Source organism: Bombella apis (assembly GCF_018221685.1).
GTDB lineage: Bacteria > Pseudomonadota > Alphaproteobacteria > Acetobacterales > Acetobacteraceae > Bombella > Bombella apis.
Genome location: NZ_JAGJTM010000001.1, coordinates 225,982 through 282,149, shown reverse-complemented (window position 1 = coordinate 282,149; position 56,168 = coordinate 225,982). Strand labels below are relative to the sequence as shown.

Below are 56,168 nucleotides of genomic sequence, written 5' to 3'. Positions count from 1 at the left end.
CGAATCGGTGTCACGGTCACTTTCCGCAAGGTTAATTTCATGACGGGCTTCCATTTCCGGGCATCAAACAAGAAATGATCTACAACGTCATACCCCTACCCGACAAGAAACCACCACTTCCCCACACTCCACACCCATGAAATAAAATACTGCAGAAAGAAAAGCAGAGTAGACGAATAGAAGATTCGGATCTAAATACAGTTTCTGGAGCCATTTCTCCTTTACATTTCCGGAGGGCCATGCCTCTTGCGGGCTTTGCCTTGCCAAATGAGTATGATCAGCCTGAAACATATTTCTAATTGGTATATATTTCCTAATGTTAAATCTTATTCAGGTTTCTCTGCCCATTTCATGCCATTATTTGTCTTGTCATTCACAGGCTTCTTCTGATAGTTTCCCGGAACTACTGAAAGAGTGAGGTCCACTTCGGTCAAACAGAACGGGAAGATGTATCATGCGCCGTGCCGGGAAACGGTTATTTTTATCATGTCTGGTATTATCTGCGGCAGCATTCTGCGCTCCCAAGGCCGAAGCGAGGCACCATGTCCGCCATTCAAGCCGTTTGATCAAAAGCAGCCACTTCCTGCACAGGCATTACCGCCACTATGGTCATGCCCATGTCATCCAGTGCGTTGCCTATGTGCACCAGAGCACGGACTTCCACATCCGTGGCAATGCACGGGACTGGTGGCGCAATGCTGAAGGCATGTACGCCCGTGGCCAGCAGCCCGAGCCCGGTGCTGTCCTCAGCTTCCGTCCCACACGCCGTATGCCACTTGGGCATGTTGCCGTTGTCCGTCGGCAGATCGACAGCCGGACCATCATGATCGACCAGGCACACTGGGCCTCCAACGGCATCAGCCACAACACAAAAGTGGTGGACGTGTCTCCTGAGAATGACTGGACGGCTGTCCGTGTGGCTCTCCCGGGCAATGGGGAACGTCTCGGCAGCATCTATCCGACGCATGGCTTCATCTACAACCGTCAGGACGGTTCTGCCCCTGTTTCCATACAGTACCGCAATGTCATTGCCAAAGGAACGGCCAGTGACATGGAAACAGCCTCCGTTCCGGCTGATGCCAGCTTCTTCGGAGACGAGGCTCCCAGCCGGTCTCTCCAGTAAGAACTGGACCTCACGACCGTAATCCCACAAAGCCGGACCGTTCCCTCAGGGACGTCCGGCTTTGTGGTATGGATGACCTGTCTGGATGGACTGTGCCCGGAAGAGCTGCTCCGCCAGCATGACCCGCACCAGCATGTGTGGCCATGTCAGCTTCCCCAGCGAAAAAACAGCATCCGCCCGCTGAAGAATGGCGGCATCAAACCCTTCGGCTCCCCCAATCATGAAACAGACAGGGCGGCCACTCTCCTGCCACGTCTGCAATCGGGACGAAAAGGCCGGGCTATCCAGCAGACGGCCCCCTTCATCCATCGCCACAAGAAACGCATTGTCAGGACAGGCAGCCAGAAGGGAATCGGCCTCCCGCCGTTTCAGTTCGGCAGGAGCACCCCGGCCCTGGGCCACTTCCACAATCTCCAGCTTCGGACGCAACCGGGCGCAGTACCGGTCGAGCAGCTCCCGTTCCGGGCCGGCCTTCAGCTTTCCTACGGCGATGAGCTTCATCAGAAAACCCTCTCGCCAGCCACCACCTCATTCAACGGCAATTTCTTCCGCAGCCGCATCAAAGTCACCACCCCACATGCGTTCCAGCGCATAAAGCTCACGGCTTTCCGGCATGAAGAGATGGACAACCACATCTCCTGCATCCATCAGAACCCAGTCACTGCCCTGGTCCCCTTCAATCTGCGGGCGGGCAAGATTTTCTTCCTTCAGGCGACGTTCCAGATGCTGGGCCATGGCAGAAATCTGACGCTCGGAAAGACCGGAAGCAATGACCATGCGCTCAGCGAATCCGGCACGACCTGTCAGGTCCAGCACGACAATGTTCTCAGCCTTGTCTTCATCCAGACTGTCCGTAATGACAGACAGAAGACGGGCCAGCCCTTCCTCATCACTATGAGGGGCGGAAGCGGGGGTTTCAGTCGCGTTGATGATGGTTCTCACTCCTGATCGACAGACGGGCAGAACAGCCCCTTTTGACGCAAAGTGGTCGAAGATATGTCATTCTGAGGTGCCGAAAGGAATGTCCAGCCCGGCCCACTCCCTTTTTCTAGCAGAAGAGACGCCGCCCTTCCATCACGACGATGATGCCGCAGGACGGAACTGGCCCGCCCCTTGAGGGCCGGTATGATGCTTCCGGGACGAGGCAGGACAGCAATCGGCACCATCTGCGCCAGCCGCCACCATGACCGCCAGCGGGAAAACTGGGCCAGCCCGTCTGCCCCCATGAGCCAAACAAAACGGCACTGTGGGAAACGCTGCCGGAGCATGGCCACGGTCCGGACCGTGTAACGCTGCCCCAGCTTCTGCTCTATGTCCGTGGCGATGATGCGCCGTCCATCTGCCAGAGCCTGTGCCGTTGCCAGCCGCCGGGAGAACGGCGCCATTCCCTTGCGGGGCTTGAGGGGATTCCCCGGAGACACCATCAGCCAGACCTGATCCAGCTTCAGACTTGCCAGAGCCTTGCGGGCCAGCTGGATGTGCCCCTCATGCGCCGGATTGAACGACCCTCCCAGCAGGCCGATGCGCATCCGGCGGCCATCCCCGAAACGGGATGCAGCAGCCCCCAGCGGAGTCGCCGGGAGCCTTTCGGGACGAGGCCCCTTCATGAGGCTGTCTTACACGTTGAAGCGGAACAGCAGGACATCACCATCCTGCACGACGTAATTCTTGCCCTCGACACGCAGCTTGCCGGCCTCACGGGCACCCGCCTCGCCCTTGTAGGTGACGTAATCATCATAGGCGATGGTTTCGCAGGCGATGAAGCCACGCTCAAAGTCATTATGAATGACGGCTGCCGCCTGCGGGGCCTTCGTACCTGCCGTGATCGTCCAGGCCCGGGTCTCCTTCGGCCCTACCGTGAAGTAAGTCTGAAGGCCCAGAAGGCGATAACCAGCAGCAATCACACGGTCCAGACCGCTGTCCTTCAGGCCGAGGCCATCCAGAAACTCGGTCCGTTCCTCAGCCTCAAGCTGGCTGACCTCCGCCTCGATGGCCGCAGAGACAATGACAGCCCCGGCACCTTCCGCCTCGGCCCTCTTCCGCACCTGCTCGGAATAGGCATTGCCGGTCGAAGCCGCCGATTCTTCCACATTGCAGACATAAAGGACGGGCTTGGTCGTCATCAGCTGGAGGCGGGCAGCCTCTACTTCTTTCCCCTCAGGAACGGCCGTACGGGCCGGTTTGCCCTCACGCAGGGCGGCCAGCAGCGGCTCCATGAGTTCCAGCTGTTCCTTGGCCTCACGGTCATTGCCACGGGCACGCTTTTCCAGCCCGACCTTGCGGCGCTCCAGACTGTCCAGATCGGCCAGCATCAGTTCCGTCTCGATGATGTCCGCATCCCGCACGGGGTCCACGCCGCCCTCGACATGGGTGATGTCATCATCATCAAAGCAGCGCAGGACGTGGATGATGGCATCCACCTCACGGATGTTGGCGAGAAACTGGTTGCCCAGCCCTTCCCCCTTGGAAGCCCCACGGACCAGCCCGGCAATATCCACAAACTCGAGGCTCGTTGGCACAATGCGCTGGGAATTGCCAGCCTTGGCCAGAACCTCCAGCCGTTCATCCGGCACGGCCACCCGCCCCGTGTTCGGCTCGATGGTGCAGAACGGATAATTGGCAGACTGTGCCGACGCTGTCTGTGTCAACGCATTGAACAGGGTGGATTTGCCGACATTGGGGAGGCCGACGATCCCGCAGTTGAACCCCATTCGCTCTCTCCCCTTTCTGTGCCCTGCCGGTCTGGCTCATCTCTCGCCACCGCAGGCCTGTTAGATTCTCTGTTTTCAGTTCCGCCGCAAGGCTGTTTTCGTCATGAAGGCCTCATGCTCACCCTGCGCCAGAAGTGGCGTGGCATCGGCCATGTCATCCAGCCACAGCTCCAGCTCAGACCGTTCCGTGCTGGAGAAATCCCCCAGTACATGGCCATGCACCTTTTCCCGGCTGCCCGGATGGCCGATCCCCAGCCGCACACGCCAGTAATCAGGGCCGGGCAGGGCCTTGTCCATGGAGCGCAGGCCATTATGCCCGGCCGCTCCCCCGCCCCGTTTGACCCGCATCTTTCCGAAGGCCAGGTCCAGCTCATCGTGAAAGACGGTAATCTCATCCTGTGGGATTTTATAGAAACGTGCTGCCTGCTGCACGCTGTCACCAGACAGGTTCATGTAGGTCAGCGGCTTGAGCAGAAGAACCTTCTGCCGCCCGACCATGCCTTCCGCCGTTTCCCCACGGAAGCGCTTGCGCCACGGGCCGAACCCATGGCGCGCGGCGATCGCATCGACCGCCATGAAGCCGATATTGTGCCGGTTGCGGCTCATTGATGCGCCCGGATTACCGAGTCCGACCCAGAGCTTCACAACCGCAATACCCCTTACTTGGCTTCAGCTGCTTCCTCAGAAGCCTCTTCCGGCTCCTCGTCAACCGTCGGCGGAGCGATGGAGGCAATCACGAAGTTGGGGATATGCAGGGTCGGTGTGGAGTGCTCCGTCCCCTGGAGGTCGTCCCAACGCACGTTGTCGTTGATGTCCAGCTTGCTGAGATCAACCGTGAAGTGCTCAGGGATGTTCTCGACCGGAACTTCCACGTCAACGGAGTGACGGGCAATGTTCAGCACGCCGCCACGCTTGATGCCCGGAGCCTCATCTTCACCCGTGAAGGTGATGCCCACCTGAACATGCACGCTCTGGCCAGGAACCAGACGCAGGAAGTCGATATGGATCGGCGCATCGGACACCGGATGGAACTGGATGTCACGGATCAGGGCATGGACCTGCTCACCACCGATGCTGAACTGGTACAGGCGGGACTGCCAGGCACCACGGTGCAGCTCTTTCATGATGATGCGGGGGTCGATGGAGACCAGAGCCGGCTCCTTCTTGCCACCGTACACCACGCCCGGGACCATGCCCTCACGACGTGTTGCGCGCGCTGCCCCCTTACCTGCTTTGGCGCGCTGGGAGATCTCCAGTGTCGTTACTTTCGCCACGTTATACGCTCCTGCGTTCTGAAATTGTCATGCCCAACCGGCCTCCAGGGGTGCCGGATGGTTGCCCCGCCCTAGCGGAAAAAAGCGAAAAAGACAATTTTTTTATCAGTCCAGCCCCGCACGGATGACAGCAATCTGGCGGCCCGTCCGCCCGTCACCATGCACTGTTGCCCGGCGATGGCTGAAAAAACGCTCCTCCGCCAGCGTATCATGGCCTGTCCATTCTGCCTGCACGCCCTCTTCTGCCAGACGGAACAGGCAGAAAGCGGGCAGATCAAACTGATAATGCCCAGCTCTTGCTGCCTGGCTGAAAAACCGCTCGCCCTCCGGGTGCCGTTCCAGAACGGCCCGGCGCATGTCCTCACCCACTTCATAGGAGACAGGGCCGATGCAGGGCCCCACCACGGCACGGAGTCCCTCCGCCCCCAACAGGCGCATCTGCCGGACTGTCTCTTCCAGCACACCTCCCACAGCTCCACGCCAACCTGCATGGGCTGCACCAACAATCCGCCCATCGTCCGACGACAGCAGCACAGGGGCACAATCCGCCGTGGCTACGCCCAGAGCAAGCTCCGGGCAGTCCGTCACCAGCGCATCACCCGCCGGAAGGGCCTCGTGGCCCTGCGTATGAGACCAGACCTCATCAACCTGGCGCAGCACATGCACATCCGCTCCGTGAACCTGCCGGAGCGCAGCAAACCGCTCCAGCTCCACACCCACGGCAGCCGCCATCCGCCGCCTGTTCTCCTGCACGTTGTCCAGCCGGTCCTGCGTCCCCAACCCGCCATTGAGGGTATCATGGGGAGCCACAGACACGCCCCCCTCCCGGGTAAAGAAGCCATGCCGGACAGGCAGAAGCGGCGACCGTAAGAAGACAGGCTGTGTCATTCTGCAATCCAGTCCGTCTGCCGGGCGGGACGGCTGAAGGCATGAGCCATCAGGCCAATCCCGGCCAGTGCCATGGGCAGGCACAGGAGCTGCCCCATCGTGATTCCACCAGCCAGAAAGCCGATATTGTCATCCGGCTGGCGGAACAGCTCACAGAAGGCCCGGGCACAGGCATAGCCAAACAGGAACAGCCCGGACAGGAACCCGGCCCGTGCCCGCAAGGCTGGGCGGCTGACAGCCAGCAGCATCACGACCAGCAGCAGGACACCCTCCGTCAGGGCTTCATAAAGTTCGGACGGATGCCGTGGCTCCGGCCCGACAGCGGGAAAGATCATGGCCCACGGCACGGCACTCGCCACTGGCCGTCCCCAGAGTTCCCCGTTGATGAAATTGGCACACCGCCCCAGAGCCAGCCCGATGGGCACCACCACGACGATCCGGTCTGCAAAGGCCAGAAAGTTCAGGCCCCGCCGCCATGTGAACAGGGCCAGTGCAATGATGACCCCTGCCGCTCCCCCATGAAAGGACATGCCGCCCTTCCATGTGGCGAAGATTTCCAGAGGATGGGACAGAAAGAAAAGCGGCCGGTAGAACAGGACATAACCCAGCCGCCCCCCCAGCAGCACACCCAGCACCGCATAGGCGAGGAAATCATCCACGGCTACCTTCGTTGCCACCTTCGGCCCAAGCTGGACCAGCCTGCGGGCCAGGGGCAGGGCAATGATGAAAGCCAGAATATAAGCCAGAGCATACCAGCGCACCACCAGCGGCCCGATCTGGAAAGCAACGGGGTCCAGCCCCGGGAAGATAAGCGGATGTGTCACAGATACGGCCTTCCTGATGCCAGATACCCCTTGATGTAATGGCTGATCCCGTCCTCCGGTGTTGTGAAAGGAGCCGTATATCCAGCCGCCCGCAGTGCCCTCATGTCAGCCTGCGTGAAGGACTGGTACTGCCCCCTCAGGCTCTCTGGCATCGGAACATAATCGATCTCTGCTGCCCGTCCCGCCGCAGCACAGACAGCCCGGGCCAGAGCCTCGTATGTACAGGCCTGTCCTGTCCCGCAATTGAACAGCCCGCTGACGGCAGGGTGTTCCAGCAGCCAGAGCAGGACATTCACCACGTCCCCGATCCAGATGAAATCACGCTTCTGCTGCCCATCCGCAATATCAGTCCGGTCGGACTGGAACAGACGGATGGGATTACCGGCCATCAACTCATCATATTTTACCTTGATGACCGAAATCATCCGCCCCTTGTGATACTCATTAGGGCCATAAACATTGAAGAACTTCAGACCGGCCCATTGTGGTGGGGTCGGTTCCCCAGCCTCTACCGTCCGCTTCACCCAGAGGTCGAACGCCTGTTTGGACCAGCCATAAAGATTGAGCGGCTGCAATCCATCGATGCTGTCCAACCCGTCTGCAAACAGCTCTGGCCGGTCTGCCGCCCCATAGGTTGCTGCCGAAGAAGCATAAAGGAACGGCACCTCATGCTCCACACACCACCGCCAGAGCTGCTGGGACAGGGTGACATTGCTCTGCCAGACCAGGTCTCCATCCCGGGCCGTCGTTTCACTGATGGCCCCCAGGTGGATGACGGCCTCCACCCCTCTCACCGTTGCCAGAAAAGCGGAAAGTTCATGGGGGGGAATGATCTGGTGGGGAGGATGGCTGGCAAGATTGTGCCACTTCCCCTGATCATGCAGATAATCCACAATGACAGTCCGCCGCCCCTGCCGGAACAGGGCCTGCTGCACGCATGAACCAATAAATCCGGCTCCGCCGGTGACGATAATCATTCTTCCTGTATAGTCTGGCCAGATGCGGCTTCCAACAGAAAGAACGCAGAAACAGGGATGACGGTTGACAGACCGGCTTCCTGTTCTGAAAGAGTCGTGGCGGAAAAGACGGTCCGTTTTCAATGCTGAATGTCCAGGAGTAGCACCATGGTCTCTCGCCCCCGTTTTCTCGATGATCTGACCGGCCTTGCCGGAACGGCGTTTTCTGCCGCATCCGGCCTGCGGGAGGAGGTCCATACGCTGATCCGCAGCCAGATCAACGAGATGCTGTTCTCCCTCAACCTTGTCCGCCGGGACGAATTCGAGGCCGTGCAGGAAATGGCCAGCCGCACCCGGGCCGAGCAGGAACGGACCGAACAGCGCCTCAGGGAGCTCGAAGCACGACTGGACGAGCTGGAACAGGCCCTGACAGCCCCACCCTCACAGCACTGATTTTTCACAGGACATGAACGGAGACTTCCCATCATGACAGCTCCCACCCTTCTTCTCGTCGGTTGCGGCAAAATGGGCGGCGCCCTCATGCGGGGCTGGGTCAACAGCCCGAACCCGCCACGCCTCTTCATCCTGGACAGGAAGCTCCAGGACGCCCCGGCAGGCAGCACCGTCTTCCGTACACCGGAAGAAATCACTACGGACGTGACACCGGACATCATCGTCCTGGCTGTCAAACCAGCCGGTGCGGAAACCGTGCTCAAAGCCCTGCGACAGAGCCTCGGTGCCCGCATGGACAAGGCCGCCCTGCTGTCCGTCATGGCAGGCAAGAACTGTGAAAAACTGGCTGAATGGTGTGGCCGGGCGGACATGCCCATCATCCGCACCATGCCCAACACACCTTCCAGCGTTGGAGCAGGCAGCACGGGGCTATACGCCTCACCGCATGTCAGCAGGGAACAGAAAGAGCTGGCCATCCGCCTGATGGAGCAGGTTGGTACGGTCGTCCCCGTTCCACATGAGGAAGACCTGCGGTCTGTCATCGCCATTGCCGGCTCTGCTCCCGCCTATGTCTTCCTGCTGGCCGAACTGCTGGAAAAAGCAGGGCAGGACCTGGGGCTGGAACAACAGGCCGCCCGTACGCTGGTCCGCAGCATGATCTACGGTGTGGGCAAGATGCTGCATGAACTGCCGGACGATGCCGAAACCCTGCGCAGGAACGTCACCAGCCCCAACGGGACAACGGCCGCAGCCCTGAATGTCTTCATGGCTGAAGAAAACTGGCCCCGCCTGATCCCGCTGGCAGCCGAAGCCGCCATCAAACGGTCCCGTGAGCTGGATGACTGACATCGGATGCAGGCAGACACCACTCTGCCTACATCACCATAGCCGCACGGACAGGGAAAACCATCATGACTCTTGACCATCACGACCCGCTTTTCGACAGGACCATGATTGAGGCCACCCTCCAGCTCGCCCAGAGCCATGGCTGGCAGCGTGTCTCTCTTGTTGATGCTTCACGTGAAGCGGGGCTGCCCCTCCAGCAGGTCCGGCAGCGTTTCCCGTTCAAGTCCATGATTCTGATCCGGCTGAACAGCCAGATTGATGATGCCGCACTCTGCGGGGAAAGTTACGGTGCGACTGTTCGTGAACGGCTGTTTGATCTGCTCATGCGGCGTTTTGATGCCATGCAGGATTACCGCTCCGGCATCTGCGCCATCATGTACACCCTCCCCCGAGACCCTGCCCTGGCAGCGCTTCTCGCCGGAACCACGATGGAAAGCCTGCGCTGGATCGCTGATGCCGCAGCACTGGACCGTCACGGCCTTGGTGGCATGATCCGCCTCAACAGCCTGCTGGCCATATGGTCCAGAACGCTGGCACGCTGGGAGAAAGACTCAACCCCAGACCTTGCCGATACGATGCAGGTGTTGGACAGCACGCTCGCCCGTGCCGAACGGATGGGCCTGTTGAAGGAATCTTCCGCCTCTGGGCAGGCTGACATGGTTACAGAAGAGGGTGGACTGCCCGACCATGTTGCCCCTGAGGAAAACAGTAATAACAACGTGTTGGACTGATCCCTCCTACAAAAAATGGCGGCCCTCTCTTTACCCTTCTGGCCGTTCGGGATAAGAGAAGAGTCTGCGTTGGGGCGTAGCCAAGCGGTAAGGCAGCGGATTTTGATTCCGCCATGCGGAGGTTCGAATCCTCCCGCCCCAGCCAGTATTTCATCCCTGAAAATCAGAGCATAAAAAAACGCCGCTCCCTCTTCGGAAACGGCGTTTCATCCGTAGCTGCACTCAGATGCTGTCTGCCCTCCCTGACGAAAGGACAGACACCCCATCAGAACTTCTGGAAGTCCTTCGGGTGAAGCTGGTTCTGATCAAGGAAGGTGATCTGGCCCTGATCATTCGGCAGCTCGATGGTCGTGTTGCCACCCTTGACGGTCTGATGCTCAAGCATCTGGCCGATCTGCTCGTCCGTCGCCTTGAGGCCAACCTTGTTGCCCGCAGCCTTGCCAAAGTCGGTAATCGTGTAATGACCGCCCTTGTTGTTCAGGAACTGGAAGAGATTGGCAGACCCGCTGCCACCACTCAACGTAGCACCGGCATCAGTGCCACCACTGACCGTATTGTGCACGGTGATCGTGTCGGACGCCGTACCACCCTTGATGGTATCACCAATTCCGGCAAAAGCCTGAAGAGACTGATGGGACTTGGATGCATCAAACAGGATGTTGTCCGGATGCAGGGCATCACTCTGATGATCCGTCTTGAAGACGCTCTGACCAGCACTTCCCTGGCGGGCATAGTGATAGACACTATTGGCCGTCCCGAAGATGGTCGCATTGTTACCAACAGAGTGGGTACCGGACCCCACACCACCAAGGAAGCTCAGCGTTCCACCAAGGGAAAGCCGCGTCCCATCCCCGGCAGCGGAGATAGTATCCTGACCACCCAGCACAGTTGCCTGCGGCAGACTGGTCGCATCATTCCCCATGCGGAAATCAATTGAGCCATTACCCACGACATCAGACGGGGCCAGCGGCGTGCCATCACCAGAGCCTGAAGAAGACACCAGAGATGCAAAGGAGGTTGAAAACAGTCTGTTCAGGTCCTCTGCCCCCTGCGTGGGGATGCTTACAGGATACTGATGCTGCTGCCCTCCCGGGACGGTTACAATAGCCACGAAACTTCACCTCAATGCAGCGTTGTCACACTCAACTGGGCCAACAGGCAGAACTGCCGCCACAAACGGAACGACCGGCCCTTCTCACCCCTCCCTTGAGCTGTGAGGGTCAACATTTTTCATGGCCTCCTCGGGTCCAAATTAAGGAATATCTGTGACACCCCCTCAAAACCCTACGCTTCAGCACAAATTAAGGAACGGCATGACAAGGACTCTCTTTTCACTCATGAGTAGTAAACATATGGCTTCAAAATTACAACATGTTTATTTATTTTTGATTAAACAAATCGCCCATCAGGTGCAAACCGCATGACGCCTTCCATGAGAATCGCATGGAAGGCGTCTATCGACTGCCGAGACTACGAATCTGGATTTGCGGAACAGCCCGCCTTACTGCAACCGGGACTCGAGCCGCTCCAGAGCAGCCAGCCAGAGCGTGGCTGTCCCATCAGATGGCGCCCGCCAGTCCCCACGGGGGGAAAGACTTCCCCCAGCCACCACTTTCGGCCCATTGGGCATGGCCGACCTCTTGAACTGGCTGGTTGCAAAAAAACGCCGCATGAACAGGCGCATCCAGTGAATGATGGCCGGCAGGTCATAGGCGACCCGGTCCTGCTGCGGATAGTTCAGGGGCCAATCGCCCCTTCCCGCATCCCGCCATGCATGAAACTGGAGAAACGCTATCTTTTCAGGCGGGAAGCCATACCGCAGCACATGATAGAGAGTGAAATCCTGCAAGGGATACGGACCTATCATCTGTTGGGTACTCTGCACCCCCTGCCCCTGATCGGGCACCAGCTCCGGTGAAATCTCTGCCGAGACAATCTTCTCCAGAACAGTACGGACCGATGCCGAGAAGCTCCCATCATGCCCCACGGCCCAGCGTATGACATGCTGGATGAGTGTCTTTGGCAACCCGGCATTGACATTGTAATGCGCCATCTGGTCCCCGACGCCATAGGTGCACCAGCCCAGCGCCAGCTCGGACATGTCTCCCGTACCGATCACCAGCCCCTGATGATGGTTGGCCAGACGGAAAAGGAAATCCGTCCGCAAACCTGCCTGCACATTCTCAAAGGTCACATCATGGACAGGCTCCCCACGCCCATAGGGATGGTCGATGGCCACCAGCATGGCTTTCGCCGTGGGGCGGATGTCCAGCTCCCCGGCGCTGACACCAAGGCTCTCCATCAACCCATGGGCCATGGCAAGGGATGCACTGCCCGTCGCAAAGCCCGGCATGGTTCTGGCCAGAATGCGGCTCCGCTCCCAGCCAAGGCAATCCGCCGCCTTGACCGCCACCAGAAGGGCCAAAGCACTGTCCAGTCCGCCCGACACGCCAATGACCATGGTCCGGGCATGAGCTGCCTTCAGCCGCTGGCACAGCGCCTGAACCTGAATGTTCCACGCTTCCCGGCAATCCTGCTCGCACTGCTCCGGGCGGGAGGGCACGAAAGGAAAACGGGGCACATCCCTCATCAGCCCACGGTCCTTCACCTCCAGTGCCAGAGTGAAACGGACATGACGGAGTCCATCATCATCGGCCGGGACGAAATAGCCCATCTGAAGCCGTTCCTGCCGCAACCTGTCGAGATCGATATCCGCCATGATCATGGCACCCTGCTGGAGGAAACGCTCCGACCGGGCCAGGCAGTCCCCGGCCTCATGGATGAGAAGCTGACCATCCCAGGCCAGATCAGTCGTGGATTCGCCCTCGCTGGCTGCTGCATAAAGATAGGCGCTGACGGTCCGCATGGACTGTGCCCGGCAGAGCAGGGTTCTGTGCTCTGCCCGTCCAACCGTCACCGGCGAGGCTGAAAGATTGGCCAGCACCGTGGCCCCGGCCACAGCCAGGGCTCCGCTGGGAGGCTGGGGAGCCCAGAGGTCCTCACATATTTCCACCCCCAGCACCAGACCGGAAACATCCTCTGCTTCAAACAGGATGTCCGTCCCAAATGGCACGGCACGCCCTCCCAGCATGATGGTTCCGGAGCAGCCCTGACCACTGGTGAAATGCCGGGGTTCATAAAACTCCCGGTACCGGGGCAGCATCGTTTTGGGGACAATGCCGAGAATCCGTCCCCGGTGGAAAATGGCCGCACAGTTGTACAGGGCATCTCCCCGCCGAACGGGCAGACCAACGATGCCAACCGTCATGCATCCTGCCGTCGCCTCAACCAGAGCCAGCAGAGCTTCCAGCGCCCCATCCAGCACCACCTGCTGGAAGAAAAGGTCCTCCAGCGTGTAGCCTGTCAGCCCCAGCTCCGGGAAAACCGCCACGGCAACACCCTGCTCATGGCAGCGCTCCAGCCACTCCTGCACAATCCTCCCATTCTGCCGGGGGTCGCCCAGAGTGATGGGCGTGGTACAGGCCGCAACACGGGCAAAGCCCTGCCGGTAAAGACACAGAAAATCAGCCATGGTCATGGCGGCTTCCTCCCGTTGGAGACTCCTCTCAGCCTGACGGCTCACACATCCAGCCGACCATTCCGCACAAAACGGAACAGACGGTGCGTCTCCATGACAGCCAGACCAAAGACCAGCACGGCATACAGGGCGGAAAGCGTTGTCATGGAAACAGGCAGACCGAAAGGATAATCTGGCAGGTCACAGGGTTTCGTGGGCCGTGCAGGAAGATGGGCCATCCAGTCCGCAAAATCATGCCCTTCCACAAGGCCAACGTGACATTCCGCCGCAGGGCTCGGCCACAACCCATGCTCCACCCCGACATGAAGAACCCCCAGACCGACGCTGACCGCCAGGCAGACCAGCCCGGCCACGGCCGCCCAGCGGGCATAACGGGGGGACAGGACCAGAGCCAGCACACCCAGCCCCAGCAGCACGCGCCAAGGTCCCCGCTCCCAAAGGCACAGCTCACACGGCACCATGTGCAGGAATGTTTCCGCCACGAAAACGATCAGGAACACAAACAGGGCGGCCAGGACATACAGCCCACCAATATGCCAGACGGCCCTGATCTGCCGCTTGTCGGTAAACAGCATTCCCCTCATCCTCCCAGTCTCATCCATCCAGCCTCAATGCTGGGTGCCCACACCCTGCGCCGGTTGCGGCGGTGGCAACAGGGATGTCGGCCCGGATGGGGCGGCTCCCTGCCCACCACTACCACCAGAAGAAGGCGGTGCCAGCACGGTCGGCCCCCGTCCTTCATCCGCCTCCACATGCGGGGCAATGGCCATGGGCAGCTGCGGCTGCACAGGCGCTGGCAACGGCCCAACCATGGGGTCTACCCTGTCCCCATCACAGGACACGACCTGCACATCATACAGGGCACCTGCATACGCCCCCAGGGCCGGATCGTCCGTGAACATCCATCCCTCGAAGGGCGGACTGCCGGATTCCTGTTTCTCTTCAATCTTCAGCAGGATGGCCGTCTGCGCCGGAAGACCATCCGGCCTCTGAAGGCACCGCTCCAGCCGGAGGGACAGAGGCCCATAAACAGCATCATCCCCCACATGCAGCGGCACGAGTTCCACATGGGAATCCAGGCGCCGCATGATCCGCAGCACGGCTCCATTGCGCCCCTGCCACGCCGTGGCCGGATAAACAGCCGGAGCGGCCACGCCCCGGACTCCTTCCGCCCGCAGGTTCTCCGGCACCGTGGCCAGCAGCCCCGCCAGACAGGACAGGGCCAGAACTGTCTTCCTGATCCTCACTCCGCACCTTCCTTTTCCACCACCTCGACGACACCACTTTCCACCATCACATCGGCCAGAAGCCGCTCCATGCGGTACCGCAGAAAGACAGGCCCGACCTCCATGAGCAAAGCATCGGCGCAGGCATCGCGCAGCACCTGCCTCAGTTCCACTTCATTGTCCCGCAGGACACGCAGCTTTCCCGTGCAGCTTATGGGCTGCCCCTCCCTGTCCAGCCAGGTCTGCTCATCAGAGGCGTGGCTCACGGTGATGTCTGCCCTGCACCAGGCGCCGGCTCCGGAACGGTCGCAGAAGCGGCGGCCGGCTGCGCTGCCGGAGCAGCCTTCTTCTGAAGGGAGTCCGTGACCGAAAAAATGAACTTGCTCAGCAGCTGCTCAAGGCTGATGGCCCCCTGCGTTTCACCAATGGTCCCGTCAGGCGCCAGCATGGCCGTATCGCCACCCGGCGTCAGCGCCACATATTTCCCGCCAAGAAGGGAATCCGACGTGATGATGGCCCCGCTATCCACTGGCAGGTGTATGTCAGAAGCAACGGAAAAAACGACATTGGCCTGGAAGGTGTGTGGGTCCACCTGCATGCTCCGCACATGCCCGACAGTTACGCCTGCCAGCCGGACATCCGAGCCCACACTCAGCCCGTCAACATGGCCAAAGGCCGCATGAAGGGGATAGCCACTGTCCTGCGGATGCTGCCGCCCGACAAGAGCCAGCACGACAAGCACCACCAGTGCAGCAGCCGCCACCAGCCCGACCAGCAATTCCATCCGCTCCCGGCCAGCCCGCCTTGCTGCGATATATCCGGCATTGTCCGAAGCCATGAACACATCCTCATTCAAGCATTGTTGACCCATCATGCAGTCACGCCGTACCGCTCTAGCGGACTCAGCCCTTCACGTCCAACATCCTGCATGATGGACGCCATTTTTTCTTTTTCCTCCCAAGGCTGGCAGTTATCCCCCATATCCCCATTTTTCTGCCCGCTTATGCCCGTTTTCCCCCTGCGGTCATGGTTTCATCATTCCCCCTTCAGTACTAGACTCGTCAGCATGAAAGCGCATCTTCACTGGAATGGCGTTCACATGAGAACGCTTCAGACGAGCATCGACCCCGACAGCACAGCCCTGCGTGCGGTCACCCTTCCTTCTGTCTGGAGTGATGACGCCGCCCAGGCGCTTGTCCAGCTGGCCCCGGCAGAAGGTGGGCCTGTCCGCCTTGCCAGTGAATCCGCCCGCTGGGTGGAGATGATCGACACCACCCCCCACCTGCCACACAGCCCACAGGATGCTCCGCCGGTCGGCCGTGGCCTGTCCTGCCTGCTTCTGATGCAGCAGATGGCACCCAACGCAGCTCTGTGGCGCAATGAGCCGGACGGGCAGCCCGGCTTCATCATCCGGCTTTCCGGTTTCGTGCAGGATGGCATTTTCGCCACGGAACATTTCGCAGCCTGCCTGAAGCTGGCCTGCGACAGCCTGCGTCGGCTGGATGCCGCACGGCGCCCCTACCGCAGCGGCGACCTTCCGCTTTTTGATGACCCTGCCCCCCGTGGCGACAGTGACGGTCCCGCCGGCATTGTCCTGCTGACAGACCTGGACGCCTGCCTGGCGGGCCTCGGGCTGGATTATGACAGTGACGAAGGCCGGGCCATTGCCACAGCCATCACCCGTTTCACACGGCTTGTTGCCCACGCCGGTACTGCAACGCCGGAAAAAGCCTTCTCCTGCCCGCAGGCACCAGACCTGGAGCAGGCCAGCATTGCCATCAGCGCCGCCACACAGTCCCTGTCCGGCCTTGCCACGATCGAGACCGGGTTCTCCTCCCCCGGGCCGGTCGATGCCCTGCTGGATGTGGAATCCTGCGGGCTAGGCCCAATTTTCTCGCTGGTCAACAGTCAGGGGGGGCTGCGTCCTTCCACTCTGGAGCGTCTGGCCCACAAGGGCCTCTCACCGGAAGCCGCCCTCGCCCTGACACTGGACGGACAAACACCCCTCCAGCCAGCTGGTGCCAAGGCACACGCCCTGATGCATGACGCTGTCCTGCCCTTCTGCGACCATCTGCCGGCCCTGCCCGAGCCGGAAACGGACGACCTCAAGGAGAAGCTGGGCCGTGGCGTCCGTCGTCCCCTGCCCATGCGTCAGGGGGGCTTCAGCCAGCGGACCTCCATTGGCGGGCACCGTCTCTTCATGCGGACCGGTGAATTTGAAGATGGCAGTCTGGCATCCCTGTCCCTCACCCCTCCTCGGGAAAGCCCCATGGCCCGTGGGCTGATGGAATGTTTCAGCCAGGCCATCAGCATCGGCCTCCAGTTCGGCGTGCCGCTGGAGGTGTTTGTCGAGCAGTTCGCCTATTCCCGCTTCGGAGCCTGCGGCACGGTGGAAGGGGACGAAATGGCCAGCTATGCGACATCCATGCTGGATTATGCCTTCCGCGCCCTTTCGGAGGCCTATCTGGGCCAGCGCATGCCTGATGCCCCTGCCGAGTCCGGCGAAAAACAGCATGAAGCCCCCATGCTGCCCTTCGGGCCGGAGCAGGACGGTCCATCCTCCCGCCCCCGGAACAGGAAGCTGCGCCTCGTCGGCTGAGGCGCCATGCCAGAAATGCAGGGCGGGAAATCATTGACAGTGACTGAACAGCCTGTCTAGCTAGACCTGTCCAGCACGGGCTTCCTTTCCGATGGCGCTACGCCACGAAAGGAACGGAGCGCTGCCCCGCCAGATACGGCGGGGAGTTATGGGGGATCGCGCATGATCGATCACGATACAGCCAGACGTGAGCCGTTCGATGACCGTCTCGCCCGGCTGGAGCAGAAGGTGGCTCCCCGGACCGGGAAAGCGAAGCCGTCAGCCCTCTCAGAACAGTCCTCCCTCGGCATGGCCTTCCGCATCGCCAGTGACATGATTGCCGGTATTGCTGTTGGTCTGGGCATTGGCTATGAGCTTGACCGATGGACAGGATACAGGCCTGTGTTTATAATTGTGTTCGCCATGCTTGGCATGGGAGCCGGCCTGCGGAATGTCTGGCGTGTTGTGAATGTGATGGATGTCCCCGAAAGTGGGACGCAGAAAAACGGGAGAAGCCAGCGTGGCCAGCGGATCGACGATTGACGCGCTCGGGCAGTTTGAGCTGCATCCGATTTTTGGTTCTTTTGGTGAGGCCCTGTGCCTCTCCCAGGCCCCGCTGTACATGGTCATCAGTGTGGCTGTCGTGCTGGCGTTCCTCTATCTCGGCATGAAGCCGAAGGCTGTTGTGCCCGGTCGTCTCCAGGCTGCGGCGGAGGTCAGTTACGAGTTCGTGCACGGCCTGGCTGTCGATACCATCGGTGAGAAGGGCACGGCCTTCTTTCCCTTCGTCTTTGCCCTGTTTTTCTTCATCCTGGCCGGCAACTATATCGGTCTGCTGCCATTCTCCTATACATTCACCAGCCACATCGCCGTGACCTTCGCCCTGGCGATCACGGTATTCATTCTCTGCATCCTGACCTCGCTGCGGTTCCAGGGCATCGCCTTCCTGAAACATTTCATGCCGGAGGGGGCTCCGGTGGCCCTGTGCCCCATCCTGATCCCCATCGAGATTCTTTCCTACATCTCCCGCCCCATCAGCCTGTCCATCCGTCTGTTTGCCAACATGGTGGCCGGGCATGTGCTGCTGGAAGTCTTCGCAAGTTTCACGATCATGCTTGCCGGTCTCGGAGTTGTCGGCGATGTGCTGGCTGTCACTCCGCTTGTGCTCAACATCGCACTGACGGCACTTGAGCTGCTGGTAGGGCTGCTACAGGCCTATGTCTTTGCCATCCTTACCTGCATTTACCTGCGTGAGGCTGTCGATCACTGAGTGACCGATACCTCCACGTGTTTTCCTTCGCCCTGTCTTAAAGGAACCTGAACCATGGATCTTCTTCATCCCGCCCGTGAGATTGGTGCTGGTCTTGCCGTGATTGCTCTCGCCGGTGTCGGTGCTGGTATCGGCAACATCTTTGCCGCCTTGGTGAACTCCATCGCCCGCAACCCGGCTTCCCGCCCGCATGTGTTCGGTCTGGGCATGCTTGGCTTCGCCCTGACGGAGGCCATTGCCCTCTTCGCCCTGCTGATTGCCTTCCTTATTCTCTTCGTCTGAGGGCAGGACCCATGCGCCTTACGCCTCGTTTCCTCCTGTCTGCCGCCGCCCCCCTTGCGGCCTTACCGGGCCGGGCCGTGGCGGAAGGCATGCCCCAGCTCCACTTCAAGGATCCCCTGTTGCAGGGGCAGGTGGTCTGGGGTGCCATCATCTTCATCGTCTTCTACCTGCTTCTGAGCCGTTCCGCCCTGCCTAAGGTGGCGGATGTCATCAAGGCCCGTGAAGTCCGCGTCCGGAACGATCTGGACGTTGCCCGCCGCGCCCGCAAGGATGCCGACCAGGCCCAGAAGGAACTCTGCGAGGCCCGCGAGAAAGCCATGGAAGAGGCCCGCGCCACCATCCAGGGCATCCGCGATACGGCCAAGGAGAAAATCCGGGTTCAGGCAGAAGAAACAGCAGCCCGCCTGGAAGCAGAGATCAAGAAGGCTGAAGCGCAGATTGCTCTGTCCCGCAGCAATGCGCTGGGCAGCATCAATGAGATCGCATCCAGCACTGCTACGGTTCTGACAGAGCGCCTTGTTGGCACAGCCGACCAGCAGGCCATTGCCGCTGCTGTTGAACACGCCCATGCTGCGAGGAGCTAAGCATGTTTCATGAACCCCGCTTCTGGACAGCACTTGCTTTTGTCCTGTTCTTCGTCATCTTCGGTCGCAAGATATGGGCTATTGTCACATCCAAGCTGGATGACCGGGCTGATGAGGTCCGCAAAAATCTGGATGAGGCCACACGTCTCCGCCGTGAGGCCGAGCAGATGCTCGAAGATTCCAGACGTGACCACAAACAGGCTCAGGAAGAGGCTCAGGCACTGATTGCCAAGTCCAATGCTGAGGCCCAGCAGCTGCGTGCCCAGGCCGAAAGTGATGCGGCAGAGATTGTTGCCCGCCACGAAAAAATGGCCCGTGAGCGTATTGAAGCTGCCGAAAAAATCGCCCTGCGCGACATCCGCCGTGAGGCGGCCGCCCTGGCCCTGGCAGCTACAAAGGACATTCTTGGTAAAAAGCTGGCTGAAGACCCCGACCTTGCCAACAGGCTCATCAATGATGGTCTGAAAGCACTCCCGCAAGCCTTTGGTGACAAAGCTGCGTAAGACATCATGACAGCCAGTGAGATGACCAGTCCCTTGCTGGCTGTCGTGATTACCGTCCTCAATGAGGGCGAGAATATCCTTCCCGTCTGTGCAGAAATCCGCACGGCTCTTGAGAGCCTGCCACCGGCAGAGATCATCTTCGTGGATGATGGCAGTACGGACGACACCCTCCAGAAATTGCAGGAAGCCCGCAGCACTATCCTGCCCGGGTTGCGTATTCTGTCCCATCCCTCCTGTCTGGGTAAATCTACGGCCCTGCGCACGGCCATCAGGGCCGCCCGTGCCCCATGGATCGCCACAATGGATGGAGACGGACAGGACGACCCTGCCTTCATCAAAACAATGGTCGAAGCCGCATGGAACCATGGTGAAGGGGCGGTCGGCCCTCTGGTTGTTGGCGTCCGCCGCAAGCGTCAGGACAGGCTCTCCCGCAGGTTTGCCACCCGTTTCGCCAATGGTCTGCGCCAGCATCTGCTCAAGGATGACTGCCCTGATACGGGCGGGCCGCTCAAGCTCTTCCCACGCGACCTGTTCCTCTCCCTGCCCCAGTTTGAAGGGCTGCACCGTTTCATCCCCGCCTTGATGAAAAGCTACGGCGCCCCCCTCATCTGCATCGAGACACGACACAGGGCCAGGCTTCATGGCCATTCCAAATATACCAATCTGCACCGGGCTCTCGTGGGGGTGCGTGACATGCTGGGGGTTCTCTGGCTACAGAACCGCACCCGTCGGCCACCACCACTGAACGAACTGTAAGACAGCAGCCTCTCTCCCCGCCCGGCACCGGACGACCCTTCTGACGATCCGGGCATCATGCCCGTTCATCCAGTGCGAACCGGAGTTTTCATGCCTCCAAAATTCCGTCATTACGCTCTGCTTGCCGTTCTGGCGTTTCTGGCTGCCTTGCCGGGGCGCATGAGCCTGCCCCCGCTGGACAGGGATGAACCACGCTACATGCAGGCCACAGCCCAGATGCTCTCTTCCGGCAATTTCCTGGACATACGCTTCCAGGACCAACCCCGCTATCTGCAACCAGCAGGCATCTACTGGCTGGAAGCCGGAGCAGTAAAGGCCTCCGAAATCATCACACAGGATGAAACGCTACGCCATGAAAGCTGGCCCTACCGTATCCCCAGCCTTCTGGCATCAGTCTGCAGCATCCTCCTGACAGCCTGGATCGGAACCCGTCTGTTCGGATTTTCTACAGGCCTACTGGCGGCAGGCCTGCTCATGGTGGCACCGCTATTTGCCGCAGAGAGCCGGATGGCCACCATCGACAGCACCCTGCTGCTGGATATTCTGTGCCTTCAGGCCCTGCTGCTCTGCCATTTCACCGACATGCAGAAGGGCAGAACGACACCATGCCGTTCCAGCATCCTCTACTGGAGCGCTCTCGGGGTAGGGATGATGCTGAAAGGCCCCATTGTTCTCATCCCCGCCCTGGGCACCCTGATCTCACTCTCCATCTGTCTGCGCAGTACGGCACTCATCCGACAGTTGCGGGCCGGGTGGGGCTGGCTGCTCAGCGTACTCACCGTCCTTCCCTGGTGTCTTGGCATTGCTCTGGTCAGTCATGGTGAGTTCTTCCGCCGTGCCGTAGGCCACAATCTGCTTGGCAAAATTGCCCACCCGCAGGAAACACACGGCTTCCCCCCCGGCTATTATCTCCTCCTGTTCCTGCTCGCTTTCTGGCCAGGGGCTCTGGCAGCCATACGCTCTCTCCCAGCCCTCTGGCAGCGACGTGCCAAACCAGAGACCCTGTTTCTTCTCTGCTGGATCATCCCACACTGGCTCATCTTTGAGTGTCTGGCCACCAAGCTCCCTCATTATGTCCTGCCAACCTACCCGGCCATTGCCATTCTGGTGGCTGCCAGCCTGACGGTCTGGCCCCTCGTACCGCTACGTTCTCTCTGGACGAAACTGGGGGTGTCCCTCTACGCCCTCACCTGGGGATTGGCCGGACTCCTCTTCTGCCTGGCCGGGCCAGTCCTGCTCTACAGGATGGAAGGCCACCTCTTTGCGGATGCGCTCATACCTGCCCTGGGCAGCCTGCCACTCCTTCTGGCAGGCCTCCGGCTCATCTGGAAACAGAACTGGTCCGGCGGGGCACTCTGCGCCATGGGTGCCGCCCTGCTGACCGAAACGGGCATCTTCCTCTGCGTCATTCCCCATTTGACCAGCATCCAGCTTGCTCCCCGCATTGCCGAGAGCTTCCGGGAGCTCCGCCCCTGTCCCGACAGCGCCCTGATTTCCCCCTCCTACAGGGAACCCAGCCTTGTCTTCCTTACCGGGGGCCGGGCCAGACTGCTGCCACCATCGCAAGCAGCCCATGAACTGCATGACCACGCACGCTGCGATCTGGCTCTCCTAGACAGGAAGGATGACCCAGCCTTCCAGCAGGAACTGGCCCGCCTTGGCACGGAGAGCATTCTGTATGACCAGTTTGACGGACTGAATTACTCCAACGGTCACAGGCTTCATCTGCGGCTCTATGCCAGCAGTGAAAAACCCACCCGCTGAAAAGGAAACTCATGCCTTGACCTGATGGCAGCCCTGAAGAGAAGCGGCTCGCTTTCATTAAAAAACTGACATAGAATGAATGGACAGAACATTTTGTGGGCAGGGCCATGTTGCAGAATTTCACTTCCCCCGTGCCTGTGGCAGGGCATACCGTCTCCTCATGACACAACAGGCTGTTCCCTCCCCCACCAAAGACAGCACCCCGCCTTCATGGTCCATTGACGATACGGCCAACGGGCTGTCCCTGACCATCCGGGGGGACTGGAAGGCCCTGCAGGATGATGTGGTGCAGTTCCCGGCAACTGCTCTCACCTCCTCCCACCCAGGGAGCGGGAAGACATTGTCCATCAACCCGGACGGACTGGGCAGCTGGGATTCCTGCTTCATCATGTTCCTGTGGACCGTCAAGCAGGCCGCCTGCCAGGCCTCCCTGACATTTGATGATCACGCCCTGCCGTCTTCCGCCCAGCGCCTTCTGGCTCTTCTGCCAGAAAAAGTGGAACAACCCGCCCCCCACCAGCAGGACCGGGAAAGCTTCTTTGCCCGTGTTGGCGGAAAGACGCTGGACATCCTGCATGAGACAGCCACATCCAGCGCCCTGCTTCTGGAAGTCATGCGGGGAGCTGTCGGGACGTTGCGTGGCAAAAACTCCATGCGTCTCAAGGACCTGCTTGTGGATGTCTGGAATGCTGGCCCCTCGGCACTGCTCATCGTCAGCATTGTCAATTTTCTGATCGGGGCCATCCTGGCCTTCGTGGGGCTGCTGGAATTACGCAAATTCGCAGCTGAAATCTATGTGACCAATCTGGTGGGCATTGCCTCCGCCCGTGAAATCTCCGCCATCATGACAGCCATCATCATGGCCGGACGTACGGGCGGAGCCTATGCAGCCCGCATCTCCACCATGCAGGGCAATGAAGAGATTGACGCTCTTCAGGTGACTGGCATCTCCGTGGCGGGCTATATCCTGCTCCCCTCCATTCTCTCGCTGATCCTCATGATGCCGCTGCTGTATCTCTATGGCACGCTGGTCTCGATTTTCGGCGGTTTTGTCGTCTCCATGACCATGATGGACATTTCTCCCACCGGATACTGGCTCTCCACCTTCAACGGCGTGGAACTGAGCCAGTTTGCCTTCGGGTTCATCAAGGCACTCTTTTTTGCTGGCTTCATCGCTCTGGCTGCCTGCCGGATCGGCCTGAAAGCCGGCCGCAGTGCTGCGGATGTCGGCATTGCCGCCACACGGGCTGTCGTCATCGGGATTGTCGGGGTTATCGCTCTGGATGCCGTTTTTGCCGTCCTCGCCAACGCCGCTGGAATCTGATGATGTCTGATAGAGAAACTCTCATTTCCGTCCGTGATCTGCAACTCTCTTTCGGGCCCAAGATCATCCAGCAGAATGTGTCATTCGACCTGAAAAAAGGCTCCATCTTTGCTGTCATGGGGGGCTCCGGCTGCGGCAAAAGCACCCTGCTGAGAAGCATGATCGGCCTTCTGCGCCCCACGGCAGGGCACATCATGGTGGGTGGGGAGAATTACTGGGAGCAGGATGACGCCCACCGCACGGCCATCAACCGCCGTTATGGCGTTCTCTTCCAGAGTGGTGCGCTGTGGAGCTCCATGACCGTGGGCGAGAATGTCGCCCTGCCGCTGGAGATGTTCACGGACCTCAAGCCTGATGCCATAGACCATCTCGTCCGCCTGAAACTGGGGCTGGTGGGGATGGAGCATGCCATCGATCTCTTCCCCTACGAGATTTCCGGCGGCATGAAAAAACGGGCTGGACTGGCCCGGGCCATTGCGCTGGAGCCGGACATCCTCTTTTTTGACGAACCCTCCGCCGGGCTGGACCCGATCACCTCCGCCCGGCTGGATGACCTCATCCTCACCCTGCGTGACGGACTTGGGGCTACGATCGTCATTGTCAGCCACGAACTGCCCAGCCTTTTCACCATTGCTGATGATGGCATCTTTCTGGATGCTGTCACGCACAGGCCCATTGCCAGTGGCTCACCCCGTGCCCTGCATGACAGCTGTACCCTCCCGGAGGTGACGGCCTTCATGCACCGCTCTGCTTCCATCCCTTCCCAGACAGAACAGAAGGCCGAACAGCATGTCTGAAACCACCAACAGAAAAACCCAGATCGGCATCTTTGTCGTCCTTGGGGGCGTGCTGCTACTGTTCATCATCATGACATTCGGGCATCTCCGCCTCTTCTCCAAAACACGGGACGTTGCCGTGGTGTTCCAGAACTCCATTGCTGGCCTGTCTGTCGGGGCCCCGGTCAATTTCCGTGGTGTGAAGGTCGGATCCGTCCAGAGCATCACCCTGCATTTCGACCCACAGGACCACAAAGCCTATATCCCGGTCATCATTACTCTGGAGACCGGGCAGATGCATGTTGTCCAGGACGATGCGGGGGGCAAGCAGGTCAATTTCCAGACAATGATTGACAATGGCCTGCGCGCCGGGCTGAACCTGCAGAGCCTCGTGACGGGACAATCCAACATCGAACTGGACTTCGACAAATCCGTTCCCGCCACGCTGCATCCCCGCATCACAAAACTGCCGGAGATTCCTGTCCGGCTCTCCACCATGGAGAAGCTGAAAAACACACTGGAGCAGATTCCCATCAAGGATATCAGCCAGCATGCTGATTCCGCCCTGCTATCCGTCACGGAGCTGAGCGAGGGCCTGCGCCAGGACCTGCCCGGCCTCATTGCCAGCCTGAAGAGAACATCCGACCAGTCGCAGGAAACCATGCAGGTTGCCACTGCCACCATCAGGGACCTGCATACCCAGCTGGATGGGTCACTGGCAAAACTGGACCGACTGTTTGATACAGGTACCAACCAGCTTGAAATGCGTGGCAAGGATATCCACAGGACACTCCTCTCCGCCACAGCCACGCTGGAGGCCCTGCAGGACATTCTCTCCGCCCGTTCCGTGGACCGAGCCAATCTGGATGCTGCGCTGCGGGATATTGCCGCAACGGCTTCCTCTCTCCGTGGGTTCGCCAACGATGTGGAACGCAATCCGCAACTTCTGCTTATGGGACGCCACCCATGATGTTTCCATCACGCCGTACTGTTCTTGCCCTTCTGGGAAGCTGCACCCTGCTTGCAGGCTGTGCATCTCCCCAGCTGCACATCTATACGCTCGGCATTCCTGTCCATACCGATACGAAATCCCTCCAGGTGTCTCCGCAAACAACCATCGTGCAGATCAGCCGGATCATCATGCCGGACTATCTGGACAGCCAGGAGATCATCACCCGTCAGGGGGAGGAAATCCGCCGCAGCCCCAACTCCCGCTGGGCATCCCGCCTGTCCCTTGGCATTACGGACCTGATCACCAACGAAGTGGCTGCCTTCCAGCATGACATCCTGGTGACGGACCAGCCCCTGGCCCAGGCAGCCGACATGCAGATCATGGTTGCCATTTCCGAATTCGATGTGGATGTGAGCGGTCATGCCATACTGAACGCCCATTGGGCCATTGTTCCGCATGATCGCCACAAACCGATGGTCCGCAACATTGCGCATCTCGCTGCCAACGGGCCTGTCAGGACAGATGCCGATACGGCCGCACTGATGCGGAAACTCGTAATACAGCTGGCGGAGCATATCTCCAGATCCATCCCAGCAACACCGTAAAGCAAGACGGCCCCCGGGACTGAAACAGTGAACCAGTCCCAGCCCTCTTCCCCGATGCCATCCCAAACTGTTTTTCAGGAAAATCGTGGTGGAGCTAAGGGGAGTCGAACCCCTGGCCTCCTCATTGCGAACGAGGCGCTCTCCCAACTGAGCTATAGCCCCACAATCTGCCGTTCAAGACACCATGCACGCCATGAACTGTCAAGTCGTGACTGCCCAGCAATTGGTCTCGCCAGCCATGCAGAAGATTGTTACATGTGTGGGTCTGCATCTCCTCACGCCATCAGGAAGGATATCCGCCTGTGCATGCTGCCATCATCTATCTCCAGGTCATCAATCTCCTCATGGTGGTGCTGGATGTTTATACATGGATCATCCTTGCCTACTGCCTTGCCTCCATGGCCATCGGTTTTGGCGTCATAAACCCTCAGACCAACCGCTTCGTGAGTAGCCTTCTTGAGATACTGGCAAGGCTTGTGGAGCCCGTTCTGCAACCCATCCGCAATATTCTACCAGACACAGGCATGATGGACTTCTCCCCCCTCATCCTGCTCCTGGCCATTCAGTATGGCATTCCCTTCATCCTGAAGAGCATTTTCAGAATCTTCTTCCTCCCACAGGGCTGAAACGAAAAAAACCCCCGCCTGAAAATCAGGTGGGGGTTTTTCCTGTCCGATGAAGAGCTGATCAGAACACGGCAAACACAGCGGCTTCCGGTGAGATGGACCGGGACGTATTGTGCCCGGCCACCGGCAGGATCACACCGACAATCCCACCAACACTCGACGTCCAGTTATATTCAATCCCAGGCCCGACATTGAAGGCACCGGACCAACCCGTCCGAGAGTTGATGTATTTCTTTGAATAAACATTGTACCCATTGACCGAACTGGATGTAGCCCAGGTATGGTACAGGTCCAGCGCAAACACCCACTTCTTGGTGATACCCAGCTCGACTGAACCACCCTCATTCCCATAGGGACCGGCATGACCACGCCCGGTGAAACCTTTCTCTGTCCCATAACTGGTGATGTTGCGCAGTTTCGTACTGGCCACCGGATGGCGGACCTGCGCCCAAAGACGCACACGCATTGCATGGTCAAAAAACGGCAGGGCAAACTGGCTGTGCACACCATAGCGAAGTGCCCAGACACCCTGGCCAACCCCCTCTGACGCATTGGAAAGGTTCTTGTAATCACCTGTCGGGGTATTCACACCAAAATAAAGCGTGATGGACGGCGTATAATGCGGTGTCAGACGGTACTGGAACTCCACCGGCAGATCATTAAACTTCAGGCCGGAATGTTTGGTATGATTCCCCCAGCTATAGCTGTATGTCGGCAGCAGATAGATGGACAGATGGTCCGTAATACCATATTTCGCCAGCGAAAACTGGGAAATGGAATGCTGCCCCCCGGCTCCCTTCCGGGTATTGAGATGCCCGTTGGAATCAAACGCACCGGCAGGCAGGCCAGCCGCTACATAAGGCTCCACAGCAATCATGCCCGGGACAGGCAGAGCTGGTGAGGGAGAATAGAGGGACCCCGTATACCACTGCTCCGGCAATGGCTTGGAGGCTGGTTTCTCCGCAATGGACACGACCGGCTTCTGGGCAGCAGCCTCATGGGAGGAAGCCGCAACAGTCGTCCCCGCAGCTGCGCTGGCTGGCTGGGTGGCTTTGCCCGTTTTCTGGGCCGAACTGTCACCTGCTCCGTTACCGTTACTGGCCGCCACAGCCGTCTCCGCAGCATGCACATCTGCACAGGCACCGAAAGTACCTGCAAAAAGACTGGACAGAAGGGCTGCGTAACGCACGGACGTCTTCATCACGATAAACCATCATCCCATTGTTGTGATGAGAAAACATTACGACAGCAAAAAGATAGTTTGCAATAGAGAAATGAAAACTTATTTATATCTGAAACATATTCCATTTGTTTTATCTATCCGGGACAGCCCCGGGGAAAACCAGACCAATGGTCTGTTTCCAGATAGTCATCAGGACGCTGTCCCTCCAACTGTCAGGCCACTCACCTTCAGCATGGGCTGCCCCACACCAACAGGCACACCCTGCCCGGCCTTGCCACATGTCCCTATGCCCGGGTCCAGCTCCATGGCGGGGCCGATCATGCTGATCTGCTCCATCACCGCTGCTCCACTGCCAATCAGCGTCGCCCCACGCACTGGTGCCGTAACCCGGCCATCTTCAATCAGATAGGCTTCCGAAGCAGCAAACACGAATTTGCCAGAGGTGATATCAACCTGCCCGCCACCAAAATTGCGGGCATACAGGCCCTTCTTCGTGGAGCGGATCATTTCCTCCTCCGAGGCCTGTCCCCCCGCCATGATGGTATTGGTCATGCGCGGCATCGGCGCATGGGCATAGGACTGACGGCGGCCATTCCCTGTTGGCGTTACTGATGTCAGGCGGGCATTCAGCCGGTCCTGCATGTATCCCTGCAATATCCCGTCTTCAATCAGCACGGTCCGGCTGGTGGGAGTTCCCTCATCATCCATGTTCAGGGAGCCACGCCGCTCCGGCAAGGTGCCGTCATCCAGAACAGTCACCCCCGGGGCAGCAATACGCTGGCCCACGCACCCGGAAAAAACAGACGTACCCTTGCGGTTGAAATCACCCTCAAGCCCGTGCCCGACAGCCTCATGCAACAGAATCCCGGGCCAGCCGGCCCCCAGCACAACCGGCATGTCCCCTGCCGGAGCCGCCACGGCCTCCAGCGTCACCAGGGCCTGCCGCAGGGCCTCTTGTGTCATGGCCTGCCAGCAGGACGGCTCCATAAGGCGGGACAGAGCATACCGCCCTCCCTGTCCAGCACGGCCACTCTCCCGCCGTCCGCCCTGCTCCACCACCACGGAAACATCGAGCCGGACCAGCGGACGGACATCCACCAGCGGCCCTGCATGCCCCTCCTGAAGAAACGCAGGACGCATGATCCGCACGACCTGCCACTGCGTGTTGAGGGTCACATTCACCTGCACGACACGGTGGTCCAACCCTCGCCCATAGGCCTCAATCTCTCCCAGCAACGCCGCACGCTGTGAGAAATCCCCCCCCTCAAGCGGATGTGCTGCACCATAAAGAAAGGCCCGTCCATCTGCCGCCGCAGCCTCCTGCAGGCGGGAAGGGGCCCGCTGGTCCGGTCGGAGAGCCATGCGCTCTACACTGCCCAGCCCCTCGGCGGCACGCCGCAACGCCCCCATCCCCAGAAGATCCGAGTGGGCAAAGATGGTCTGGCTGCCCGTGACACCCCGCAGGCCAAACCCTGAAGAGCGGTTGAAACCAGCCGTCCGCAGCAGGCCATTTTCCAGCCCCAGCGTCTCTTCTTCCCGGTATTCCAGAAACAGCTCCCCGTCATCCATGCCAGCAAGACTGCTGGCAAGCTGACGGTTCACGTCATCAGGTGTCCATGGCAGGGTCTCATGAAAAAAAAGGGCGTCGGATATTTTTACAGGGGAAGGCGCAGACATGACCACCAGATGGATTTTCCATACGGCACAGATGCCGGGGATTATAAAAAACTGAGGCAGCACTGTCTCATAAAATGAAGTTTATGAGCAAGCACTCGACAGATGACCAATTGTCCCCTAATCGTTTTGGTATCAGTCCAAAAATTGCGAGGCACGCAGCCATGGCGAAAAAAGCAGTTTCCTCTCCTTCCGCACAACGCCCTTCCCCTCAGAAAGCCGCCATCCAGCGCGTTTTTGAGCTGATCGAAGAGCACGGCATCGAGTTCGTTGATCTCCGCTTCACCGACACGAAGGGCAAATGGCAGCACACCACGCAGACGGTCCGCACCATTGAAGAGGACACCTTCACGGAAGGCTTCATGTTTGACGGCTCCTCCATCCAGGGGTGGAAGGCCATCAACGAGTCCGACATGGTCCTGCTGCCGGACCCGGAAACAGCCGTGGTCGACCCCTTCTCCGCCCGCCCGCAGCTCATCCTGATCTGCGACATCATCGACCCCAGAACGGGCGGCTATTACAATCGTGACCCCCGTGCGACAGCCAAACAGGCCGAAGCCTACCTGAAGAAGAGTGGCCTGGGTGATACGGCGTTCTTCGGCCCGGAAGCCGAGTTCTTCATTTTCGACAGTGTCCGCTTCGGCACGGGTGAGAATTACGGCACCTACCACCTCGACAGCATCGAAGGGCCGGAAGCTGCCCTGAAGGACTACCCGGAAGGCAACATGGGCCATCGCCCGGCCCGCAAGGGTGGGTATTTCCCTGTTCCGCCGGTGGACAGCGAACATGACCTGCGCGCCGAGATGCTGGCTACCATGGGCGAGATGGGTCTGCCGATCGAGAAGCATCACCATGAAGTGGCCCGCAGCCAGCACGAGCTGGGCACGGCCTTCGCCACACTGGTGAAGTCAGCCGACTTCATGCAGATCTACAAATACTGCGTGCACAATGTCGCCCATTCCTACGGCAAGACGGCCACCTTCATGCCGAAGCCCATCTATGGCGACAACGGCACCGGCATGCATGTGCATCAGTCCGTCTGGAAGGACGGCAAGCCGCTCTTTGCTGGCAAGCGCTATGCTGACCTTTCCGATGAGGCCCTGTATTACATTGGCGGGATCATCAAACACGCCAAGGCACTGAATGCCTTCACCAATCCCTCCACCAACTCCTACAAGCGGCTGATTCCGGGGTTTGAAGCCCCTGTGCTGCTGGCTTATTCCTCCGCCAACCGCTCTGCATCCTGTCGTATCCCCTACGCTACAAGCCCGAAGGCAAAGCGTGTCGAGGTCCGCTTCCCCGACCCGACAGCCAACCCCTACCTTGCCTTCAGTGCCATGCTGATGGCTGGTCTGGACGGCATCCGCAACAAGATCCACCCGGGCGAAGCCATGGACAAGGACCTGTACGAGCTGCCGCAGGAAGAGCTGAACATGATTCCGACTGTCTGCGGCTCCCTGCGTGAAGCTCTGGAGGCCCTGAAGACCGATCATGCCTTCCTTCTGGAAGGTGATGTCTTCACCAAGGACCAGATCGAAAGCTACATCACGCTGAAGATGCAGGACGTATACCGCTTTGAGCACACACCGCATCCGGTTGAGTTTGAGATGTACTACTCCGTCTGAGCTACCCCGTTCTTCCTGCTCCTAGCCGGGGCAGGAAGGGCTGGCCAGCGCACCATCGGAACAGACCGTCTGCCTTTCCATGAGGGGCAGGCGGTTTTTTTTCATGATGGCCGCCCCATGAAAAAAGGGCCTGCCCCCTGAGGGAGCAGGCCCTTGCCTCATGCTGCTGGCAATGCCGGATCAGGCATTTTTCTTGGAAATGCCATTTTCGGCTACATCCCACAGCCAGGCAGCCCCACGCACACCAGAGCTGTCACCATGACGGTTCTGCACGATTGGTGTCGTGCAAGGCGATGTAATTACATAACGGGGCAGCAGCTTGGGCACACGCTCGTAGATGCTGGGAAGATTGGACACGCCACCACCCAGCACGATCACATCAGGATCGAGGAAATTGACAGCCTGCGCACAGGCCCGGGCGAAACGGTCCATGTAGAGGTCCAGCGCACGGATGGCGGCTTCATCCCCATTACGGGCCGCCTCTTCAATTCCGTTCGGGGAGCGGTTGCCTTCACCCTTCCATTCCGCAGCCAGTGCCGGGCCACAGAGATAGCGCTCCTGACAGCCCTCATTGCCACAGAAACACTTCCGCATGGGCATGTCTTCCGGCTTTGCCCACGGCAGAGGGATATGACCCCATTCACCGGCGATGTGATGATGACCGGAGAGCACCCGAGCATTGGCCACGATGCCACCGCCCATGCCTGTCCCGATGATCACGCCCAAAACGACGGAATAACCGGCACCAGCGCCATCAGCAGCTTCGGACAAAGCGAAGCAGTTGGCATCATTTTCAACACGCACGGGACGGCCAAGACTCTCCTCCACATCACGCTTGAAGGCATTGTTGTTCAGCCATGTAGCGTTGGAGTTGCGGACCAGGCCTGTCTCGGGGGACAGGGACCCGGGGATGCCGATGCCCAGAGTGGATGTCAGCTGAGTCCCCGTGATGCGATGGGCAGGCACACAGCCGATCTGGTCCTCAGCCTTCAGCACCAGGTCCCGGATGGCCTCGATGGCCTTGTCATAAACCCCGGGGTTGGGAATACGCTCGCGCAGCACTTCCTTGCCACTGCGGTCCAGAGCAAGAATTTCGATTTTCGTGCCGCCAAAATCAATTCCAAGACGATAATCAGCCATGTGATGATTCTCCCTTAATCCAGCTTACGATGCGGGATGCAGAGGCTGCTGTCGGATGACCTCCAGCTCGGCTCCATGCTCCTTGATGAAACCGGCCAGAGCGCCAAAATGCTTGCTGGCAAGGTGGGTTTCGAACCCGTCCTTGCTGGCCCAGATCTCGCTGACCATGAAACGCCCCTTCTTCTCAGCATCACGGGAAATTTCGTAACGCTGGCAGGCTTCTTCCTTCAGCGAATGACCAGCACAGACCTGCACGGCTTTCTCAAGCTGGGCGGCTTTCTCTTCAGCAATGGTGACCAGTGCCAGAATATGGATGCTCTCGCTCATTTCGACTCTCCCTGAGTTGCCCCGCCCAGCTGCCGATGGAACCACGCTGAGCAAAAAAAATGGCCGGAGGCAACACACATTCCTGTCAGTCCTCTCCCACTGTGGGAGAAGGCGGACAAGGCCTGCCTCAAGCCCTGCATGAATGCGAGCCTCACCAAAAAACAGGGCCGTGTAAAGCCCTGTTCACAAACTTTCACTCAGGTGTCTTCTGCTCAGCGGGCCGTCTGCGGGACGAAGGGCAAAGCCGTGACAGAAACCTTGTGGAGCTGCCCGTCCGCATCGGCGGCGTAAAGCACCGTACCCTCTGCTGCATGGGATGGTGTGACATACGCCATGGCAATCATGGCCCGCAGGGTCGGACTGAAACAGCCAGACGTAATGCGCCCGACCCGGTCTGTCCTTCCTTCATCCGAGAAGAGTTCCACACCGCCACCCAGCAGCACGTCCCCTTCCGGACGCAGACCAACGCGCTGGCGGTATACGCCATGTTCCATCTGCCCTTCGATCGTCCCGGCACCAGGGTACCCCCCCGCCCGTGCTCCGCCGGCCCGGCGACAGGCAGCTATGCTGCTGACCAGAGCGGCCTCCACCGGAGATGTGGTTTTGTCGATGTCCGCCCCATACAGACACAGCCCGGCTTCCATCCGCAGGCTGTTCCGTGTCTCCAGCCCGGCCGGAGCCACATCGGGATCGTCCAGCAGACGGCGGGCAAAGGCTTCAGCCTGACTGGCCTCCAGAGAAAGATCGAACCCTTCCATACCCGTATAACCGAAACGGGATACAATGAGGCTGCCACCCTCCCACTGCATGGCCAGACTGTCCCGATACCGCATCCCCATGATGGTCGTCTGGTCCAGCACACGGGCCAGAACCTCGGCCGACAGAGGGCCCTGAAGGGACAGCATGGCCCGGTCAAATTCCCGGATCAGCCTGCAATCATTGCCAATGGCATTTTCGAGATAATCAGCATTGTCTTCCCTGTTCTGGCCATTGAGTGTCAGGATGAACTCTTCTTCCTGACGGGAAATGGCCAGATCATCCCGGATACCGCCCTGATCAGTCGTCAACAGGCCATAACGGACCCGGTTCTTCTCAAGCCCCATGATGTCCAGAGGCATCAGAGCTTCGAGCGCCTCAGCAACAACAGCGGCATTATCCTCTTTTGCACGGATACGGACCTGCCCCAGAAAGGAGATGTCAAACAGCCCCGCCTGCTTGCGGGTATGAAGATGCTCCACCTCCATGCCGAGAGGGTAATGCTCGGGCAGGGCATAGCCTGCATAGCATCCCATCGTGGCCTTCAGCTCTTCATGCAGCGCCTGAAGGGGGCTGGACTTCAATGTTTCATCCGTCATTCTGTTTTATCCTGTAAATACAGGGGAAGTTCACCACTCTGCCTGCTTCATCCCCGTCTGACAATCCGGGCCCGGGCAAGGCTTCACCACGTTCCCCACCTGGGGGAGCTGGTCATTCCCCCGCCTTCAGGCTGGCCAGTACATCCGACTTCATGCTCACGCTCTGTGCCTGTGTCGGGAAAGAGCCTTCCTCAACCTGCCGGACATAATGGGACAAGGCTCCAACCATCTGCTCTCCGATTTCAGCAAACCGATGGGCATGACGAGGGGATTTGCCTTCGAAAAGACCCAGCACGTCATGCCAGACCTGGACCTGCCCATCACAACCCGGCCCGGCTCCGATCCCGATGGTCGGAATGGTCAGGGTTCTGGAAACCAGCTCGGCCAGCTCGGCGGGAATGACCTCCAGCACAATACCGAAAGCTCCGGCCTCCTCCAGCGCACGGGCATCGTCCAGAAGTTTACGGGCGGCCTCGACCTGCTTTGCCTGCGCCCGCAGGCCGATCTGATGCTGGGACTGCGGTGTCAGACCCAGATGCCCCATGACGGGCACACCCATTTCCGTCAGCCGACGCACGACCGGGGCAATCTCCCGGCCGCCTTCCAGCTTCAGGGCCTGTCCACCACCCTCCTGCATCACACGGCGGGCCGCATCCACGGCATCCTGCTCGGTAGCATAGGAAAGGAAGGGCAGGTCGACCACAATAAGGGCTTTATGGCTGCCCTGGCGGACCATCCGTGCATGATAGATCATGTCCTCCACACGCACGGGCAGGGTCGTATCCCGCCCCTGCATGACCATGCCCAGAGAATCCCCCACCAGAATGACCGGCACGCCCGCCTGCTCGGCAATCAGGGCCGAAGCGTAATCATAGACCGTGAGCATGGCGATCCGCCGACCCTCATCCTTCATGGTCTGGAAGTCTGCGATTGTAGTCCGGCGCATGGTGGGGATCCTTCTCTATGGCCTCATGAACGAGGGAGGTTCTGGGCGATATAGGGGGGCAGGCTGAAAGAGGCAACATGCACCTCTGGCGTCCAGTACTGGCAGCCTTCCGCAATGCCCTGTGCACGACGGGCCAGCTCGACCACGTCCGGACGGTGCGGCGGAGCCCCCTTCTTGGCTATGCCCAGTGTCATGAACCCACCAACATAGGTTGGCACGGCAGCCAGATAGGCCGTGACATGCGGGAAGAATTTCGCACGACGGGCCGTTGTCTCCCGCAGCTCATCTGCCTGCTGGAACGGCACGCCACACTGATTGACGATGATCCCTTCATCCGAAAGGATGCGGGCGCAGTTCTCATAGAAATCATCTGTGAAAAGCACATCACCCACGCCGATCGGGTCCGTGCTGTCCACGATGATGACATCAAAGGCTGCATCACCAGATTTCTTGACGTAATCGATCCCGTCCCCAACGATGACCTCAGCCCTCGGGTCATTCCACGCATCCTTGCCAAACATCGGCAGGTGTTGCTTGGAGAGTTCGATCACGTCACCATCAATTTCCACCATGACGGCTTTCTCGACCGTCCTGTGCTGGAGAACACGACGCAGCACACCACCATCACCGGCCCCGATGATGAGAACACGTTTTGGGTTCGGATGCATGAAGAGCGGCACATGAGCCAGCATCTCCTGATAGATGAACTCATCCCGCTCCGTGATCTGCACGATACCGTCCAGCACCAGCACACGGCCATGGCTGCTGCTCTCGAAAATGCGGATGTCCTGAAACGGGGACTTCCTGTAGGCCAGTTCTTTCACAACCCTGAAACGCTGGCCCCAATCGGGATAGAGGGCCTCGTTGAACCAGGCCCCGGAAGACGTGCCAGATGTCATGGCGGCATCCTTTCTTCAATCAACGACGCCTGCCGCCCTCCATCACGGGGAGGCCGGCACAGACGCCGCTCCTTACCCCTGCTCCCCCTCCAGCATGGACGCTGGCCAGCGAACAGGAACACTCCATGGAATCCATTGGAAATTGAGGGAAAAACCCCTTGGCCTTTCCCTATCCGGCTTACCGGCCCGTATGCCGTGTCGAGCTGACACGTCCACGCCTGAAAGCATCAATCTCCACACGTCCTGCCTGAAACAGCTCCTGCATGACAGGGACGGACATGTTGGGATCGCACACACCGCACATGAAAATGTCGACAGCGGCGAAATGACGCTCGGGCCATGTATGGATGGAAATATGGCTTTCGGCCAGTACCAGCACACCAGATACACCGCCATTGGGTGTGAAATGGTGGAAATGACCATGCAGAATGGTCGCCCCGGCTGCCTCGGCAGCACGCCTCAGAGTGGCGTCGATCTGATCGGGGTCATCCAGATTTCTGGCATTCCAGAAATCGATGAGGAGATGGTTCCCTGCGTAGGTGATCCCATCACGCTTGATGAAAAAGTCCTTACAATCAGCGATTGTATCGATTGCCTCAGTATTCTGGATATCTCTCGGAAGGTCCGATTCCATCCCCAGTCGAGCAAGTGCGTCCATAACGTACCCCTGAACCAGCAGATTGCCGCATCCTCCCCCAATGAAGGAGCGGAAGGGTTGACCTCTAGGGGAATATAACCCTCAACGCAACTCTATTCTTTCTTTCTGAACAGAAAATGCCCAAATGAAGCCACAATAAAAAATGGGGAGGAAAATCCTCCCCATTCGTAAAGACCGGTCATCGAACCTCAGTTGCGGGTCTTGTCAACCAGCTTGTTCTTGGCGATCCACGGCATCATCTCACGCAGTTTTGCGCCAACCTGCTCAATCTGATGCTGTTCATCACGGGCACGGGACGCCTTGAAGCCCACATTACCGGACTGGTTCTCCAGAATGAAGTTGCGCACGAAGGTTCCATTCTGGATGTCCTTCAGCACCTCACGCATGGCCTCCTTGGCGGCCGGGGTCACAACGCGCGGCCCGCTGACATACTCACCATACTCCGCCGTATTGGAGATGGAGTAGTTGACGTTGGAAATGCCGCCCTCATACAGCAGGTCCACGATCAGCTTCATCTCATGCAGACACTCGAAATAGGCCATCTCCGGTGCGTAGCCTGCTTCCACCAGTGTCTCAAACCCGGCCTTGATCAGCTCGATCGTACCACCACACAGCACAGCCTGCTCACCAAACAGGTCTGTTTCCACTTCCTCACGGAAGCTGGTCTCAATCACGCCAGCACGGCCGCCGCCAACAGCGGAAGCGTAAGCCAGAGCTACATCCTTGGCCTGGCCGGAAGCATCCTGATGCACGGCCACCAGGCAGGGCACACCACCGCCACGCTGGTATTCAGAACGCACAGTGTGGCCAGGGCCCTTCGGAGCGATCAGGAACACGTCCATCTCGGGGCTCGGCTCGATCAGACGGAAATGGATGGCCAGACCATGAGCAAACACCAGAGCCGTGCCGGGCTTCAGGTTCGGGGCCAGCTGTTCCTTGTACAGGGCGGCCTGGCCTTCATCCGGTGTCAGGATCATCACGACATCAGCCCAGGCTGCGGCTTCGGCCGGGGTAACGACACGGAAACCCGCTGCCTCCGCCTTGGCCTTTGCCTTGGATTCCGGGCGCAGCGCCACAACGATATCCTTCACACCGCTGTCACGCAGGTTGTTGGCATGGGCATGACCCTGGCTGCCATACCCGATGATGGCGACCTTCTTTTCACAGATCAGATTGATGTCTGCATCACGATCATAATAAACACGCATGACTTTTTCCTTCCTCACAACGGGTGCAGGCCCCTCAATCATCCTGCCCCAGATGGGGAGACACTCCCCGGACATGAAACACTCCATCCAGCCTTCCCGCCCCGGAACAGGAGCAGGATGACCGGCAAAACTTCATTCAGACGAGGCGTTTGCCTTCTTCTGTCAGCTCGGCCCCACCGAAAACACGCCCCGGCCCCAGAAGCATCTGGTCATGGCTGGCCCCGGACGGGATCATCGGGAAGCAGCATTCTTCCTGCTCCACATGCACATCCACCAGCACCGGTCCCTCATGGGTCAGCATGGTCTCGATGGCCTCATCCAGCCCGCCCAGCGTCTCGACCCGCAGACCACGGATGCCGAACGATTCCGCCAGCTTCACGAAATCCGGCAGGGCTGCACTGTAGGACTGGGAATAACGGGAATCATGCACCAGCTCCTGCCACTGCCGCACCATGCCCATATACTGGTTGTTCAGGATGAAGATCTTCACCGGCAAGCGGTACTGGGCAATGGTTCCCAGCTCCTGAATATTCATCAGGGTGGATGCCTCGCCGGCAATATCAATCACCAGCCCGTCAGGGTGGGCGATCTGTGCCCCCACGGCAGCAGGCAGACCGTAACCCATCGTGCCCAGACCACCGGATGTCAGCCAGTGATTGGGCTCATCAAACCCGAAATGCTGGGCGGCCCACATCTGATGCTGCCCCACCTCGGTGGAAACGAAGCAGTCCCGCCCGCTGGCCTTCACCTGCTCATACAGGCGGCTGATGGCATATTGCGGCTTGATGGTGGCCGTGGCGGCCCCGTCCTGCTCGAACCCGAAACCGTCAACAGCCCGCCACTGGTCGATCTCCTGCCACCAGCCGGACAGGTCCGGGGCTGCACTGTCTCCCCAGCCTTCCAGAAGAGCGTGCAGCGTGGCCTTCAGGTCCCCCTTCAGAGCCACATCAACCTTGATGATCTTGCCGAATTCCCGGGGATCAATGTCCGCCTGTATCTTGAAGGAATGGGGAGAGAACCCGTCAACACGGCCCGTCACCCGGTCATCAAACCGGGCACCCAGGGCGACCAGCACGTCGCAGTCATGGGCCGCCATGTTGGCTTCCACGGCACCATGCATGCCCAGCATCCCCAGAAAATGATCACTGGAAGACGGATAGGCACCCAACCCCATCAGGGTGGATGTCACGGGGAAACCGGTCTTCTCTGCCAGCTGGCGCAGCAGCTTTGCCGCCTCCGGCCCGGCATTGATGACACCACCACCAACATAAAGCAGAGGCTTGCGGGCCTTCTTCATGGCCTCGACGGCCTGGCTGACCGCCTGAGCATCCAGAGCCGGAGTCGCCTTTTCCTCTGCTGCTTCCACCGGACGGGACGGCAGGGGAGCCTCGGACACCGTGATGTTCTTGGGCAGATCCACAAGAACCGGACCGGGACGGCCGGAACGGGCCAGAGCAAAAGCCTCCCGGATTGTTGGGGCCAGAGCCTCGGCCTCCCGCACCTGAACACTCTTCTTGGTCGCAGGCCGGGTGATGCCCACCATGTCCGCTTCCTGAAACGCATCCTTGCCGATCAGCGGCACGGGCACCTGTCCGGCCAGACAGACCAGCGGGATGGAATCCATCTTCGCATCCATCAGGCCGGTCACGGCATTGGTCGCACCAGGGCCGGATGTCACCAGCACCACACCGACCTTGCCGGTGGAACGGGCATAGGCCTCGGCCGCATGGGTTGCCGCCTGCTCGTGCCGGACCAGAATGTGCCGGATCTTCTTCTGTTTGAAGAGAGCATCGTAAATGGGAAGGACCGCACCGCCGGGATAACCGAAAATGACATCCACGCCTTCTTCTTCAAGAACACGCAGAATGACTTCAGCACCTGTTGCCATCATGGGAGCTGTCTCGCTGGCAGGCATGGCGTCTGTCCTTTCGCCGTTTAACGCAACGCTTCTGCTCTATCGTTCCGGAGCGGGTCCGTCAATTCTGGATGATATAAAATATTCAATTTCGCGCATTTTTTTACTCGAAAAGAACTCTCTTCCACTGGTTCTTTGAAATATTATTTCGCCATCTCCCTCCCGACTCAGCCTATGGTGCCGAAACCATGTAGCCTGCCGACGGGTATAGCGGCCAATGGCACGGGTAGCAGCCAGCCGGGCGTCCTCCAGGCTGCACTGCCCCTCCAGCACCTGTCCCAGCTCCGGCACACCATGGGCACGCATGGCGGGCAGGCTGGCGGGCAGATTCTGCTCCCGCAAGGCCGCCACCTCATCCAGCGCACCAGCGGCCACCATGTCATCAAAACGCCGGACAATGGAAGCCCGCAGCTCGTCCCGGGGGGGATCAAGCTGAAGTGAGATGAAACGGCAGGGTGCCGCTGGCAGTGCCCTATCCTCCTGCCATGAGGCCAGCCCTCGCCCGGTTCCTGCCAGAACCTCCCAGGCCCGGCTGATACGCTGGGAATCCTGTGGATGAAGACGGGAGGCCGTCTGCGGATCAGCCTGCATCAACTTTTCGTGCAGGGCCTCCGGGCCAATCGCCTCCAGCAGGGTCCGGGCCTCCTGCCGGGCTGCTTCTCCGGGGTCGGGGACCTCCACGAGGCCATCCGTCAGGGCACGGAGATACATGCCCGTGCCACCACAGAGGATGGGCAGCCGCCCGGCGCTACGGCAGGCGGCGATTTCTGCCAGAGCCTGCTCCCGCCACCAGGCCACACTGCCGGGTGTGGCTGCGGGCAATACCCCATAAAGACGATGGGGAATGGCTGCTTCCTCCTCTTCCCCGGGGCGGGCAGTGAGGATGCGCAGCTCCCTGTAAACCTGCATGGAATCTGCATTGATGACCGTACCACAATACAGGTCTGCCAAATGAAAGGCCAAAGCTGACTTGCCCGAACAGGTCGGTCCCGCCACAATGAGGGCGTTTTCAGAAGAGTTCATACACCTATCCTGCCATATCTTCTGATCTTTTAGCGAGAGATGTCATGTCCCTTCCCTGTGTTCTGACTCTTGTTGCCAATCGCCGCCATGGGACCCTTCCCAAAGAGGCGATCGACATTGCCCGCAATCTTGTCAAAGGTGAGCCGCCGGTCGTTCTGTCCGAAGGCGAGGCCGTTGACATTTTCTGCCCGACACCCGGGCCCGGCGATGCCACGCCTGCAACAATCCGTGCCGCCCTGGCTCCCTACAAGGTTGATGCCATTCTCACCAAGACCCGTGGCCGCCGCAAAGCCGTGCTGGTGTCCGACATGGACAGCACCATCTTCGATGGCGAAACGCTGGATGATCTGGCCAAGGCAACCGGCACGGGCGACTATGTAGCCGAAATCACCAAGCGTGCCATGAATGGCGAGATGGAGTTTGATGAATCCCTCCGCAAGCGCACCATCGGCCTGAAGGGCCATCCTGAATCCCTGCTGAAGGATGTTCTGGAACATCTGCCTTTCACTGATGGTATCAGGGAGCTGGTGCAGACCATGAAGGCCAATGGCGCACGCACGGCCCTCATCTCCGGTGGGTTCGACTGGTTCACCGAGCGGGCTGCCAGGAAGCTCGGCTTTGATGAACATTACGGCAACCAGCTTGAGATCAGGGACGGCATCATCACCGGCCAGCTGATCGGCAAAATCCTCGGCCCGGATGCCAAGAAAGAACATCTGGAGACCATCTGTGCCGAGCGGGGCGTCAAGCTCTCTGCCAGCCTGACAACAGGTGATGGTGCCAACGACATCCCCATGCTCAAGGCAGCAGGTCTTGGCATTGCCTATCACGCCAAGCCGAATGTCCGGCAGGTGATTGAACAGCAGGTCAACTTTACCGGGATGCGGACGCACCTCTTTGCGCAGGGCTACACGGCTGCCGATATCGTGACCGACTGACATATCCTCCCATTGTCCCCGTGTCTTCGGCCTCGGGCCAATGACACAGGCATGGCCTGCCGCCCTCAAAAGCGGCGGGCTTTTTTTGTCCCCTGTTTTTTGGCCCGGATATGCCCACCAAGACGCTCCAGCGTTTCTTTCAACCCGGCATCCTCGATACCATTTACGGGAACTGGCGCCGCATCCTTCCATTTCTTCTGGGGCCTGTGGGACGGCTTACGCTGGACAGGCCGATCCTGTAACAGCTTGATCTGTTTCAGCGCTTCATCTCCATAAAGACCACAGGCTGTATTGATGTTGGCCAGAAGACGGGGCGCTGCGTACTGCATCTCCACCGCTGCCGGACCACAGCAGCGTATGGTCAACACGCCGGGCCGCAGGCGGCAGGGTTCGCTCACCTCCGCCAGCGCTGGACCGACCAGCGTCTCCCACTCCATGAGCAGACGCACGAACAGCGGTGATTTCTTGTGGAAAATGGGTTTTGTCAGGGAGGGCAGCAGGGCCCCGATCATCCGGCCCTTGCCTCGGCGGTAATCGCTCCAGCCCTTGCCATCCGCTTTCCAGTCCTGCCCCGATGCTGATGAACGGGCAGTTTTTTTCATTCCTGTTTCATCTGCCATCCGACCCATCCCAATATGCTGCGTACGGACTCTCCATACCATCATCACGGGAGCAGACGGAAACGTTTCAGCAAGGCCAGCCCTTGCCCCGATGCTGTTTCTTCGTCATAGACACCGGCGTGACACCTGATGCTTCCCTCCTTCTCCATTGGTATGACCATCATCGCCGTACCCTGCCCTGGCGTGCCGCACCCGGCCAGCAGGCAGACCCGTACCATGTCTGGCTGAGCGAGATCATGCTCCAGCAGACAGTCGTGCAGACGGTCATTCCCTATTACCAGCGGTTTCTGGCCCGCTTTCCGACAGTTGATGCTCTGGCGGAAGCGCCGCAGGAAGAGGTGCTCCAGCTCTGGGCCGGGCTGGGCTATTACGCACGGGCACGAAATCTTCATGCCTGTGCTCAGGCCGTTCATAAGCTGAGAGCCTTTCCCCGTACGGTCGAAGGATTGCAGACACTCCCCGGAATCGGGGCCTATACATCCCGGGCCATTGCCGCCATTGCCTTCAATATTCCGACCGTTCCGGTTGATGGCAATGTGGAGCGCATCACGGCCCGCCTCAATGCCGTGGAAGACCCGCTACCCGCTGCCCGCCCCCTGCTGGCCCGTCTTGCCAGCCATCTGAATGACGATCCGGCAGCACAAGCCCGCCCTTCCGATTTTGCTCAGGCCCTGTTCGACCTTGGGGCGAGCCTCTGCTCGCCCCGCTCACCCTCCTGTCTGACGTGCCCATGGCGGGACGGTTGCCTCGCCCGAGCCCGCAACATGGCTGAAGCTCTCCCTGCCCGACAGAAGAAGAAAGCCCGCCCGACCCGTCATGCCATTCTTTTCCGTGTCATCGATCCGGAAGGCCGTGTCCTGCTCCGCTCACGACCGCCGGAAGGCCTGCTGGGAGGAACGGACGACCTTCCCGGCACACCATGGTCCGAAAGCCAAAGCACGCCTTCGCCTGCCCGGCTGGCCGAAACGGCCTTTACCCGCTACGCCCCCTTGCAGGCACAGTGGGAAGATTGTGGAGAGGTCAAACACATCTTCAGCCATTTTACGCTGCTTGTCCGCATCTATGGCTGCACGATACCAGCACAGAGCAATTATCCGATTCCTCCGAAGCATGGCCGGTTCCGCTTCCTGAAGGAGGCGGTTCTCTCCAGCGTGATGAAGAAATGCCTGCTGGTTGGCGACCGGCACAGGCCTGTCCCGGGCTGATCATGTTTCACATGAAACACTGAAAACAGACATGGGGGCCGCAACCCGGCCCCCATGTCCGTCTCTTCTGTGCGTGAATAAAGGCTTTCGGAAAAACTCAGGACAGCTTCCTGACCAGTCCGGCCACATGCCTGCCAAGGAAACGGGCCCCCTCCAGGTCTGTCTCGCTCGGCTGGCGGGAACCGTCACCATTGGCGATGGTTGTGGCCCCATAAGGAGCGCCACCTACGATCTCGTCACTACGCATCTGCCCCTGGAAACTGTAGGGCAGACCGCTGATGACCATGCCATGATGCAGCAGGTTGGACATCAGGGAATAGAGTGTCGTTTCCTGCCCACCATGCTGGGTTGCCGTGGAGGTGAAGACAGCCCCCACCTTGCCGATCAGCTCCCCTTTGGCCCAGAGACCACCGGTCTGATCCCAGAAATTGGCCATCTGTGCCGGCAGACGCCCGAAACGGGTCGGAGCCCCGATGATGATACCATCATACTCGACCAGCTCAGCCGGCGTTGCAACAGGTGCGTCCTGTTCCAGCTTGAAGTGATTCGCTCTGGCAGCCTCCTCCGGCACCAGCTCTGGCACACGCTTCACAACGGCCTCTACGCCCGTTGCACGTACACCTTCGGCAATGCTGTGGGCCATGGTCTCCACGTGACCGTAAGATGAATAATAAAGCACGAGCACTTTTGACATGACGATACATCCTTGATCTGTCGGTCTTTCCCGCTACCGGGAACACTGAAACCTTCACAAGAGGTAACGCCACCTTTCCAGACTGGATATAGAAAATCGGGAAAGGATGCTTTTCGGATTTCATCAGTCCGCTTTCAGTCGGACAGCCGCCATGGCGGTGTGCTGAACTGGCGGATGAGATGCTCCATGAGCAGGCTCACCCTCTGAGGCCGCAGCTTTGTGGCGGATGTGACGAGATAAAGGGCAATGTCGTCCGCCTTCCAGCCCGGCATCATTTCCTGCAACCGGCCCTCCTGCATGGCTTCACTCACCATGAAATCCGGCATCAGTCCGAAGCCAAGCCCGGCCTCCAGCGCTGGCAGGAATCCTTCCGCATTGTCGGACTGGAGTCGTGCCGTCTGGGACAATGTATGGACTGCCCCTGTCGCTTTTTCCATCAGCCGGATGGCCCCGCATGATGACCCGTTGACATAGACAAAGCTCTTCCTCCCCTCCAGTTCCCGCGGATGGGTAGGCTCACCCTGCTGGGCCAGATAATCCGGGGAGGCCACAAGCAGGCGTCGTACCGTACATACCCTGCGGGCCCTGAGCGCCGAATCCTCCAGAGCCGCAATGCGGATCGCCACATCATAACCTTCTGAAACGAGGTCCACGAAACTGTCCGTAAACGTGATGGCAATATCAATCTCCGGGTAGGCCCTCAGGAAAGATGGCAGAGCTGCGGAAACATACCGAAGCCCGAAGGTAGTTGGAGCCGTCATCCGGATCAGACCGGAAGGACGGATACGGCCACCCCGCACCTCATTCTCTGCCGCTTCCGCCTCCATGAACATGCGATTGGCCCGCTCCAGCGCAAGCTGCCCTGTCTGTGTAAGGGACATATGCCGGGAATTGCGGCTGAACAGGGCGACACCAAGAGACTGCTCCAACCGACTGATCGCTTTTGAGACAGTGGGGGGTGAAAGATGAAGTTCCCTGGCAGCCTGCGAGAAAGACCCATGCTCGGCCACCCTGGCAAAAATGGCCCACGCCTCGAAATCCGGCAATTTCATAATTCCGTCCCCTCCTGCCAGCCTCTGGCTGCTGACAGGTCATGATGCAAAATATGGAAAGAATGTCTTTCTTTCATGCCTGTGTGATCCGCTCTCTTCACGCCTTACATGGTGGGTGAGCTGAACCAGCAAGGAATGACACCATGATTGATATTCGCCCCTTTGACCAGCTCGGCCATGCCTCACATGGGTGGCTGGATGCCCGGCACCATTTCTCTTTCGCCCATTATCTGGATCATGACCGCATGGGCTGGGGGCGCCTGCGTGTCTGGAATGATGATACCATCGCCCCCGGCACCGGGTTTGACACCCATCCCCACCGGGACATGGAGATCATCACCTATGTCCGCCAGGGCGCCATCACGCACCGGGACAGTCTCGGCAACACGGGGCGGACCGAGGCTGGAGATGTGCAGGTCATGTCCGCTGGAACGGGCATTTTCCACAGCGAATACAACAATGAACCCATCCCCACACAGATATTCCAGATATGGATCATCCCGACAGACAAAGGGCACGGACCATCCTGGGCGACACGGCGTTTCCCCAAAGGAGAGCAGACAGGCCAGTTCACCGTTCTGGCGTCTGGTCATGCCGATGACAAAGATGCCCTGCCCATCCATACTGATGCCCGTGTTCTGGGGCTTTCCCTCCAGAAAGGACAGCAGGCCAGTTACGCCTTCATACCTGGCCGACTGGGTTATCTTGTTCCTGCAAAAGGCACCCTGCTGCTGAATGGGCAGACCATCACGGCACGCAGTGGGGCGGCCATTGCAGGGGAAGACACCATCACGCTTGAAGCGCTGGAAGATTCGGAAATAATTCTGGTAGATACGACATCATGATCTGACAGCTCCCTGCCCGGAAAGAAGGATGTTCCATCTGGCATGTTTCCCGTGAAACATATAAGCCTGTAGGGAATCCGGGCAGGGAGCCACATTGCATGAACACTGATCACACGGACCAGACCACCTCTCCGCCCCTGTGGCTGCTGGATGCAACAGGGCAGATGCTGGGCCATGATACCCTCAATGACAGGATCATCCGGCAGCTTTTTGATACCCGGGCCGTGCCAGGATTGAGCCTCCATCTACAGTCCCCCCTGACACGGCGCAATTATGCTTCCTCCCCCATCCGGGCCCGTTTCAGGAAACAGGCGTCCCTGCCCTTTCCCCTGCCGGAAATTGACGTTTTCTCCACATTGCAGGACAGCATCGCCCTGCGTTGCGTAGATGGCAACCAGGGTTGGATCAGCATTGGCACCGATCTCCATGAGATTCATTTCGATGCACCGAAAATGACCCCACTGGGGTATTTCCTGCCTCTGACAGGTGAGGCCCTGCTCGGACTTGCCATGCTCTTTGACCGGGGCCTGGCCAGCGTCCGGACAGCTGATGGCACGATGATCGGCCCGGCCTCCTTCCTTTCGGAAAAACCTCACGGGCTGGCACTCGGCCCCATCACGACATGTCTGGCTGACCATCTGGAGACGCTCATCCAGCTTGGCAGGCTTCCGCCGGGGCAGGAACTCTCCCATTCCTTCGGGCAGGACCATCTCACCTTCCGCCGGGCAGACTGATCCGACATGAAAAAAGGCTCTCCGGCATGATATCCGGAGAGCCTTTTAACTGTTCCCCTTCCGGTCATACCGGAAGAGGAAGCGAAAAGCGGTTTCAGCCCTTCAGTGCCTTGCGGACACCTTCAGCATAGGCCGGGTCAACCTTTTCGAAGAGACCCAGCTGACGCTCGACGATGTTCTGCGGCACGCCAGCCATGGCACCGGCAATGTTGTTGTACAGGCGCTGTTTCTGGGCATCATCGAAGAGATGATACAGAGCACGCGGCTGTGCAAAGTCATCACCATCGCTACGGTGATCGTAGTAGGTGGCGTCCCCGCTCACGCGCAGCGGCGGCTCCATCGCAGCCTTGTCTTCAACCGGACCACCGAAGGAGTTCGGCTCGTAGAAGTCGCCATCGCCACGCTTCGGCTCATCAAAGCGCATGGCACCATCAAGATGATAGTTCTTCACCTTGAACTTCGGACGGTTGATCGGCAGGGACTCGTAATGTGTGCCGACACGGTAGCGATGAGCATCCGCATAGGCGAAGATACGGCCCTGAAGCATCTTGTCCGGAGAGAAACCGATGCCCGGCACGATGTTGGACGGGGAGAAGGAAGCCTGCTCAACCTCGGAGAAATAATCATCCGGGTTGCGGTTCAGCTCCAGCTCACCGACTTCGATCAGCGGATAGTCCTTGTGGGACCAGACCTTGGTCACGTCAAACGGGTTGAAGTTGATGCGCTCGGCCTCTTCCTCTTCCATCACCTGGATGTAGAACGTCCATTTGGGGAAGTTCCCCTTCTCGATGTTCTCGTACAGGTCTTCCTGGGTGGACTCACGGGTCTTGGCCACGACCTCAGCAGCTTCCTCGGTCGTATAGAACTCATGGCCCTGCTGGGTCTTGAAGTGGAACTTCACCCAGAAGCGCTCACCCTTGGCATTCCACAGTGAATAGGTGTGGCTGCCATACCCGTTCATGTTGCGGATGCCCTTGGGGATGCCACGATCGGACATCAGGATCGTCACCTGATGCAGGCTCTCCGGGCTGAGGGACCAGAAGTCCCAGGCTGCCGTTGCGGAACGCAGGTTTGTGCGGGGATGACGCTTCTGCGTATGGATGAAGTCCGGGAACTTGATGGGATCACGGATGAAGAAGACCGGGGTGTTGTTGCCCACCAGGTCCCAGTTGCCGTCATCCGTGTAGAACTTCAGGGCCCAGCCACGCACGTCACGCTCGGCATCAGCAGCACCACGCTCACCGGCCACGGTGGATGCACGCAGGAACATGTCCGTCTTCTTGCCGACCTCGGAGAAGATGGATGCGCAGCTGTACTTCGTGATGTCCTTGGTGATGGTCAGCGTTCCATGAGCACCAACGCCCTTGGCGTGCACGGTACGCTCTGGGATGCGCTCACGGTTCTGATGAGCGAGCTTCTCTATCAGCTGATAGTTTTCCAGCAGAAGCGGTCCGCGAGGACCGGCAGACTTGCTGTCCTGGTTGCTGACCCAAGGGGCACCAGCGGTCGTGCGAATGATATTCTTATCAGACATTCAAGGACTCCTACCTTTTATCTGACCATGGAAAATAGGTAACATCCGGAGGAAAAGGAAAATGATTGATCCTGTTTCACTAATAAACAGTCCTGATCCAGTCCGATATCAACCCTCGATTAGGGAAAGTAGGCAGGTTTTCGGACAGTGTCCATCCCCTCTTTCTTCAAAAATAATGTGAAGTTCTATTTGATCAATGTCATTGAACAGAGACATCACCTCAGTTTATGAGAATGATATGCAATAACGTATTCCTGTTTATTTCAGTTATCAGCAGGACCAGTCAGCTTCCTCAGAACAGTCGGGCCATTTTCATGAAAATGAAGGTCACGGCCATGGCAGCCACACACAGCCCACCAGCAAAAATGGTCCCCAACCCACCAGAGGCCAGAAACATGCCCCCCGTATTCATGCCGAAGAACCCCGTGACCAACGTGGCCGGCAGCATGAGGGTCGTCACGATGGACACGATGCACAGACGGCGGTTTGTTTCTTCCGCCTGGCTGGAAGCCAGCTCATCCTGTAGGGAACGGGCCCGATCCTGCAAGGCAATGAGATCGTCAAGGGCTGCGTGAATCTGCCGTTCAGCCCGGTCCCGCAGGTCATCCTCGGCCCATTCCGGCAGCTCGAGGTCTTCATCCCGCAGGACACGGTCGATCGGCATGACAACACGCCGCAGCTCTGTCGAACGGCGCCTCACCTTACCCACGATACCACCAAGATGCCCAAGATCGGACCCGTGGACAATGGCCAGCAGAACATCTTCCGCCCTGTCCAGCTCGTCATCAAGCTGGGCCAGCTGGCGGCGGACCGTCCCGGTAAAATCCCGCAGGACACGGTCTATCACCCCAGCCGGATTGCGGGGTACCCCCTGTGTCTGGAGAGACCGGTAGGCCGACCCCAGTACGGGAATGGGCGTGCGCCGTGTCGTGATCAGGATATTCTGCCGCATGGCAAAGCGCCAGGCACAAATCTCCCGGTCTTCCTCCGCCAGGGCATCGTCAAAGGCGGGCAGGGCCCCCCAGACCGTATCATCGGCAGCTTCAAGGGCAATGCCGTAATCCGTTTCCGCCAGCATGGTCCCCACATCTTCCGGCATCCCCGGCAGCCGCCCCACATGGGTACGGGCAGAACTGTGAACCGTATCGAAATGCAGCCAGCACCAGCCATTCTCTCCGGACGCCGCCTCATAGCCTTCTTCCCCGGGAGACTGGAGGATACGCTGCACGTCCTCGGCATCCAGCGGCATGATCCCCTGCCCCGGCACGGCACGGACAGCCCAGACAAGCCCCTTGATCCGGGCCATGGGGTGGGCCTCCTTCAGGGACGGGTCAAGCACTGTAAAAGGAAAATTCGGAACAGTATTGTCGGGCACAGCCACCCCCCATTACAGTTTTCCTGCCCGGACTGAAGGCGGCAGGACATCCCTTTGCACCGGGAAGAGCCAAGGCTCCAGACACATGAATACCGCCCGTTCTCTGACACGTTGCCCGATGGGACGCAATATGGATGACACCATTTTGTAACGGAAAACTGTTGGTCCGTTCTTCTTTCCAGCCTTACGGCAAGGCTCTATAGTTTCCCGGTGCAGGAACCGCATGGAGGCCTCGCCTGCCTGCTGTTCCATCCATGATCATCAACTGCCAAAAACCAAGGAAACACATATGGCTACGCAGGACTACAAGGTTCGTGACATGTCCCTGGCCGACTGGGGCCGCAAGGAAATCTCCATTGCCGAGGGCGAAATGCCGGGCCTGATGGCCCTCCGCGAGGAATATGGCGCCAGCCAGCCGCTGAAGGGTGCCCGGATTGCCGGCTGCCTGCACATGACCATCCAGACCGCCGTGCTGATCGAGACGCTGATCGCCCTCGGTGCCACAGTCCGCTGGTCCTCCTGCAACGTATTCTCCACCCAGGACCAGGCAGCTGCCGCCATTGCCGCCGCCAACATTCCCGTTTTCGCCTGGAAGGGCATGAACGAGGAAGAATTCATCTGGTGCATCGAGCAGACCATCAAGGGGCCGGATGGCTGGACCCCCAACATGATCCTTGATGATGGTGGTGACCTGACAACCCTCATGCATGAGAAATACCCCGAGCTCCTCAAGGAGGTCCGTGGCATTTCCGAGGAAACCACGACGGGCGTGCATCGCCTCTGGGACATGGAGCGCAAGGGGCTGCTCAAGGTTCCGGCCATCAATGTCAATGACAGCGTGACCAAGTCCAAGTTCGACAACCTCTATGGCTGCCGTGAGAGCCTCGTGGATGCCATCCGCCGTGGCACCGATGTCATGATGGCCGGCAAGGTGGCTGTTGTGGCCGGTTATGGTGACGTGGGCAAAGGCTCTGCCGCTTCCCTCCGCAGCGCAGGCTGCCGCGTGCTGGTGACGGAAGTTGACCCGATCTGCGCCCTTCAGGCTGCCATGGAAGGTTATGAGGTCGTCACGATGGAAAATGCCGCTCCCCGTGGCGACATCTTCGTGACCTGTACCGGCAACGAGGACATCATCACCATCGAACATATGCGTGAGATGAAGGACCGGGCCATCGTCTGCAATATCGGGCATTTTGACAGCGAGATTCAGGTCTCCGCCCTGCGCAACCACAAATGGACCAACATCAAGCCGCAGGTTGATGAGATCGAGCTGGCCCCGAACCGCCGCCTCATCCTTCTCTCCGAAGGCCGTCTGGTCAATCTGGGCAACGCCACAGGCCATCCGTCCTTCGTGATGTCCGCCTCCTTCACCAACCAGACGCTGGCACAGATCGAACTCTGGAATGCAAAACCGGGCCAGTATGAGGCAGGAAAAGTTTATACTCTGCCAAAAATCCTTGATGAAAAGGTTGCCGCTCTCCATCTTGCAAAGGTGGGCGCCACGCTCTCCAGAATGACACAGGCTCAGGCGGATTATATCGGGGTGTCCCCCAACGGGCCGTTCAAGCACGACCTGTACCGTTACTGATCCTTTCTGTCACTGTTCCCTGCCATCATTTCCGATGGCAGGGTCATAACCGACCAGTCATTCCTGCTTTCAGGGAAGGAACATATCATGGGTCTTTTCAACGACATCGTTTCCAAGGTTTCCAGCTTCGCCACGAGCCTGTTCGGCTCTTCTGCCAAGGCGGCGGATACGGCACAGCCAGCTGCCGGTGCTGCGGCTCCGTCCATCGCACAGGTGGATGTGGATGCCGTTCTGAAGGAACTGGCCGCCAAGGCTGGCCAGCCTCTGAACTACAAGGAATCCATCGTCGATCTGCTCAAGCTCCTGGGCCTCGACAGCTCCCTGCAGGCCCGTCAGAGTCTTGCTGACGATCTGCACTATACCGGGGACAAGAACGACACGGCCACGATGAATGTCTGGCTCATCAAGCAGGTCTATACCGAGCTTGCCAACAATGGCGGCAAGATCCCTGCTGGCTGGGGCCACTGAGTCCATATCTGGTCGGTATCCCTGTAACTGACCAGATGAAAAACCCCTCCGTCCAAATCATGGGCGGAGGGGTTTTTTCGTACCTGATACCTGTCAGATATCCAGCAGCAGGCGACGGGGGTCCTCGATCAGCTCCTTGAGCCTCACAAGAAAACTGACCGCTTCCCGTCCATCCACCAGACGATGATCATAGGACAGGGCCACATACATCATGGGCCGGATGACAACCTGCCCCTCCCGGGCCACGGGCCGGTCCTGGATGGCGTGCATCCCCAGCACACCGGACTGCGGTGCATTGAGAATGGGCGTGGACAGCAGGGACCCGAAAATCCCGCCATTGGTGATGGTAAAGCTGCCACCTTCCAGTTCTTTCAGGGCAAGGCCACCCTTACGAGCCCGTTTGCCATAATCGGCAATGCGGCGCTCCAGCTCGGCAAAACCAAGTGTCTCGGCCTTCCGCAGCACGGGCACGACCAGCCCCCGTTCCGTCCCCACGGCAATGCCCAGATTGACATGATCCTGATAAACGATCTCATGTCCTTCAATCCGGGCATTCAGCACCGGAAAATCCTTCAGGGCCCCTACGACAGCACGGGCAAAGAACGACATGAACCCCAGACGGGCCCCCTCATGCTTCTTCTCGAACAGCTCCCGATACTGGCTCCGCAGCGCCTTGACGGCACTCATGTCAATTTCATTGAACGTTGTCAGAATGGCGGCACTGTTCTGGGCTGCCTTGAGATTCCGGGCAATGGTCTGACGCAGGCGGCTCATCGGCACACGCCGCTCCCCCGTTCCCCTGTCTTCGGGAAGGGAGGCCACCGGTTCAGCCACAGCAGGAGCCGGATGAGTGACAGCTCCTCCCGTCACCACGGGCTGCTCTCCCTCTGCTGAAGCAGCTGGACCATGGTCCGTCACATCCTGCACCACGTCCTGGCTGTCCTGCTGCCTGTTTTCCTCAACCGCAGGGGCTGCTGCCTGATCATCCACGAATGCAATGACCTGCCCGACCTCAACATCCGTTCCTTCCGGCAGATCATGGCTCAGTGCCCCGGCTGCCGGAGCCGGCACATCTAGCGTGACCTTGTCCGTTTCCAGCTCAAGAACCGTCTCACCAGCCTTCACGTAATCGCCAGACTGTCTGAGCCAACGCATCACGGTTGCCTGTTTCAGGCTTTCACCAAGCACAGGGACTTTAATCTCAACCGTCATCGTGACTCCTGTCCTTCCAGAACTTGAAACATGGTCCCGGCCTCCCACCTCCCGGAAGAGACCCGGCCTCTCATTAGCCTTATATCTCCCTATGAGGCTATAGGGTAAAGCCTTCTCTTTGTCTTTTCACTTTTCCAGCAGGAAACCTTTCATGACCAGAACCCTGCCCGCTTTTCTTCAGTCAGACCACATATCCTCTCGGACACGCACTGCCCTGCTCGAAAGAATGGAACAGGAACAGGGCCAGAGGAAACATCTTTCCCCAGAGGCTTTTCAGCTTCTTGAGCTGGTCTGTGATGACATTCTGCCACAGGCACCACTTCTGGGTGAGCTGCATCTCAATCTGGCAGTCATGATCGATCAGGCTCTCGCCGGGCCTGGAGATGGATGGCGTTTTGCCGATCTGCCGACAGATATGGCCGCCTGGGAAGATGGTCTTGCCTCTCTGGAACTGTATGCCCGGGGCCTTTTTGGACAGGATTATGCCTCTCTTGACACGGATCAGCGTGGTACGCTGCTGGACAGGGCTTTTGATGGCTCCCTGCCGGTCAATGCTCAGGCGCCTTTTTCAGCCTCACAGATGAAGTTGTGGAGTGGTGATCTCCGCAACCAGATCGTTGCAGCGTTTCTGGCGCATCCGATTGCACAGGAACGGCTTGGAATTTCCTCCAGCCTGACTGGTGGAGACAAGGAAATTCAAGGGTTTTCTACTGAATCACTGACCAAAAAAGAGGCTTTTGAGCCGGAAAATGAGCGCCGTTTTTCAAAAATGGGATGAAGGAGAATTTCAGGGCTTTTCCGCCTCTGGAAGAAACAGAAAAAAGGGATCGTAGGGACATGAACTAAGGTCTTTCTTCATGGCGACAAGCCAGTCTGGAGCTGGAATGGAAGAAAGGACAGCCAGACAACACAACATATGAATTTACAAATCTTAGATTTAGATGTTGTTGAAAGACCTTGTGGAAACCGGGGTACCCGGCTTTCGGAAAATGTACCCCAGGTTACTCACAGTGTGTACAACCTCTGAAGGTAGGCTAGAACAAGGGGTGCAGAACGTTATCCCTCTTTTTCCACAATGAGGCTGTGTACAATCCCCGTTTCATAAGGGGGTACAGTACCGTCCCCGGTACTCGGTACCTCTCCCGCTTCGGGCCGTACTGTCCCCATGTACCCCAGTACGAACATCTTTGATCCATAAGTGATGGAAACAGTTGCATGATGCAGAAAACGCATAATGATTTTTCACAGGAAACTGCCGATGTTGTCGTCATCGGGACGGGCGCCGGCGGCGCACCGCTCATTGCGCGGCTTGCCATGGCAGGGCGGAAGGTCGTGGCGCTGGAAGCCGGCCCTCCTTTCAAGGCCAGGTCCCACACGCCGGATGAGCCGACAGCACAGGAACTGTACTGGCTGCATGAGCGTCTGTCTGGTGGGGGAACACCGCAGGCCTTTGGGGGTAATAACAGTGGAACAGGGATTGGGGGGTCCCTGCTTCATTACGGGGCTTTCCTGCCGCGCATGGATCCCCGGGATTACCGCCTGTACAGTGAGAGCGGGAAAGGGGTGGACTGGCCTTTCGGAGCCGAAGAGCTTCAGCCTTACGTGGAAGAAGTAGAGCGCTTCATAGGTGTGAGTGGCCCAGCATCTTATCCCTGGGATGAGAGCCGCCATTATGCCTATCCGCCCGCAGCACCCAACAATGCCGCCCTGAAGATGCGTCAGGCCTGTGACAATGTAGGGCTGCGTCATGCAGATGGTCCTCTGGCTGTCATCACGAAAGCTCATGACCAGCCTCATTTTGGCCGACGGGAAGCCTGCGTGAATTGCGGTGCCTGTCATCAGGGCTGCCGGAACGGGGCGAAATCGGGCGTGGACAACACCTATCTGCCACTGGCCTGTGCCCATGGGGCTGAACTGCGTCCTGGCTGCATGGCGACGGGATTTGAGCGGGACAGCCAGGGGCGGATCACGGCGGTCATCTATGTCCGTGACGGACGGGAGGAACGGCAGAAATGCCGGGCTGTTGTCCTGTCTGCCGGAGCGGTGGAAACGGCCCGCCTGCTGCTGAACAACGGTCTGGCGAACAGTTCCGGGCAGGTGGGACGCAATTACATGACGCATGTATCCACGCAGGTCTGGGGTGTGTTTGATGAAGAAACCCGGCCCAACAAGGGTTACCCATCCCTGACCATTTCCGAAGACATGCTGAGGCCAAAGGATGCCGACTTTGCGGGAGGGTATCTGCTCCAGTCCCTGGGCATGATGCCGCTCACATGGGCTGCCAATCTGGTCCGGGCGGATGGGCGCCGTGGTGAGGCCCTCAGCCGCACGCTGGCAGCCTACAATTACAGTGCGGGTATCGGGATGCACGGGGAAAGCCTGCCACGGGATGAAAACCGTGTGACCCTGTCTGATGAAAAAGACGCTTTCGGTCTGCCCAAACCACGGATCGACCATACATACGGCCCCAATGAGGACGCCATGCACCGCCATGCATCCCGCCTGATGGTGAAGATGTGGGAGTCCATCGGGGCGAAGGACATCCGTGTCATCAGCCGGGCCGCACACATGATCGGCACCTGCCGGATGGGAACCGATGCAGGAGCGGCCGTGGTCAATCCATATGGGCGCAGTTTCGACATCGACAATCTGTGGATCAGCGACCACTCCACCTTCCCGAGTTCCGGTGCGGCCAATCCGGCCCTGACAATCATGGCCCTTGCCCTGCGCACGGCGGATGCCATGCTGAAAGTGGTCTGAAAGGCTGCCCTGCCCCGCAAGGAGGGCCCGCTTGACAGTGCGGCCCTCTTTCACCTAGGAAGAAAGCCGACCTGATGGTGGCGGCGTCCTGCTTTGCCTTCCGGGTCATCTCCTTCGCACCGGAAGGCAGTTTTGCCAGTTCCCTGTGGGGCGGCAGCCCTGACTGTCCCTGAGGCCCGGCATGCCCCGTGGCGCATGGTCCTGCCGTGCGGGTACCCGGCCTGTATTCTGGTTTTTCGTCTATTCCGATTAGTTACCCCACCGGGGCATATCAAGGCGCATCATTTCATGCATCTCGCCGAACTGAAGAAGAAATCCCCTGCTGATCTGCTGGCTTTTGCTGAAGAGCTGGAGGTCGAAAATGCATCATCCCTGCGCAAGCAGGACATGATGTTTGCCATCCTCAAGACTCTCGCCGAGCGTGAGCAGGCCATTTATGGCGAAGGAACGCTCGAGATCCTGCCGGATGGTTTCGGCTTTCTGCGCAGCCCGGAAGCCAATTATCTGCCCGGCCCGGATGATATCTATGTGTCTCCGGCCCAGGTGCGCCGCTTTGCCCTGCGGCCTGGTGATACGGTGGAGGGTGAGATCCGGGCGCCC

Annotated in this window: 60 protein-coding genes and 2 tRNA genes (2 of these 62 only partly in view); 28 read left to right on the top strand and 34 right to left on the bottom strand. The window is 59.1% G+C overall.

Features of this window, described 5'->3' with window-relative positions:
• Window positions 1–41, bottom strand: partial view of an MBL fold metallo-hydrolase gene (locus J8Z04_RS01305; RefSeq protein WP_192848648.1) — the start only. The gene continues 607 nt to the left of window position 1, outside the view; 41 of the gene's 648 nt are visible here — the first part of the coding sequence; it begins with the start codon at window positions 39–41; the stop codon falls past the left edge of the window.
• Window positions 42–562: 521 nt separating this feature from the next.
• Between J8Z04_RS01305 and J8Z04_RS01300 the strand changes: the two genes are divergently transcribed.
• Window positions 563–1,123: a CHAP domain-containing protein gene (locus J8Z04_RS01300; RefSeq protein WP_232086408.1), complete on the top strand. Its 561-nt coding sequence runs from the start codon at window positions 563–565 to the stop codon at window positions 1,121–1,123.
• Between the two features lie 45 nt (window positions 1,124–1,168).
• Here J8Z04_RS01300 and J8Z04_RS01295 read toward each other — a convergent pair whose 3' ends face one another.
• From J8Z04_RS01295 to rfaD, 9 genes are all read right to left on the bottom strand, one after another.
• The gene (locus tag J8Z04_RS01295) at window positions 1,169–1,624 is read right to left on the bottom strand and encodes a 23S rRNA (pseudouridine(1915)-N(3))-methyltransferase RlmH (protein ID WP_192848650.1); all 456 of its coding nucleotides are present in this window, start codon (window positions 1,622–1,624) and stop codon (window positions 1,169–1,171) included.
• Between the two features lie 27 nt (window positions 1,625–1,651).
• On the bottom strand, window positions 1,652–2,056 hold the full coding sequence (rsfS, locus tag J8Z04_RS01290; RefSeq protein ID WP_373364561.1) for a ribosome silencing factor: 405 nt from the start codon (window positions 2,054–2,056) through the stop codon (window positions 1,652–1,654).
• A gap of 5 nt (window positions 2,057–2,061) precedes the next feature.
• Window positions 2,062–2,652 (bottom strand): nicotinate-nucleotide adenylyltransferase, encoded by a 591-nt coding sequence (locus tag J8Z04_RS01285; RefSeq protein ID WP_232086422.1) that lies wholly within the window; start codon window positions 2,650–2,652, stop codon window positions 2,062–2,064.
• Window positions 2,653–2,739: 87 nt separating this feature from the next.
• Window positions 2,740–3,834 (bottom strand): redox-regulated ATPase YchF, encoded by a 1,095-nt coding sequence (gene ychF, locus J8Z04_RS01280; RefSeq protein ID WP_043559276.1) that lies wholly within the window; start codon window positions 3,832–3,834, stop codon window positions 2,740–2,742.
• Window positions 3,835–3,909: 75 nt separating this feature from the next.
• Window positions 3,910–4,479, bottom strand: coding sequence for an aminoacyl-tRNA hydrolase (gene pth, locus J8Z04_RS01275; RefSeq protein WP_043559272.1), 570 nt, complete (start codon window positions 4,477–4,479; stop codon window positions 3,910–3,912).
• A gap of 14 nt (window positions 4,480–4,493) precedes the next feature.
• Window positions 4,494–5,108: a 50S ribosomal protein L25/general stress protein Ctc gene (locus J8Z04_RS01270; protein WP_043559269.1), complete on the bottom strand. Its 615-nt coding sequence runs from the start codon at window positions 5,106–5,108 to the stop codon at window positions 4,494–4,496.
• A gap of 105 nt (window positions 5,109–5,213) precedes the next feature.
• On the bottom strand, window positions 5,214–5,996 hold the full coding sequence (gene pgeF / locus J8Z04_RS01265) for a peptidoglycan editing factor PgeF (RefSeq protein WP_192848652.1): 783 nt from the start codon (window positions 5,994–5,996) through the stop codon (window positions 5,214–5,216).
• A complete protein-coding gene (gene lgt / locus J8Z04_RS01260) occupies window positions 5,993–6,820 on the bottom strand; it encodes a prolipoprotein diacylglyceryl transferase (RefSeq protein ID WP_192848653.1) in 828 nt (275 codons plus the stop codon). Before lgt ends, pgeF begins: the two co-directional genes overlap by 4 nt.
• Entirely contained in the window at window positions 6,817–7,797 is a 981-nt protein-coding gene (gene rfaD, locus J8Z04_RS01255; protein ID WP_192848654.1) for an ADP-glyceromanno-heptose 6-epimerase, read from the bottom strand. Before rfaD ends, lgt begins: the two co-directional genes overlap by 4 nt.
• Before the next feature lie 147 nt (window positions 7,798–7,944).
• On the opposite strand from rfaD, the gene J8Z04_RS01250 reads away from it, so the two are divergent.
• The 4 genes from J8Z04_RS01250 (at window position 7,945) to J8Z04_RS01235 (ending at window position 9,951) form a co-directional block, all read left to right on the top strand.
• A complete protein-coding gene (locus J8Z04_RS01250) occupies window positions 7,945–8,229 on the top strand; it encodes an accessory factor UbiK family protein (RefSeq protein WP_043559260.1) in 285 nt (94 codons plus the stop codon).
• 33 nt (window positions 8,230–8,262) lie between these two features.
• Complete coding sequence (gene proC / locus J8Z04_RS01245; RefSeq protein ID WP_043559257.1) at window positions 8,263–9,075, top strand: pyrroline-5-carboxylate reductase; 813 nt, start codon at window positions 8,263–8,265, stop codon at window positions 9,073–9,075.
• 65 nt (window positions 9,076–9,140) lie between these two features.
• Window positions 9,141–9,806: a TetR family transcriptional regulator gene (locus tag J8Z04_RS01240; protein WP_192848655.1), complete on the top strand. Its 666-nt coding sequence runs from the start codon at window positions 9,141–9,143 to the stop codon at window positions 9,804–9,806.
• Between the two features lie 70 nt (window positions 9,807–9,876).
• Window positions 9,877–9,951 (top strand) — tRNA-Gln (locus J8Z04_RS01235).
• Between the two features lie 120 nt (window positions 9,952–10,071).
• Here J8Z04_RS01235 and J8Z04_RS01230 read toward each other — a convergent pair.
• The 6 genes from J8Z04_RS01230 to mlaD form a co-directional block, all read right to left on the bottom strand.
• Entirely contained in the window at window positions 10,072–10,917 is an 846-nt protein-coding gene (locus J8Z04_RS01230; RefSeq protein WP_052348986.1) for a hypothetical protein, read from the bottom strand.
• Between the two features lie 390 nt (window positions 10,918–11,307).
• The gene (locus J8Z04_RS01225) at window positions 11,308–13,338 is read right to left on the bottom strand and encodes an NAD(+) synthase (RefSeq protein ID WP_192848656.1); all 2,031 of its coding nucleotides are present in this window, start codon (window positions 13,336–13,338) and stop codon (window positions 11,308–11,310) included.
• A gap of 47 nt (window positions 13,339–13,385) precedes the next feature.
• Entirely contained in the window at window positions 13,386–13,919 is a 534-nt protein-coding gene (locus J8Z04_RS01220; RefSeq protein ID WP_081562463.1) for a disulfide bond formation protein B, read from the bottom strand.
• A 33-nt stretch (window positions 13,920–13,952) separates the two neighbouring features.
• Window positions 13,953–14,591: a DUF2155 domain-containing protein gene (locus J8Z04_RS01215; protein WP_192848657.1), complete on the bottom strand. Its 639-nt coding sequence runs from the start codon at window positions 14,589–14,591 to the stop codon at window positions 13,953–13,955.
• Window positions 14,588–14,836, bottom strand: coding sequence for a hypothetical protein (locus tag J8Z04_RS01210; protein ID WP_081562461.1), 249 nt, complete (start codon window positions 14,834–14,836; stop codon window positions 14,588–14,590). Before J8Z04_RS01210 ends, J8Z04_RS01215 begins: the two co-directional genes overlap by 4 nt.
• On the bottom strand, window positions 14,833–15,408 hold the full coding sequence (gene mlaD, locus J8Z04_RS01205) for an outer membrane lipid asymmetry maintenance protein MlaD (RefSeq protein ID WP_232086409.1): 576 nt from the start codon (window positions 15,406–15,408) through the stop codon (window positions 14,833–14,835). The genes J8Z04_RS01210 and mlaD overlap by 4 nt, the downstream gene beginning before the upstream one ends.
• Before the next feature lie 228 nt (window positions 15,409–15,636).
• On the opposite strand from mlaD, the gene J8Z04_RS01200 reads away from it, so the two are divergent.
• From J8Z04_RS01200 to J8Z04_RS01145, 12 genes are all read left to right on the top strand, one after another.
• Window positions 15,637–17,169: a TSCPD domain-containing protein gene (locus tag J8Z04_RS01200; protein WP_192848658.1), complete on the top strand. Its 1,533-nt coding sequence runs from the start codon at window positions 15,637–15,639 to the stop codon at window positions 17,167–17,169.
• Window positions 17,170–17,331: 162 nt separating this feature from the next.
• Window positions 17,332–17,691 (top strand): AtpZ/AtpI family protein, encoded by a 360-nt coding sequence (locus J8Z04_RS01195; RefSeq protein WP_043559245.1) that lies wholly within the window; start codon window positions 17,332–17,334, stop codon window positions 17,689–17,691.
• A complete protein-coding gene (locus J8Z04_RS01190; protein ID WP_043559242.1) occupies window positions 17,669–18,418 on the top strand; it encodes a F0F1 ATP synthase subunit A in 750 nt (249 codons plus the stop codon). The genes J8Z04_RS01195 and J8Z04_RS01190 overlap by 23 nt, the downstream gene beginning before the upstream one ends.
• 54 nt (window positions 18,419–18,472) lie before the next feature.
• Window positions 18,473–18,700 carry an ATP synthase subunit C family protein gene (locus tag J8Z04_RS01185; protein WP_018979931.1) on the top strand — a complete coding sequence of 76 codons (228 nt, stop codon included), beginning with the start codon at window positions 18,473–18,475 and terminating at the stop codon, window positions 18,698–18,700.
• An 11-nt stretch (window positions 18,701–18,711) separates the two neighbouring features.
• On the top strand, window positions 18,712–19,284 hold the full coding sequence (locus J8Z04_RS01180; protein WP_081562459.1) for a F0F1 ATP synthase subunit B family protein: 573 nt from the start codon (window positions 18,712–18,714) through the stop codon (window positions 19,282–19,284).
• Window positions 19,285–19,286: 2 nt separating this feature from the next.
• Window positions 19,287–19,787, top strand: coding sequence for a F0F1 ATP synthase subunit B family protein (locus tag J8Z04_RS01175; RefSeq protein ID WP_192848659.1), 501 nt, complete (start codon window positions 19,287–19,289; stop codon window positions 19,785–19,787).
• Between the two features lie 21 nt (window positions 19,788–19,808).
• Entirely contained in the window at window positions 19,809–20,543 is a 735-nt protein-coding gene (locus J8Z04_RS01170; protein ID WP_408610228.1) for a glycosyltransferase family 2 protein, read from the top strand.
• A 90-nt stretch (window positions 20,544–20,633) separates the two neighbouring features.
• Window positions 20,634–22,307, top strand: a complete 1,674-nt coding sequence (locus tag J8Z04_RS01165) for an ArnT family glycosyltransferase (RefSeq protein ID WP_192848661.1) — start codon at window positions 20,634–20,636, stop codon at window positions 22,305–22,307.
• A 160-nt stretch (window positions 22,308–22,467) separates the two neighbouring features.
• Window positions 22,468–23,631, top strand: a complete 1,164-nt coding sequence (locus tag J8Z04_RS01160) for an MlaE family ABC transporter permease (RefSeq protein WP_081562456.1) — start codon at window positions 22,468–22,470, stop codon at window positions 23,629–23,631.
• 2 nt (window positions 23,632–23,633) lie between these two features.
• Entirely contained in the window at window positions 23,634–24,428 is a 795-nt protein-coding gene (locus J8Z04_RS01155; RefSeq protein WP_373364560.1) for an ABC transporter ATP-binding protein, read from the top strand.
• Window positions 24,421–25,377, top strand: coding sequence for an MlaD family protein (locus tag J8Z04_RS01150; protein ID WP_043559217.1), 957 nt, complete (start codon window positions 24,421–24,423; stop codon window positions 25,375–25,377). Before J8Z04_RS01155 ends, J8Z04_RS01150 begins: the two co-directional genes overlap by 8 nt.
• Window positions 25,374–25,964, top strand: coding sequence for a PqiC family protein (locus J8Z04_RS01145; protein ID WP_043559212.1), 591 nt, complete (start codon window positions 25,374–25,376; stop codon window positions 25,962–25,964). Before J8Z04_RS01150 ends, J8Z04_RS01145 begins: the two co-directional genes overlap by 4 nt.
• A gap of 86 nt (window positions 25,965–26,050) precedes the next feature.
• On the opposite strand, the gene J8Z04_RS01140 is transcribed toward J8Z04_RS01145, so the two are convergent.
• Window positions 26,051–26,126 (bottom strand) — tRNA-Ala (locus J8Z04_RS01140).
• A 140-nt stretch (window positions 26,127–26,266) separates the two neighbouring features.
• On the opposite strand from J8Z04_RS01140, the gene J8Z04_RS01135 reads away from it, so the two are divergent.
• Entirely contained in the window at window positions 26,267–26,590 is a 324-nt protein-coding gene (locus tag J8Z04_RS01135) for a YggT family protein (protein ID WP_227431471.1), read from the top strand.
• A gap of 61 nt (window positions 26,591–26,651) precedes the next feature.
• Here the strand turns inward: J8Z04_RS01135 and J8Z04_RS01130 are convergent, their stop codons facing one another.
• Entirely contained in the window at window positions 26,652–27,791 is a 1,140-nt protein-coding gene (locus J8Z04_RS01130) for a ribosomal eL19 family protein (RefSeq protein WP_373364559.1), read from the bottom strand.
• A gap of 171 nt (window positions 27,792–27,962) precedes the next feature.
• Entirely contained in the window at window positions 27,963–29,450 is a 1,488-nt protein-coding gene (locus J8Z04_RS01125; protein ID WP_192848662.1) for a metallopeptidase TldD-related protein, read from the bottom strand.
• A 161-nt stretch (window positions 29,451–29,611) separates the two neighbouring features.
• Between J8Z04_RS01125 and glnA the strand changes: the two genes are divergently transcribed.
• Window positions 29,612–31,072 carry a type I glutamate--ammonia ligase gene (gene glnA, locus J8Z04_RS01120; protein ID WP_043559209.1) on the top strand — a complete coding sequence of 487 codons (1,461 nt, stop codon included), beginning with the start codon at window positions 29,612–29,614 and terminating at the stop codon, window positions 31,070–31,072.
• A gap of 180 nt (window positions 31,073–31,252) precedes the next feature.
• Here the strand turns inward: glnA and J8Z04_RS01115 are convergent, their stop codons facing one another.
• From J8Z04_RS01115 to miaA, 9 genes are all read right to left on the bottom strand, one after another.
• Complete coding sequence (locus J8Z04_RS01115) at window positions 31,253–32,212, bottom strand: ROK family protein (protein ID WP_052348982.1); 960 nt, start codon at window positions 32,210–32,212, stop codon at window positions 31,253–31,255.
• 24 nt (window positions 32,213–32,236) lie between these two features.
• Window positions 32,237–32,539, bottom strand: a complete 303-nt coding sequence (locus tag J8Z04_RS01110; RefSeq protein WP_043559206.1) for a putative quinol monooxygenase — start codon at window positions 32,537–32,539, stop codon at window positions 32,237–32,239.
• 212 nt (window positions 32,540–32,751) lie between these two features.
• Complete coding sequence (locus J8Z04_RS01105; protein WP_043559203.1) at window positions 32,752–33,894, bottom strand: glycine cleavage T C-terminal barrel domain-containing protein; 1,143 nt, start codon at window positions 33,892–33,894, stop codon at window positions 32,752–32,754.
• Window positions 33,895–34,006: 112 nt separating this feature from the next.
• Entirely contained in the window at window positions 34,007–34,840 is an 834-nt protein-coding gene (gene panB, locus J8Z04_RS01100) for a 3-methyl-2-oxobutanoate hydroxymethyltransferase (protein ID WP_043559201.1), read from the bottom strand.
• Between the two features lie 23 nt (window positions 34,841–34,863).
• The gene (speE, locus tag J8Z04_RS01095) at window positions 34,864–35,739 is read right to left on the bottom strand and encodes a polyamine aminopropyltransferase (protein ID WP_192848663.1); all 876 of its coding nucleotides are present in this window, start codon (window positions 35,737–35,739) and stop codon (window positions 34,864–34,866) included.
• A gap of 178 nt (window positions 35,740–35,917) precedes the next feature.
• Window positions 35,918–36,397, bottom strand: a complete 480-nt coding sequence (gene speD, locus J8Z04_RS01090; protein ID WP_043559194.1) for an adenosylmethionine decarboxylase — start codon at window positions 36,395–36,397, stop codon at window positions 35,918–35,920.
• A gap of 188 nt (window positions 36,398–36,585) precedes the next feature.
• A complete protein-coding gene (gene ilvC, locus J8Z04_RS01085; RefSeq protein WP_043559191.1) occupies window positions 36,586–37,605 on the bottom strand; it encodes a ketol-acid reductoisomerase in 1,020 nt (339 codons plus the stop codon).
• 136 nt (window positions 37,606–37,741) lie between these two features.
• Complete coding sequence (ilvB, locus tag J8Z04_RS01080) at window positions 37,742–39,520, bottom strand: biosynthetic-type acetolactate synthase large subunit (RefSeq protein WP_192848664.1); 1,779 nt, start codon at window positions 39,518–39,520, stop codon at window positions 37,742–37,744.
• Between the two features lie 39 nt (window positions 39,521–39,559).
• On the bottom strand, window positions 39,560–40,543 hold the full coding sequence (miaA, locus tag J8Z04_RS01075; protein ID WP_081562452.1) for a tRNA (adenosine(37)-N6)-dimethylallyltransferase MiaA: 984 nt from the start codon (window positions 40,541–40,543) through the stop codon (window positions 39,560–39,562).
• Between the two features lie 44 nt (window positions 40,544–40,587).
• Between miaA and serB the strand changes: the two genes are divergently transcribed.
• The gene (gene serB, locus J8Z04_RS01070; RefSeq protein WP_043559182.1) at window positions 40,588–41,481 is read left to right on the top strand and encodes a phosphoserine phosphatase SerB; all 894 of its coding nucleotides are present in this window, start codon (window positions 40,588–40,590) and stop codon (window positions 41,479–41,481) included.
• 65 nt (window positions 41,482–41,546) lie between these two features.
• Here serB and J8Z04_RS01065 read toward each other — a convergent pair whose 3' ends face one another.
• The gene (locus J8Z04_RS01065) at window positions 41,547–42,083 is read right to left on the bottom strand and encodes a DciA family protein (protein ID WP_192848665.1); all 537 of its coding nucleotides are present in this window, start codon (window positions 42,081–42,083) and stop codon (window positions 41,547–41,549) included.
• Between the two features lie 137 nt (window positions 42,084–42,220).
• On the opposite strand from J8Z04_RS01065, the gene J8Z04_RS01060 reads away from it, so the two are divergent.
• Window positions 42,221–43,306: an A/G-specific adenine glycosylase gene (locus J8Z04_RS01060; RefSeq protein WP_192848666.1), complete on the top strand. Its 1,086-nt coding sequence runs from the start codon at window positions 42,221–42,223 to the stop codon at window positions 43,304–43,306.
• A 97-nt stretch (window positions 43,307–43,403) separates the two neighbouring features.
• On the opposite strand, the gene wrbA is transcribed toward J8Z04_RS01060, so the two are convergent.
• Together wrbA and J8Z04_RS01050 are read right to left on the bottom strand one after the other, a co-directional pair.
• Entirely contained in the window at window positions 43,404–44,000 is a 597-nt protein-coding gene (gene wrbA, locus J8Z04_RS01055; RefSeq protein ID WP_192848667.1) for an NAD(P)H:quinone oxidoreductase, read from the bottom strand.
• 134 nt (window positions 44,001–44,134) lie between these two features.
• Window positions 44,135–45,052 (bottom strand): LysR family transcriptional regulator, encoded by a 918-nt coding sequence (locus J8Z04_RS01050; protein ID WP_192848668.1) that lies wholly within the window; start codon window positions 45,050–45,052, stop codon window positions 44,135–44,137.
• A 143-nt stretch (window positions 45,053–45,195) separates the two neighbouring features.
• On the opposite strand from J8Z04_RS01050, the gene J8Z04_RS01045 reads away from it, so the two are divergent.
• The gene (locus tag J8Z04_RS01045; RefSeq protein ID WP_192848669.1) at window positions 45,196–45,897 is read left to right on the top strand and encodes a pirin family protein; all 702 of its coding nucleotides are present in this window, start codon (window positions 45,196–45,198) and stop codon (window positions 45,895–45,897) included.
• A gap of 98 nt (window positions 45,898–45,995) precedes the next feature.
• Window positions 45,996–46,631, top strand: a complete 636-nt coding sequence (locus J8Z04_RS01040; protein ID WP_043559167.1) for a hypothetical protein — start codon at window positions 45,996–45,998, stop codon at window positions 46,629–46,631.
• Between the two features lie 94 nt (window positions 46,632–46,725).
• On the opposite strand, the gene J8Z04_RS01035 is transcribed toward J8Z04_RS01040, so the two are convergent.
• Window positions 46,726–48,165 (bottom strand): catalase, encoded by a 1,440-nt coding sequence (locus tag J8Z04_RS01035; protein ID WP_192848670.1) that lies wholly within the window; start codon window positions 48,163–48,165, stop codon window positions 46,726–46,728.
• Window positions 48,166–48,457: 292 nt separating this feature from the next.
• Window positions 48,458–49,471 (bottom strand): CorA family divalent cation transporter, encoded by a 1,014-nt coding sequence (locus J8Z04_RS01030; RefSeq protein ID WP_166651596.1) that lies wholly within the window; start codon window positions 49,469–49,471, stop codon window positions 48,458–48,460.
• Window positions 49,472–49,829: 358 nt separating this feature from the next.
• Between J8Z04_RS01030 and ahcY the strand changes: the two genes are divergently transcribed.
• Together ahcY and J8Z04_RS01020 are read left to right on the top strand one after the other, a co-directional pair.
• Entirely contained in the window at window positions 49,830–51,128 is a 1,299-nt protein-coding gene (gene ahcY / locus J8Z04_RS01025) for an adenosylhomocysteinase (RefSeq protein WP_043559515.1), read from the top strand.
• A gap of 87 nt (window positions 51,129–51,215) precedes the next feature.
• Window positions 51,216–51,596 carry a DUF3597 domain-containing protein gene (locus J8Z04_RS01020; RefSeq protein WP_086431613.1) on the top strand — a complete coding sequence of 127 codons (381 nt, stop codon included), beginning with the start codon at window positions 51,216–51,218 and terminating at the stop codon, window positions 51,594–51,596.
• A 93-nt stretch (window positions 51,597–51,689) separates the two neighbouring features.
• Here J8Z04_RS01020 and sucB read toward each other — a convergent pair whose 3' ends face one another.
• Window positions 51,690–52,808, bottom strand: a complete 1,119-nt coding sequence (gene sucB / locus J8Z04_RS01015) for a dihydrolipoyllysine-residue succinyltransferase (RefSeq protein WP_192848671.1) — start codon at window positions 52,806–52,808, stop codon at window positions 51,690–51,692.
• Between the two features lie 151 nt (window positions 52,809–52,959).
• On the opposite strand from sucB, the gene J8Z04_RS01010 reads away from it, so the two are divergent.
• The 3 genes from J8Z04_RS01010 to rho form a co-directional block, all read left to right on the top strand.
• Window positions 52,960–53,586 (top strand): gluconate 2-dehydrogenase subunit 3 family protein, encoded by a 627-nt coding sequence (locus tag J8Z04_RS01010; protein ID WP_192848672.1) that lies wholly within the window; start codon window positions 52,960–52,962, stop codon window positions 53,584–53,586.
• A gap of 437 nt (window positions 53,587–54,023) precedes the next feature.
• Window positions 54,024–55,568 carry a GMC family oxidoreductase gene (locus tag J8Z04_RS01005; RefSeq protein WP_232086411.1) on the top strand — a complete coding sequence of 515 codons (1,545 nt, stop codon included), beginning with the start codon at window positions 54,024–54,026 and terminating at the stop codon, window positions 55,566–55,568.
• A 288-nt stretch (window positions 55,569–55,856) separates the two neighbouring features.
• A protein-coding gene (rho, locus tag J8Z04_RS01000; RefSeq protein WP_043559152.1) for a transcription termination factor Rho crosses the window boundary here: on the top strand, window positions 55,857–56,168 show its beginning. It continues 999 nt past the right edge of the window; 312 of the gene's 1,311 nt are visible here — the first part of the coding sequence; it begins with the start codon at window positions 55,857–55,859; the stop codon falls past the right edge of the window.

Bases quoted from the DNA above. Each gene is read 5' to 3' on its own strand.
- J8Z04_RS01295 (WP_192848650.1), bottom strand. From the start codon at position 1,624: ATGAAGCTCATCGCCGTAGGAAAGCTGAAGGCCGGCCCGGAACGGGAG.
- J8Z04_RS01285 (WP_232086422.1), bottom strand. From the start codon at position 2,652: ATGCGCATCGGCCTGCTGGGAGGGTCGTTCAATCCGGCGCATGAGGGG.
- ychF (WP_043559276.1), bottom strand. From the start codon at position 3,834: ATGGGGTTCAACTGCGGGATCGTCGGCCTCCCCAATGTCGGCAAATCC.
- pgeF (WP_192848652.1), bottom strand. From the start codon at position 5,996: ATGACACAGCCTGTCTTCTTACGGTCGCCGCTTCTGCCTGTCCGGCAT.
- rfaD (WP_192848654.1), bottom strand. From the start codon at position 7,797: ATGATTATCGTCACCGGCGGAGCCGGATTTATTGGTTCATGCGTGCAG.
- J8Z04_RS01250 (WP_043559260.1), top strand. From the start codon at position 7,945: ATGGTCTCTCGCCCCCGTTTTCTCGATGATCTGACCGGCCTTGCCGGA.
- proC (WP_043559257.1), top strand. From the start codon at position 8,263: ATGACAGCTCCCACCCTTCTTCTCGTCGGTTGCGGCAAAATGGGCGGC.
- J8Z04_RS01240 (WP_192848655.1), top strand. From the start codon at position 9,141: ATGACTCTTGACCATCACGACCCGCTTTTCGACAGGACCATGATTGAG.
- J8Z04_RS01225 (WP_192848656.1), bottom strand. From the start codon at position 13,338: ATGGCTGATTTTCTGTGTCTTTACCGGCAGGGCTTTGCCCGTGTTGCG.
- J8Z04_RS01220 (WP_081562463.1), bottom strand. From the start codon at position 13,919: ATGCTGTTTACCGACAAGCGGCAGATCAGGGCCGTCTGGCATATTGGT.
- mlaD (WP_232086409.1), bottom strand. From the start codon at position 15,408: ATGGCTTCGGACAATGCCGGATATATCGCAGCAAGGCGGGCTGGCCGG.
- J8Z04_RS01200 (WP_192848658.1), top strand. From the start codon at position 15,637: ATGAAAGCGCATCTTCACTGGAATGGCGTTCACATGAGAACGCTTCAG.
- J8Z04_RS01195 (WP_043559245.1), top strand. From the start codon at position 17,332: ATGATCGATCACGATACAGCCAGACGTGAGCCGTTCGATGACCGTCTC.
- J8Z04_RS01185 (WP_018979931.1), top strand. From the start codon at position 18,473: ATGGATCTTCTTCATCCCGCCCGTGAGATTGGTGCTGGTCTTGCCGTG.
- J8Z04_RS01180 (WP_081562459.1), top strand. From the start codon at position 18,712: ATGCGCCTTACGCCTCGTTTCCTCCTGTCTGCCGCCGCCCCCCTTGCG.
- J8Z04_RS01175 (WP_192848659.1), top strand. From the start codon at position 19,287: ATGTTTCATGAACCCCGCTTCTGGACAGCACTTGCTTTTGTCCTGTTC.
- J8Z04_RS01170 (WP_408610228.1), top strand. From the start codon at position 19,809: ATGACCAGTCCCTTGCTGGCTGTCGTGATTACCGTCCTCAATGAGGGC.
- J8Z04_RS01165 (WP_192848661.1), top strand. From the start codon at position 20,634: ATGCCTCCAAAATTCCGTCATTACGCTCTGCTTGCCGTTCTGGCGTTT.
- J8Z04_RS01160 (WP_081562456.1), top strand. From the start codon at position 22,468: ATGACACAACAGGCTGTTCCCTCCCCCACCAAAGACAGCACCCCGCCT.
- J8Z04_RS01155 (WP_373364560.1), top strand. From the start codon at position 23,634: ATGTCTGATAGAGAAACTCTCATTTCCGTCCGTGATCTGCAACTCTCT.
- J8Z04_RS01150 (WP_043559217.1), top strand. From the start codon at position 24,421: ATGTCTGAAACCACCAACAGAAAAACCCAGATCGGCATCTTTGTCGTC.
- J8Z04_RS01145 (WP_043559212.1), top strand. From the start codon at position 25,374: ATGATGTTTCCATCACGCCGTACTGTTCTTGCCCTTCTGGGAAGCTGC.
- J8Z04_RS01130 (WP_373364559.1), bottom strand. From the start codon at position 27,791: ATGAAGACGTCCGTGCGTTACGCAGCCCTTCTGTCCAGTCTTTTTGCA.
- J8Z04_RS01125 (WP_192848662.1), bottom strand. From the start codon at position 29,450: ATGTCTGCGCCTTCCCCTGTAAAAATATCCGACGCCCTTTTTTTTCAT.
- glnA (WP_043559209.1), top strand. From the start codon at position 29,612: ATGGCGAAAAAAGCAGTTTCCTCTCCTTCCGCACAACGCCCTTCCCCT.
- J8Z04_RS01115 (WP_052348982.1), bottom strand. From the start codon at position 32,212: ATGGCTGATTATCGTCTTGGAATTGATTTTGGCGGCACGAAAATCGAA.
- J8Z04_RS01110 (WP_043559206.1), bottom strand. From the start codon at position 32,539: ATGAGCGAGAGCATCCATATTCTGGCACTGGTCACCATTGCTGAAGAG.
- J8Z04_RS01105 (WP_043559203.1), bottom strand. From the start codon at position 33,894: ATGACGGATGAAACATTGAAGTCCAGCCCCCTTCAGGCGCTGCATGAA.
- panB (WP_043559201.1), bottom strand. From the start codon at position 34,840: ATGCGCCGGACTACAATCGCAGACTTCCAGACCATGAAGGATGAGGGT.
- speE (WP_192848663.1), bottom strand. From the start codon at position 35,739: ATGACATCTGGCACGTCTTCCGGGGCCTGGTTCAACGAGGCCCTCTAT.
- speD (WP_043559194.1), bottom strand. From the start codon at position 36,397: ATGGACGCACTTGCTCGACTGGGGATGGAATCGGACCTTCCGAGAGAT.
- ilvC (WP_043559191.1), bottom strand. From the start codon at position 37,605: ATGCGTGTTTATTATGATCGTGATGCAGACATCAATCTGATCTGTGAA.
- ilvB (WP_192848664.1), bottom strand. From the start codon at position 39,520: ATGCCTGCCAGCGAGACAGCTCCCATGATGGCAACAGGTGCTGAAGTC.
- miaA (WP_081562452.1), bottom strand. From the start codon at position 40,543: ATGAACTCTTCTGAAAACGCCCTCATTGTGGCGGGACCGACCTGTTCG.
- serB (WP_043559182.1), top strand. From the start codon at position 40,588: ATGTCCCTTCCCTGTGTTCTGACTCTTGTTGCCAATCGCCGCCATGGG.
- J8Z04_RS01065 (WP_192848665.1), bottom strand. From the start codon at position 42,083: ATGAAAAAAACTGCCCGTTCATCAGCATCGGGGCAGGACTGGAAAGCG.
- wrbA (WP_192848667.1), bottom strand. From the start codon at position 44,000: ATGTCAAAAGTGCTCGTGCTTTATTATTCATCTTACGGTCACGTGGAG.
- J8Z04_RS01050 (WP_192848668.1), bottom strand. From the start codon at position 45,052: ATGAAATTGCCGGATTTCGAGGCGTGGGCCATTTTTGCCAGGGTGGCC.
- J8Z04_RS01045 (WP_192848669.1), top strand. From the start codon at position 45,196: ATGATTGATATTCGCCCCTTTGACCAGCTCGGCCATGCCTCACATGGG.
- J8Z04_RS01040 (WP_043559167.1), top strand. From the start codon at position 45,996: ATGAACACTGATCACACGGACCAGACCACCTCTCCGCCCCTGTGGCTG.
- J8Z04_RS01035 (WP_192848670.1), bottom strand. From the start codon at position 48,165: ATGTCTGATAAGAATATCATTCGCACGACCGCTGGTGCCCCTTGGGTC.
- J8Z04_RS01030 (WP_166651596.1), bottom strand. From the start codon at position 49,471: ATGGCCCGGATCAAGGGGCTTGTCTGGGCTGTCCGTGCCGTGCCGGGG.
- ahcY (WP_043559515.1), top strand. From the start codon at position 49,830: ATGGCTACGCAGGACTACAAGGTTCGTGACATGTCCCTGGCCGACTGG.
- J8Z04_RS01020 (WP_086431613.1), top strand. From the start codon at position 51,216: ATGGGTCTTTTCAACGACATCGTTTCCAAGGTTTCCAGCTTCGCCACG.
- sucB (WP_192848671.1), bottom strand. From the start codon at position 52,808: ATGACGGTTGAGATTAAAGTCCCTGTGCTTGGTGAAAGCCTGAAACAG.
- J8Z04_RS01010 (WP_192848672.1), top strand. From the start codon at position 52,960: ATGACCAGAACCCTGCCCGCTTTTCTTCAGTCAGACCACATATCCTCT.
- J8Z04_RS01005 (WP_232086411.1), top strand. From the start codon at position 54,024: ATGATGCAGAAAACGCATAATGATTTTTCACAGGAAACTGCCGATGTT.